The 53,856-nt window shown below is 36.9% G+C and carries 56 protein-coding genes and 1 tRNA gene; 54 read left to right on the top strand and 3 right to left on the bottom strand.

Annotation, left to right across the window (positions count from 1 at the left end; translation table 11 throughout):
- Positions 1 to 240: 240 nt before the first annotated feature.
- From MOC86_RS18020 to rsmI, 11 genes are all read left to right on the top strand, one after another.
- A complete protein-coding gene (locus MOC86_RS18020; protein WP_113754014.1) occupies positions 241 to 432 on the top strand; it encodes a sigma factor G inhibitor Gin in 192 nt (63 codons plus the stop codon).
- Positions 433 to 546: 114 nt separating this feature from the next.
- Complete coding sequence (locus MOC86_RS18015) at positions 547 to 1,998, top strand: aminotransferase class I/II-fold pyridoxal phosphate-dependent enzyme (protein WP_268585372.1); 1,452 nt, start codon at positions 547 to 549, stop codon at positions 1,996 to 1,998.
- Positions 1,995 to 2,624: a dTMP kinase gene (tmk, locus tag MOC86_RS18010; protein ID WP_268585371.1), complete on the top strand. Its 630-nt coding sequence runs from the start codon at positions 1,995 to 1,997 to the stop codon at positions 2,622 to 2,624. Before MOC86_RS18015 ends, tmk begins: the two co-directional genes overlap by 4 nt.
- Before the next feature lie 94 nt (positions 2,625 to 2,718).
- Entirely contained in the window at positions 2,719 to 3,048 is a 330-nt protein-coding gene (locus MOC86_RS18005) for a cyclic-di-AMP receptor (RefSeq protein WP_019395145.1), read from the top strand.
- 15 nt (positions 3,049 to 3,063) lie between these two features.
- Positions 3,064 to 3,495, top strand: coding sequence for a YaaR family protein (locus tag MOC86_RS18000; RefSeq protein WP_268585370.1), 432 nt, complete (start codon positions 3,064 to 3,066; stop codon positions 3,493 to 3,495).
- Positions 3,496 to 3,511: 16 nt separating this feature from the next.
- Positions 3,512 to 4,504 carry a DNA polymerase III subunit delta' gene (gene holB, locus MOC86_RS17995; protein WP_268585373.1) on the top strand — a complete coding sequence of 331 codons (993 nt, stop codon included), beginning with the start codon at positions 3,512 to 3,514 and terminating at the stop codon, positions 4,502 to 4,504.
- 4 nt (positions 4,505 to 4,508) lie between these two features.
- Positions 4,509 to 5,339, top strand: a complete 831-nt coding sequence (locus tag MOC86_RS17990) for a PSP1 domain-containing protein (RefSeq protein WP_019395142.1) — start codon at positions 4,509 to 4,511, stop codon at positions 5,337 to 5,339.
- Positions 5,340 to 5,350: 11 nt separating this feature from the next.
- A complete protein-coding gene (yabA, locus tag MOC86_RS17985) occupies positions 5,351 to 5,695 on the top strand; it encodes a DNA replication initiation control protein YabA (RefSeq protein ID WP_019395141.1) in 345 nt (114 codons plus the stop codon).
- Between the two features lie 58 nt (positions 5,696 to 5,753).
- Entirely contained in the window at positions 5,754 to 6,494 is a 741-nt protein-coding gene (locus tag MOC86_RS17980) for a tRNA1(Val) (adenine(37)-N6)-methyltransferase (RefSeq protein WP_243516031.1), read from the top strand.
- On the top strand, positions 6,487 to 6,744 hold the full coding sequence (locus MOC86_RS17975; protein ID WP_268585368.1) for a GIY-YIG nuclease family protein: 258 nt from the start codon (positions 6,487 to 6,489) through the stop codon (positions 6,742 to 6,744). Before MOC86_RS17980 ends, MOC86_RS17975 begins: the two co-directional genes overlap by 8 nt.
- Positions 6,744 to 7,616, top strand: coding sequence for a 16S rRNA (cytidine(1402)-2'-O)-methyltransferase (gene rsmI, locus MOC86_RS17970; protein ID WP_268585367.1), 873 nt, complete (start codon positions 6,744 to 6,746; stop codon positions 7,614 to 7,616). The genes MOC86_RS17975 and rsmI overlap by 1 nt, the downstream gene beginning before the upstream one ends.
- Positions 7,617 to 7,643: 27 nt before the next feature.
- Here rsmI and MOC86_RS17965 read toward each other — a convergent pair whose 3' ends face one another.
- Positions 7,644 to 7,928 (bottom strand): AbrB/MazE/SpoVT family DNA-binding domain-containing protein, encoded by a 285-nt coding sequence (locus tag MOC86_RS17965; RefSeq protein WP_019395137.1) that lies wholly within the window; start codon positions 7,926 to 7,928, stop codon positions 7,644 to 7,646.
- Between the two features lie 647 nt (positions 7,929 to 8,575).
- Here MOC86_RS17965 and metG point away from each other — a divergent pair.
- From metG to MOC86_RS17835, 26 genes are all read left to right on the top strand, one after another.
- The gene (gene metG / locus MOC86_RS17960) at positions 8,576 to 10,540 is read left to right on the top strand and encodes a methionine--tRNA ligase (protein WP_268585366.1); all 1,965 of its coding nucleotides are present in this window, start codon (positions 8,576 to 8,578) and stop codon (positions 10,538 to 10,540) included.
- Between the two features lie 98 nt (positions 10,541 to 10,638).
- Positions 10,639 to 11,409 (top strand): TatD family hydrolase, encoded by a 771-nt coding sequence (locus MOC86_RS17955; protein WP_268585365.1) that lies wholly within the window; start codon positions 10,639 to 10,641, stop codon positions 11,407 to 11,409.
- Positions 11,410 to 11,631: 222 nt separating this feature from the next.
- Positions 11,632 to 12,846 (top strand): G5 and 3D domain-containing protein, encoded by a 1,215-nt coding sequence (locus tag MOC86_RS17950; protein ID WP_268585364.1) that lies wholly within the window; start codon positions 11,632 to 11,634, stop codon positions 12,844 to 12,846.
- A gap of 123 nt (positions 12,847 to 12,969) precedes the next feature.
- The gene (gene rnmV / locus MOC86_RS17945) at positions 12,970 to 13,524 is read left to right on the top strand and encodes a ribonuclease M5 (RefSeq protein WP_268585363.1); all 555 of its coding nucleotides are present in this window, start codon (positions 12,970 to 12,972) and stop codon (positions 13,522 to 13,524) included.
- A 1-nt stretch (position 13,525) separates the two neighbouring features.
- Complete coding sequence (gene rsmA / locus MOC86_RS17940; protein ID WP_268585362.1) at positions 13,526 to 14,401, top strand: 16S rRNA (adenine(1518)-N(6)/adenine(1519)-N(6))-dimethyltransferase RsmA; 876 nt, start codon at positions 13,526 to 13,528, stop codon at positions 14,399 to 14,401.
- Between the two features lie 103 nt (positions 14,402 to 14,504).
- Positions 14,505 to 15,368, top strand: coding sequence for a sporulation peptidase YabG (gene yabG / locus MOC86_RS17935; protein WP_268585361.1), 864 nt, complete (start codon positions 14,505 to 14,507; stop codon positions 15,366 to 15,368).
- 182 nt (positions 15,369 to 15,550) lie between these two features.
- Positions 15,551 to 15,808 carry a biofilm formation stimulator Veg gene (gene veg / locus MOC86_RS17930; RefSeq protein ID WP_019395129.1) on the top strand — a complete coding sequence of 86 codons (258 nt, stop codon included), beginning with the start codon at positions 15,551 to 15,553 and terminating at the stop codon, positions 15,806 to 15,808.
- A gap of 112 nt (positions 15,809 to 15,920) precedes the next feature.
- A complete protein-coding gene (locus tag MOC86_RS17925) occupies positions 15,921 to 16,094 on the top strand; it encodes a small, acid-soluble spore protein, alpha/beta type (RefSeq protein WP_019395128.1) in 174 nt (57 codons plus the stop codon).
- 142 nt (positions 16,095 to 16,236) lie between these two features.
- On the top strand, positions 16,237 to 17,103 hold the full coding sequence (ispE, locus tag MOC86_RS17920; protein WP_019395127.1) for a 4-(cytidine 5'-diphospho)-2-C-methyl-D-erythritol kinase: 867 nt from the start codon (positions 16,237 to 16,239) through the stop codon (positions 17,101 to 17,103).
- A 55-nt stretch (positions 17,104 to 17,158) separates the two neighbouring features.
- Positions 17,159 to 17,983 carry a pur operon repressor gene (gene purR / locus MOC86_RS17915; protein ID WP_019395126.1) on the top strand — a complete coding sequence of 275 codons (825 nt, stop codon included), beginning with the start codon at positions 17,159 to 17,161 and terminating at the stop codon, positions 17,981 to 17,983.
- Between the two features lie 21 nt (positions 17,984 to 18,004).
- Positions 18,005 to 18,379, top strand: a complete 375-nt coding sequence (locus tag MOC86_RS17910; protein WP_040059949.1) for a RidA family protein — start codon at positions 18,005 to 18,007, stop codon at positions 18,377 to 18,379.
- A 215-nt stretch (positions 18,380 to 18,594) separates the two neighbouring features.
- On the top strand, positions 18,595 to 18,885 hold the full coding sequence (spoVG, locus tag MOC86_RS17905) for a septation regulator SpoVG (RefSeq protein WP_019395124.1): 291 nt from the start codon (positions 18,595 to 18,597) through the stop codon (positions 18,883 to 18,885).
- Between the two features lie 185 nt (positions 18,886 to 19,070).
- Positions 19,071 to 20,447, top strand: coding sequence for a bifunctional UDP-N-acetylglucosamine diphosphorylase/glucosamine-1-phosphate N-acetyltransferase GlmU (gene glmU, locus MOC86_RS17900; RefSeq protein ID WP_268585358.1), 1,377 nt, complete (start codon positions 19,071 to 19,073; stop codon positions 20,445 to 20,447).
- An 18-nt stretch (positions 20,448 to 20,465) separates the two neighbouring features.
- Positions 20,466 to 21,419, top strand: coding sequence for a ribose-phosphate diphosphokinase (locus MOC86_RS17895; RefSeq protein ID WP_019395122.1), 954 nt, complete (start codon positions 20,466 to 20,468; stop codon positions 21,417 to 21,419).
- A gap of 104 nt (positions 21,420 to 21,523) precedes the next feature.
- On the top strand, positions 21,524 to 22,147 hold the full coding sequence (locus MOC86_RS17890; protein WP_268585357.1) for a 50S ribosomal protein L25/general stress protein Ctc: 624 nt from the start codon (positions 21,524 to 21,526) through the stop codon (positions 22,145 to 22,147).
- Between the two features lie 159 nt (positions 22,148 to 22,306).
- Positions 22,307 to 22,867 carry an aminoacyl-tRNA hydrolase gene (gene pth / locus MOC86_RS17885; RefSeq protein WP_268585355.1) on the top strand — a complete coding sequence of 187 codons (561 nt, stop codon included), beginning with the start codon at positions 22,307 to 22,309 and terminating at the stop codon, positions 22,865 to 22,867.
- Between the two features lie 59 nt (positions 22,868 to 22,926).
- The gene (locus MOC86_RS17880; protein ID WP_046218470.1) at positions 22,927 to 23,157 is read left to right on the top strand and encodes an anti-sigma-F factor Fin family protein; all 231 of its coding nucleotides are present in this window, start codon (positions 22,927 to 22,929) and stop codon (positions 23,155 to 23,157) included.
- A 71-nt stretch (positions 23,158 to 23,228) separates the two neighbouring features.
- Positions 23,229 to 26,768: a transcription-repair coupling factor gene (gene mfd / locus MOC86_RS17875; protein ID WP_326847738.1), complete on the top strand. Its 3,540-nt coding sequence runs from the start codon at positions 23,229 to 23,231 to the stop codon at positions 26,766 to 26,768.
- Between the two features lie 300 nt (positions 26,769 to 27,068).
- Positions 27,069 to 27,605: a stage V sporulation protein T gene (gene spoVT / locus MOC86_RS17870; protein ID WP_268585353.1), complete on the top strand. Its 537-nt coding sequence runs from the start codon at positions 27,069 to 27,071 to the stop codon at positions 27,603 to 27,605.
- Positions 27,606 to 27,798: 193 nt separating this feature from the next.
- The gene (locus tag MOC86_RS17865) at positions 27,799 to 29,388 is read left to right on the top strand and encodes a putative polysaccharide biosynthesis protein (protein ID WP_268585352.1); all 1,590 of its coding nucleotides are present in this window, start codon (positions 27,799 to 27,801) and stop codon (positions 29,386 to 29,388) included.
- A 4-nt stretch (positions 29,389 to 29,392) separates the two neighbouring features.
- On the top strand, positions 29,393 to 30,859 hold the full coding sequence (gene mazG / locus MOC86_RS17860; RefSeq protein WP_268585349.1) for a nucleoside triphosphate pyrophosphohydrolase: 1,467 nt from the start codon (positions 29,393 to 29,395) through the stop codon (positions 30,857 to 30,859).
- Between the two features lie 17 nt (positions 30,860 to 30,876).
- The gene (locus MOC86_RS17855) at positions 30,877 to 31,143 is read left to right on the top strand and encodes an RNA-binding S4 domain-containing protein (RefSeq protein ID WP_061803142.1); all 267 of its coding nucleotides are present in this window, start codon (positions 30,877 to 30,879) and stop codon (positions 31,141 to 31,143) included.
- A gap of 92 nt (positions 31,144 to 31,235) precedes the next feature.
- Positions 31,236 to 31,544, top strand: coding sequence for a sporulation protein YabP (gene yabP, locus MOC86_RS17850; RefSeq protein ID WP_019395113.1), 309 nt, complete (start codon positions 31,236 to 31,238; stop codon positions 31,542 to 31,544).
- A complete protein-coding gene (gene yabQ, locus MOC86_RS17845) occupies positions 31,541 to 32,164 on the top strand; it encodes a spore cortex biosynthesis protein YabQ (RefSeq protein WP_019395112.1) in 624 nt (207 codons plus the stop codon). Before yabP ends, yabQ begins: the two co-directional genes overlap by 4 nt.
- Before the next feature lie 5 nt (positions 32,165 to 32,169).
- Entirely contained in the window at positions 32,170 to 32,538 is a 369-nt protein-coding gene (locus tag MOC86_RS17840; protein ID WP_061803144.1) for an FtsB family cell division protein, read from the top strand.
- A gap of 93 nt (positions 32,539 to 32,631) precedes the next feature.
- Positions 32,632 to 33,033: a S1 domain-containing RNA-binding protein gene (locus MOC86_RS17835; RefSeq protein WP_019395110.1), complete on the top strand. Its 402-nt coding sequence runs from the start codon at positions 32,632 to 32,634 to the stop codon at positions 33,031 to 33,033.
- Positions 33,034 to 33,132: 99 nt separating this feature from the next.
- Here MOC86_RS17835 and bioB read toward each other — a convergent pair whose 3' ends face one another.
- On the bottom strand, positions 33,133 to 34,113 hold the full coding sequence (bioB, locus tag MOC86_RS17830) for a biotin synthase BioB (RefSeq protein ID WP_268585347.1): 981 nt from the start codon (positions 34,111 to 34,113) through the stop codon (positions 33,133 to 33,135).
- A gap of 347 nt (positions 34,114 to 34,460) precedes the next feature.
- Positions 34,461 to 34,534 (bottom strand) — tRNA-Met (locus MOC86_RS17825).
- A gap of 264 nt (positions 34,535 to 34,798) precedes the next feature.
- Between MOC86_RS17825 and spoIIE the strand changes: the two genes are divergently transcribed.
- The 17 genes from spoIIE (at position 34,799) to lysS (ending at position 53,473) form a co-directional block, all read left to right on the top strand.
- Positions 34,799 to 37,276 (top strand): stage II sporulation protein E, encoded by a 2,478-nt coding sequence (gene spoIIE / locus MOC86_RS17820; RefSeq protein WP_268585346.1) that lies wholly within the window; start codon positions 34,799 to 34,801, stop codon positions 37,274 to 37,276.
- Between the two features lie 84 nt (positions 37,277 to 37,360).
- A complete protein-coding gene (locus MOC86_RS17815; RefSeq protein WP_019395107.1) occupies positions 37,361 to 38,101 on the top strand; it encodes a vWA domain-containing protein in 741 nt (246 codons plus the stop codon).
- Positions 38,067 to 39,047, top strand: a complete 981-nt coding sequence (locus MOC86_RS17810) for a protein kinase domain-containing protein (protein WP_268585345.1) — start codon at positions 38,067 to 38,069, stop codon at positions 39,045 to 39,047. Before MOC86_RS17815 ends, MOC86_RS17810 begins: the two co-directional genes overlap by 35 nt.
- Before the next feature lie 81 nt (positions 39,048 to 39,128).
- Entirely contained in the window at positions 39,129 to 40,517 is a 1,389-nt protein-coding gene (gene tilS / locus MOC86_RS17805) for a tRNA lysidine(34) synthetase TilS (RefSeq protein ID WP_268585343.1), read from the top strand.
- 29 nt (positions 40,518 to 40,546) lie between these two features.
- The gene (gene hpt / locus MOC86_RS17800) at positions 40,547 to 41,086 is read left to right on the top strand and encodes a hypoxanthine phosphoribosyltransferase (protein ID WP_040059959.1); all 540 of its coding nucleotides are present in this window, start codon (positions 40,547 to 40,549) and stop codon (positions 41,084 to 41,086) included.
- Positions 41,087 to 41,183: 97 nt separating this feature from the next.
- The gene (ftsH, locus tag MOC86_RS17795; protein WP_243515976.1) at positions 41,184 to 43,124 is read left to right on the top strand and encodes an ATP-dependent zinc metalloprotease FtsH; all 1,941 of its coding nucleotides are present in this window, start codon (positions 41,184 to 41,186) and stop codon (positions 43,122 to 43,124) included.
- Positions 43,125 to 43,267: 143 nt separating this feature from the next.
- Positions 43,268 to 44,041 carry a type III pantothenate kinase gene (locus tag MOC86_RS17790; protein ID WP_061803153.1) on the top strand — a complete coding sequence of 258 codons (774 nt, stop codon included), beginning with the start codon at positions 43,268 to 43,270 and terminating at the stop codon, positions 44,039 to 44,041.
- A gap of 23 nt (positions 44,042 to 44,064) precedes the next feature.
- Positions 44,065 to 44,946 (top strand): Hsp33 family molecular chaperone HslO, encoded by an 882-nt coding sequence (gene hslO / locus MOC86_RS17785; RefSeq protein WP_061803154.1) that lies wholly within the window; start codon positions 44,065 to 44,067, stop codon positions 44,944 to 44,946.
- Between the two features lie 131 nt (positions 44,947 to 45,077).
- A complete protein-coding gene (cysK, locus tag MOC86_RS17780; protein WP_019395100.1) occupies positions 45,078 to 46,022 on the top strand; it encodes a cysteine synthase A in 945 nt (314 codons plus the stop codon).
- A gap of 130 nt (positions 46,023 to 46,152) precedes the next feature.
- Positions 46,153 to 47,580 carry an anthranilate synthase component I gene (gene trpE, locus MOC86_RS17775; protein WP_268585341.1) on the top strand — a complete coding sequence of 476 codons (1,428 nt, stop codon included), beginning with the start codon at positions 46,153 to 46,155 and terminating at the stop codon, positions 47,578 to 47,580.
- Entirely contained in the window at positions 47,577 to 48,158 is a 582-nt protein-coding gene (pabA, locus tag MOC86_RS17770; RefSeq protein WP_243515969.1) for an aminodeoxychorismate/anthranilate synthase component II, read from the top strand. The genes trpE and pabA overlap by 4 nt, the downstream gene beginning before the upstream one ends.
- Before the next feature lie 2 nt (positions 48,159 to 48,160).
- The gene (gene pabC / locus MOC86_RS17765; RefSeq protein ID WP_243515968.1) at positions 48,161 to 49,021 is read left to right on the top strand and encodes an aminodeoxychorismate lyase; all 861 of its coding nucleotides are present in this window, start codon (positions 48,161 to 48,163) and stop codon (positions 49,019 to 49,021) included.
- 6 nt (positions 49,022 to 49,027) lie between these two features.
- A complete protein-coding gene (gene folP / locus MOC86_RS17760) occupies positions 49,028 to 49,888 on the top strand; it encodes a dihydropteroate synthase (protein ID WP_268585339.1) in 861 nt (286 codons plus the stop codon).
- The gene (gene folB / locus MOC86_RS17755; RefSeq protein ID WP_268585337.1) at positions 49,881 to 50,243 is read left to right on the top strand and encodes a dihydroneopterin aldolase; all 363 of its coding nucleotides are present in this window, start codon (positions 49,881 to 49,883) and stop codon (positions 50,241 to 50,243) included. Before folP ends, folB begins: the two co-directional genes overlap by 8 nt.
- A complete protein-coding gene (folK, locus tag MOC86_RS17750; RefSeq protein WP_268585336.1) occupies positions 50,240 to 50,770 on the top strand; it encodes a 2-amino-4-hydroxy-6-hydroxymethyldihydropteridine diphosphokinase in 531 nt (176 codons plus the stop codon). The genes folB and folK overlap by 4 nt, the downstream gene beginning before the upstream one ends.
- Before the next feature lie 101 nt (positions 50,771 to 50,871).
- The gene (gene dusB / locus MOC86_RS17745) at positions 50,872 to 51,870 is read left to right on the top strand and encodes a tRNA dihydrouridine synthase DusB (protein WP_268585335.1); all 999 of its coding nucleotides are present in this window, start codon (positions 50,872 to 50,874) and stop codon (positions 51,868 to 51,870) included.
- Positions 51,871 to 51,982: 112 nt separating this feature from the next.
- Positions 51,983 to 53,473, top strand: coding sequence for a lysine--tRNA ligase (gene lysS, locus MOC86_RS17740; protein WP_268585334.1), 1,491 nt, complete (start codon positions 51,983 to 51,985; stop codon positions 53,471 to 53,473).
- Positions 53,474 to 53,856: the final 383 nt, after the last annotated feature.

The following is a 53,856-nucleotide window of genomic DNA, read 5'->3' as shown; positions in this document are numbered from 1 at the left end:
GAGTAGGACGTTGCCAGGCACTATACAAAAAGGCTGATCTATAAAAGATCAGCCTTTTTATGTATTTACAAAGAAAAGACAGGTTGTTTTCATTTATGGACCATGCACTAGAAGAATGTACTCTTCATATAATACGCTAATTAGTATTTCAGCCTATAATCTAGTTATCTTAAACTCTCTTAATGTGTATATTCTCTAAAGTGCTGGTTATACTGTATTAGTAAGAGGAGGGAGAAATAAATGAAGGCGAATCATCAAAAAGAACAATGTATGGTATGTGAGGAATATAGAGAAGAAGGTATTAGGATATTATTTTCTTTCCTATGTAGAGATTGTGAGAAAGAAATTGTGGATACAGAAACAAATGAAGTAATGTATGATTACTATGTGAAAAAACTAAAGCGAATGAATACATCTAAAGTTGAATTATAGTCTGCTTCTTACTTTAATAAAGAAGCAGTCTTTTTTTATCGTTATTCTATTGTTTCACAAGTTCTTTTTATTTGCTACTATTGGTTAAGAGAGATAAAAAAGGAATTGATAAAAATGACATCTCAATCAAACACTCCCTTATATTCTAAATTAGTAAATCATATGAGAACAGAACCTTCTTCTTATCATGTTCCAGGACATAAAAATGGAGAGGTCTTTCCTCTTCTTGGAAAATCATTTTTTCAAGATTTATTGAAAATAGACGCAACAGAAGTAACAGATCTTGATGACCTTCATGCTCCTGAAGGAGTGATTAAAGAAGCACAGGAATTAGCCAAAGAGCTATATAAAGTAGAGCAAACTTTCTTTTTGGTTAACGGTTCAACGGTTGGTAATCTTGCTTCCATTATGTCAGTGTGCAAGGACGGTGAACAGATTCTCGTTCAACGTGATTCTCATAAATCTATTTTAAATGCTTTGAAGTTAACCGGAGCTCATCCTTTATTTTTAACTCCAGAGATTGATTCTCAAACTGGATTTTCACTAGGAATAACAGAAAATGATATAAAGGATGCTATTGAGAACTATCCAAACGTTAAAGCTATAGTACTTACAAATCCAAGCTATTATGGTGTTTCTAATAATCTTTGTTCCATTATTAAGCATGCACATGCTAAGAGGATACCAGTTATCGTAGATGAAGCACACGGAGCTCATTTTATTTTAGATGGCTTTCCAATCTCATCTGTCGGTTTAGGAGCAGATATAGTAATTCAATCAGCTCATAAAACATTACCAGCAATGACAATGGGATCATACTTACATGCTCAAGGTGACCTTATTGATAAGGAGGAACTTTCCTATTTTTTATCAATACTTCAATCAAGTAGCCCTTCATATCCTATTATGGCTTCTTTAGATTTAGCTCGCTTTTATCTATCCTCTTTATTAGGGAAAGAAGATTATATTCTTCATTCATTAAAGAAATTTAGAGAAGAAATAGCTTGTATAGATGGTATAACTGTTCTAAAGCCTGATTATGTTAATATTAGTCATGATCCCCTAAAGCTTTCTATAAGTCTTGATGGATTATCAGGTTATGCCCTTCAAGCTTTATTAGAACAGCGAGGTATATATAGTGAGTTGGCAAATGAAAAGAGCGTACTATTTATTTTGCCGTTAACAACAAATTTTTATGATGAAAAATTGATCCATAGCCTTAAAGAGATTGCTGCACAACAAGTGTCTCAATATCAGGAACAGGCAGTTTCAAGCTTCTTCTTACATAACTTTAGAAAAAATGTACATCCTCTAGATGTGACATATCAAGAAGGGAAAATCTTGAAAAGAAGAAAGGTTCATATAGATGCGGCAAAAGGAAAAGTAACAGCTAGAAATATTATTCCTTATCCACCTGGGATTCCTCTTTTCATGGAGGGAGAAAAGTTAGGGGAAGATGGGATTTCTTACTTAAAAAAATTAATAAGTGAAAATGTACATATTCAAGGAATACAAAAGCCTGAAAGTGAAATTGAGATTTTTGTACGAGAGGACGAGGAAGTATGACAGAACGTTTTATTACCTTTGAAGGACCTGAAGGAGCAGGGAAAACTACTATTATAAATAAGCTACAGCAAGAATTAGAAAGTCGCAGTATTCCAGCTATTTTTACAAGAGAACCTGGGGGAATTGAAATCTCCGAAAAGATTAGAAGTATCATTCTAGACAAAGAGCATACAACAATGGATGGCAGAACAGAAGCTCTTCTTTATGCCGCAGCAAGACGTCAACATTTAGTTGAAAAGGTTATACCTTCTTTAAAAGAGGGAAAGTATGTTATATGTGACAGGTTTATTGATAGTTCTTTAGCTTATCAAGGTTACGCAAGAGAAATTGACCTAGAAGCTATTCTTTCCATTAATTCTTTTGCAGTTGATGGCTATATGCCTGATATTACATTTTACTTAGACCTTGATGTTGAAGCAGGATTAGAAAGAATAAATCAAAATAAAGATCGAGAGGTAAATCGTCTTGATCTAGAAACATTAAATTTTCATAGGAAAGTTAGAGAAGGTTATCTAATTCTTCAAGAGAAATTTCCAGAAAGAATCATAAAAATTGATGCAAATCGAACAGTTTCTGAAGTTTTTGAAGATGTACTTTATCATTTGCAAAGGAAGTATAAACTCTGAAACATTTCGTCATAAGAGAAAATTTCTTGATATAATAAAGAAAAATATGAGAACTATGAGAACTATATAACCTTATGGAAAGGGAGTATGTAAAATGAAACTTGTTATAGTAGTGGTTCAGGATACAGACAGCACAAAATTTTTAGATGCGCTCGTAGAAAATAATTTTCGTTCTACAAAGCTTTCGAGTTCAGGGGGTTTCTTGAAATCTGGAAACACAACGCTTATGATTGGTACAGATGATGATCGTGTTGATGAGCTTTTAGAGGTAATTAAGAATAACTGTCAAAACCGCAAGAAATTCGTTTCTCCACTTTCACCTATGGGTGGTAACGTAGATTCTTATATTCCATATCCTGTAGAAGTAGAAGTTGGTGGTGCAACAGTCTTTGTATTACCAGTTGAAGCTTTCCATCAGTTCTAAAATGAAGGGATAAAAATGAAAATTAATCAAGATGCTCCATTATATATTGAGCAAGATAGACAACAAAGTCAGAAGGTCACGTCTTCCCCGCTAAAATTTCAGGATCTCGTTGGAAAACAGGCAAATAAACTACAGCTACAGCAGCTTATGGCAGGAATTGAAGACCAAGGACAGCGCCTTGCTCGCTCTCAAACATTACGGGAAATGGCTAAGTATAAGATGCTTATAAGGCGTTTTATTAAGGAAGCTGTAGAATTTGGATTGGATCTTAAGGATTCTAGAAGTTTTAGTTATGATGGACAGACCCAAAAACTAACAACTGTTGAAGAGATTGATGAAAAGTTAATGGAGCTTACTAAGGATATAACAAATCAACAAGCAGACTCGATCTCTTTACTAAAAAAGTTAGGTGAAATTAAAGGCCTTTTAATTAATTTATATATGTAATTTGAAGTGAGTGAGAATCGTGAAAAACTGGAGAGAACTTGAAAACATTCAACCAAAAGTGATGAAAATGATTGAGAACAGTTTAAACAAGGAACGTGTCTCGCATGCATACTTATTTGAAGGCGGACGGGGCACAGGAAAGAAAGATGTAAGCTTTCAAATGGCTAAAAGTTTATTTTGTACAAATAGGGATGGAGCTAAACCTTGTTCTACTTGTTCAAATTGTAGACGGATTGAATCACAGAATCACCCTGACATTCATTTCATTTCTCCTGAAGGTCAGTCTATTAAAAAAGAGCAAATTCAATATTTACAAGCAGAGTTTCAGAGAACAGGTGTAGAGTCAAGAAAGAAGCTCTATATTATCGAACATGTTAACAAGATGACGCCAAACGCAGCAAACAGCTTATTGAAGTTTTTAGAAGAACCGCATGCAGACACATATGCTATCTTATTAACTGAGCAGATTCATCAGTTACTTGATACAATTGTGTCAAGATGCCAAGTACTTTCATTTCAACCACTTACTCCACAAGTTTTAGTTGATACCCTTGTTGAACATAGCGTCTCTCCTTCTACTGCGCAGTTATTATCTCACTTAACAAATAGCCTTGAAGAAGCTTTACAGTTAAATGAAGATGAATGGTTTGGACTTGCACGAAAGTTAGTGATAAAATTAAATGAAACATTAGTAACAAGACCAGAGCAAGCTCTGTTTTTTATCCAGGAGCAGTGGATTTCCCATTTCAAGGATAAAGAGCAGTATGAGAAAGGCTTGCATCTCCTTTTACTATTGTATAGAGATTTAGTGCAGTTACAGGCTGATAATGAACAGACTATCGCTTTTATAGGTTATAGAGAACAACTTAAGAAGCAGGCTTTGCAAACAACACAAAGAAAAAGTGTTCAACGTTTGGAAGCTGTGCTAAAAGCTAAGCAGAAGCTAAGCTCCAATATGAATCCACAGCTATTAATAGAGGAGCTGGTGTTGGAATTACAGGAGGGATAGGAGCTTGTATGAAGTAGTAGGTGTTCGCTTTAAAAAAGCGGGGAAAATATATTATTTTGATCCAGGAGAGCTTAAGGTTGATAATGGGGAATATGTTATCGTTGAAACTGTTCGAGGGGTCGAGTTCGGAAAAGTAGTCATTGGCAGCAAAAAAGTTGAAGAGGATGATATTGTTCTTCCACTGAAGAAAGTGATTCGAATTGCTAATGTAAAAGATAAATTGAGCGTAGAAGAAAACCGACAAGCAACAAAGAAAGCTTATGAGATATGCGTAGAGAAAATTGCTTATCATAAACTTGAAATGAAACTTGTAGACGTTGAGTATACGTTTGATCGAAATAAAGTAATTTTTTATTTTACTGCGGACGGACGCATTGATTTCCGTGAATTAGTTAAAGACTTAGCTTCTATTTTTAGAACGCGGATTGAACTTCGCCAGATTGGTGTAAGGGATGAAGCCAAGCTTTTAGGTGGTATCGGACCTTGTGGTCGCATGCTTTGTTGTTCTACATTTTTAGGAGACTTTGAGCCTGTGTCTATTAAGATGGCAAAAGACCAAAGTTTATCTTTAAATCCTACAAAGATTTCAGGGTTATGTGGCCGTTTGATGTGCTGCTTAAAATATGAGAACGATGAATATGAGAGTGCAAAAGAAGAATTACCTGATGTAGGAGAGTCTATTAATACGCCAAATGGAAAAGGGCGCGTTGTTGGGCTGAACTTACTAGAACGTATTTTACAAGTAGAACTCTCTGATCGAGAGCGAGTTGTGGAATATACGTTAGATGAAATTATGCATGAAGGGGCTATTTCCATTCAAGCCACTGATCAATGAGGTGTATAGGTTTGGATAAGAAAGAGATATTAGATTCTGTAATGGGTATGGAAGAGCAGATTGGATATCTGTCAAAACAACTAGGAAGCTTAAAAGAACATCTTGCTGAACTCATTGAAGAAAACCATCACATGACGTTAGAGAATAAACATCTACGAGAGAGACTTGAAAGAACGGAAACCAAATTAAAATCCAAAAAACCAAAAGAAAATGTACAAAAACAAATTGATATTGGTGAAGGATATGATAATTTAGCTCGTTTGTATCAAGAAGGTTTTCATATTTGCAATGTTCACTACGGAAGTGTTCGGAAAGAAGATTGTCTTTTTTGTTTATCTTTTCTAAATAAAAAGTAAAAGGGGTGCCTAAGGGCACCCTTTTATACGGCTTTAAAAGCAAGAAAGGGAAATGATAATGGTCAATTTAAAACATGATGAGCGTTTGGATTACTTATTAGGAGAAGAGCGTTTGCGTATTATTCAAAGTCCAACCGTCTTCTCCTTTTCTTTAGATGCCGTTTTGTTGGCTAAATTCACATATGTGCCAATTCAAAAAGGAAATATTATCGATTTATGTACGGGAAATGGAGTTATTCCTTTTCTTTTATCAACACGTTCTAAAGCATCAATTACTGGAGTTGAAATTCAGGAGCGACTCTATGATATGGCTAATAGAAGTAATAAATATAATGAGCTACAAAAGCAAATCTCTTTTATTTTAGGTGACTTAAAAGAGATGCCAGCAATGCTTGGAACAGGAAAATATGACGTTGTAACATGTAATCCTCCATATTTTCCAACTCCTCAAAAGGAAGAAAGAAATAAAAACGAACATTATGCTATTGCAAGACACGAGATTTTATGTGATTTAGAAGATGTTATAAAAGCGAGTAGTGCCCTTGTAAAACAAGGGGGGAAAGTAGCGCTTGTTCATAGACCAGGACGTTTATTAGATATTATCACCTTAATGAGAGAGTATCGTTTGGAACCAAAAAGAATTCAATTTGTTTATCCAAAGGAAGGGAAAGAAGCGAATACCCTCCTTGTAGAAGGAATAAAAGATGGAAAGCCTGACTTAAAAATCTTACCGCCTCTATTTGTGTACAATGAAAAAAATGAATATACGAAGGAATTAAACAAAATTCTTTATGGGTGAGCATTTTTTCTATGTTTTAGAATGTAGGGATAAGAGTTTTTACGGTGGATATACAAATAACATGGAAAGACGATTAGCAGTGCATAATGAAGGTAAAGGTGCAAAGTATACTCGTGCCCGCCGTCCTGTTATTTTATTGTACAAAGAAGAATTTGAAACAAAAAGTGAGGCAATGAAAGCAGAATATGCTTTCAAAAAACTAACAAGAAGAGAAAAAGAACGGTTTTTAGAAGAAAGGAAGAATGAATGATGTGGCAACAAAAAAGCTATCAGCAAAATAGTGAAAAAGGGTCATTATATTTAGTTCCAACTCCAATTGGAAATCTAGAAGATATGACATTTCGTGCTATTCGTTCATTAAAAGAAGCAGATTACATTGCAGCAGAAGATACGAGACAAACGAGGAAGCTCTGCAACCATTTTGAGATTGAGAAGAGCATTATAAGCTACCATGAACATAATAAACAGCAAAAAGGAAAAGAAATCATTGATGATTTGCTGCAAGGTAAAACAGTCGCTCTTGTAAGCGATGCAGGTATGCCATGTATCTCAGACCCTGGAGTTGATCTTGTTGAACTAGCTTTACAAGAAGAAATTGCCGTTATCCCATTACCAGGTGCAAATGCAGCTCTAACATCTCTTATTGCTTCTGGCTTAAATACAGAGCATTTTATGTTTTACGGATTTTTACCTCGTCAAAAGAAACACCGTAAGGAAATTATAGAAGAGCTCAATAAGGAAAGAAGAACCCTTATTTTTTATGAAGCTCCACATAGATTAAAAGAAATGCTTCTAGCTATTCATGATGGCATGGGAAAACGCAAAGCCGTTATTTCCCGAGAGCTTACGAAGAAATTTGAAGAGTTTATTAGAGGTTCACTAGAAGAGCTAATTGATTGGTGTAATGATGGAGAAGTACGCGGGGAATTTTGCGTTATAGTTGAAGGGAATCAAGGAGATATAAAAGATGATGAGGAAGTCTGGTGGGTTTCTCTATCGATAATTGAACATGTTGATCATTATATACATAAGGGTCAATCAAATAAGGAAGCACTAAAAAGTGTTGCAAAAGATCGGGGAATATCCAAAAGAGAAGTTTATCAAGACTATCATATAAAATAAAAAAAGAGAGGAATTCCTCTCTTTTTTTTATTTTGAAGACTCTAAGTTATCTTGAATTTCTTTAATAATTTGTTCTGCACCTTCACGGCTTAAGATTAGACGACCGTTAGCAATTTGCATGTTATCGTCAGAAACTTCACCTGTTACTTGGCAAGTCATGTTTGGTTTGTACTTTTTAAGGATAATGCGGTCCTCATCCACATAAATTTCAAGAGCATCCTTTTCAGCAATACCAAGTGTACGACGTAATTCGATTGGAATTACCACACGACCCAATTCATCAACTTTACGAACAATACCTGTAGATTTCATAATTAGTTTCTCCTCCCATGAATAAGCTTTCTCTATATAATTTCGTCAATATTCGACATTTTCTTCTCTGATTTATCATATCAGGATTTCCAAAAGCAGTCAATAATTTATTTCGAAATTGAGCTAATTTATTTAAAAAAAGCTAATTTCAGCAAAAACAGGATATTTAAAGGGGTAAAGTACCTTATTAGGATTAAAATTGTTTAAAATAAGCCTAATATTTACTTTAATTATATTTTATTGAATTAAGCAAAGTTTGACAAGAAATATGCGTATTTCGACATTAAACGACAAAGTTGGTTTTTTAAAATTACCGTTAAAACAAAATGAAAGGAGAGGTGTATCTTTAAAGAAAGTAGGAGAGGATGATAAGGGACTATCTCTTATAAAGAAAGCTAGCTTAATTCTATTGAAGATACCCCTTTTAAAAAGCATTGAGAAAATAGTAATATAGTATATAGAAGAAATTTATTTCATTCATATAAAAGTGAGAAAACTTTCTCAATGCCGGCAAAGGAAAAAAGCGTAGAGAAAGAGCTTTATGTGTGCGCTTTTACTTTTTCTATGATATAACACTCGTATCTAGACGGCTCATAAATACATTCGACATTATATTGATAAAGAAATTAATGGAGGTTTGACGACATATGACAGAGCAGAAACAAAGTTTTTACATTACGACCCCTATCTATTATCCAAGCGGTAACCTGCATATTGGACATGCTTATACGACAGTAGCTGGGGATGCAATGGCTCGCTATAAACGTTTAAAGGGATTTGACGTATATTATCTTACAGGAACAGATGAGCATGGACAAAAAATTCAGCGTAAAGCAGAAGAGCAAGGGATTACTCCTATTGAGTATGTAGACAATATTGTATCTGGTATTAAATCTCTTTGGAGTAAATTGGATATTTCATATAATGACTTTATCCGTACAACAGAAGAACGCCATAAAATTGTTGTTGAAAAGATTTTTGATCAACTTGTAAAACAAGGAGACATCTATTTAGATGAATATGAAGGATGGTACTGTACTCCTTGTGAATCATTCTTTACAGATCGTCAGCTTGAGGATGGAAAATGTCCAGATTGTGGCCGTCCAGTAGAGAAGGTTCGAGAAGAATCTTATTTCTTTAAAATGAGTAAATATGCAGATCGTTTACTACAATTTTATGAAGAAAATCCAACGTTCATTCAACCAGAATCTCGTAAAAATGAAATGATCAATAACTTTATTAAACCAGGTCTTGAAGATTTAGCGGTTTCTCGTACAAGCTTTGAGTGGGGAATTAAAGTTCCAAACAATCCTAAGCATGTTGTGTACGTATGGATTGATGCTCTATCAAACTATATTACAGCACTTGGCTATGGAACAGATGATGATACAAAATACCAAAAATATTGGCCAGCAAACGTTCATCTTGTTGGAAAAGAAATTGTACGTTTCCATACTATTTATTGGCCAATTATGTTAATGGCATTAGATTTACCATTGCCAAACAAAGTATTTGCACATGGTTGGTTATTAATGAAAGATGGAAAGATGTCAAAATCAAAAGGAAATGTTGTTGATCCTGTTACTCTTATTGATCGCTATGGATTAGATGCATTACGCTATTATCTATTACGTGAAGTTCCATTTGGTTCTGATGGAGTCTTTACACCAGAGGGATTTGTTGAGCGTACAAACTTTGATTTAGCAAACGACTTAGGAAATCTTGTGAACCGTACAATTGCGATGATTAACAAGTATTTTGATGGTGAAATCCCGGCTTACAGTGGACCTGTAACAGAATTTGATGAAACTCTTTCTGCATTCCAAAAACAAACGGTTACAAAATATGAAGAAGCAATGGAAAAAATGGAGTTCTCTGTTGCTCTAACAGCTCTATGGCAATTTGTAAGCCGTACGAATAAGTATATTGATGAAACACAGCCATGGGTTCTTGCAAAAGAAGAGGATAAAACGAATCTTGCATCTGTTATGGCTCATTTGGCAGAATCTATCCGTCATATGGCGATTCTTTTACAACCTTTCTTAACTCAAGCACCGAAAGGCATTTTTGCTCAGCTTGGACTTGAAGATGAGAAACTTCAAGCATGGGAAAGCCTTCAACAATTTGGAGCAATCCCACCAGGTGTAAAAGTAGTGAAAAAAGGGCAGCCTCTTTTCCCACGTTTAGATGTGGAAGCTGAGGTAGCTTATATTAAAGAGCAAATGCAGGGCAGCGCTCCAGCTCCAAAGGAAGAGAAGAAAGACAAGACAGAAGAAAAGCAGGAGAGCTCAGAAATCACAATTGATGATTTTATGAAAGTGGATCTTCGTGTTGCTCAAGTTCTAAAAGCAGAACCTGTTAAAAAAGCAGATAAGCTACTAAAAATTCAACTTGATCTTGGCTATGAACAGCGTCAAGTTGTGTCAGGTATTGCAAAGTTTTATAAACCTGAAGATTTGGTAGGGAAAAAAGTTATTTGTGTAACTAACTTAAAACCTGTTAAACTTCGCGGAGAACTTTCACAAGGTATGATTTTAGCAGGAGAGGAAAACGGCATATTGTCTCTAGCTTCTGTTGATCAAACACTAGAAAATGGTGCCCGTGTGAAGTAAAGATGAATCAGCCTCTTCAATTTTTGAAGAGGCTCCTTTTTTACTTTAAAATAGACGTAGTTTCATGTGAAACGAAAAAGATAGAAGAGGTGTTAATTTTGTTATTTGATACACATGTTCACTTAAATGCAGATCAATTTGATGAAGACTTAGAAGAAGTGATTAATCGAGCTCTTGAAGCAGATGTTAAGCAAATGGTTGTTGTTGGATTTGATCGTCCAACAATTACAAAAGCAATGGAGCTTGTAGAAAAATATGATTTCCTGTATGCAAGCGTTGGTTGGCACCCTGTTGATGCAATTGATATGAAAGATGAAGATTTAGAATGGATTGAAGAGCTAGCAGCACATCCAAAAGTTGTAGCAATCGGAGAAATGGGATTAGATTATCATTGGGATAAGTCGCCAAAAGATGTACAAAAAGAAGTTTTTCGTCGTCAGGTTCGTTTAGCTCGTAAAGTAAATCTTCCTATCATCATTCATAATCGTGAAGCAACAGAAGATGTGGTCGAGATTTTAAAAGAAGAGAAAGTTGAAGAAGTTGGCGGGATTATGCACTGCTTTAGTGGAAGTCTTGAAACAGCTAAACAGTGTATAGATATGAACATGCATATCTCATTTGGTGGACCGGTTACATTTAAAAATGCAAAAAAACCGAAAGAAGTTGCAGCAGAGATCCCACTTGATCGATTATTAATCGAAACAGACTGTCCTTATCTTGCTCCACACCCAAATCGTGGAAAGCGAAATGAACCGAGTTACGTTACACTTGTAGCTGAACAAATTGCTGAATTAAGAGGTATTAGTTACCAAGAGCTAACAGAAAAAACAACTGAGAATGCCCAAAAATTATTCGGCATAAATCGATAAATTTTTTAACACTTCTTAAACAGAGCTGTCCGTAAACTCAATGTTTAAAAAGGGTTCTACTCGTCTCCTTCTTCTCATAGGATAATCTTGTCGACAAGTTGTTCTTCCATTCCACTAGCCTTTTAGACATAATATACTATATCCCTAGCATGGTTAGCGGAGGGTTGACAAGTTGTAGAGGACTCTATATAATCTTCGCGAGAGAAGGAGGCGTTTTTCATCGTGTTAAGAAGTATGAAGAAGCTGTTACCTAATCCTACTCTAAACAAAAGGTTTTTGACGATTGCAGTGAGTATCGCAGCCTTTTTATGTTTAGTAGGATTCGCCGGTTTTAAGGCGAGCCAAACTTCTGTTTCTTTCAGCGCAGACGGCAAAAAAGAGAAATTAAGGACAAATGCCGATACAGTAGAAGAATTGCTGGAAGAACAACATATCAAAGTCAAGGATCAAGATTATCTATCACATAAATTATCAACACATCTTAAGGAAGGGATGAACGTATCTTGGATACCATCTCGACCCATACAGTTGACTATTGATGACAAGAAGGAAAAGGTATGGACAACAGCGGATACAGTAGAAGGATTATTAAAACAAGAAGGAATAAAGTTGAACGAACATGACCAAGTAAGTCCTAGCCTTAAGAAAGGGATTGAAAAAAACGATCAAGTTCAAATCAACAAAGCCTTTCAATTCACTTTCAACTATAAAGGAGAAACAAAGAAAGTGTGGTCAACTTCGACTACGGTCGCTGACTTTTTAGCCCATCATAAAATACAAAAGGACGATATGGATCAAGTGAATCCAAGTTTATCTACTAAAGTCGAACCAGGTATGAATGTAACGTATACAGATATTGAAAAAGTCACCGATGTAGTGGAAGAACCAGTGAATCATGCTGTTGTAAAAAAAGAAGACCCAACGCTGCCTAAAGGACAAGAGAAGGTTCTTAAAGAAGGACAAGATGGGGTTGTAAAGAAGGAATATGAGATTACGAAAGAAAACGGTCAAAATGTTTCGAAAGAGCTATTAACAGAAGAGCCTTTAAAAGAGAAACAGGACCGTGTTATTGCTGTTGGTGCAAAAGTTGATAAACCAGTTTCCCAGACAGCTGGTGTCGTAAATGTGTCTTCAAAAGGACAGTCTGGAAAAGAAATTACGGTTTCAGCAACAGCATATACAGCTTCATGTAATGGGTGTTCAGGTACAACAGCAAACGGCATGAATTTAAAAGCAAACCCAAATGCAAAAGTTATTGCTGTTGATCCGAACGTTATACCACTTGGAAGTAAGGTATATGTAGAAGGTTATGGATATGCAACAGCTGCAGACACAGGTGGAGCTATTAAAGGTCACCGAATTGATGTGTTTTTTGCTGATAAATCACAGGCCTATAAATGGGGTCGTCGAAATATAACTGTCCGAGTTGTAAATTAATATATAATAGTTGAAAGATGCAGAGGGGATTTTTCTCCTCTGTCTTTTTTAGGTTAAAATAAGGTATGTTCTAATATATAAGACGAAACAGTTTAAAGAAAGTTTCACCATATGGAGGAAAAAATGAAAATCAAAGAAATTATTGTTGTTGAAGGAAGAGATGATACTACGGCTGTACAACAAGCTGTTGAAGCAGATACAATTGAGACTAATGGTTCCGCTATTAATAAAGCTACCATTGCAAAAATTAAACTTGCTCAAGAAACAAGAGGTGTTATCGTATTCACAGATCCTGATTATCCAGGAGAGCGGATACGTAAAATTATTAGTGAACATGTTAAAGGATGTAAGCATGCCTTTTTACCAAAACAGCAAGCAAAGCCGAAGAAAGGGAGAGGTCTTGGTGTTGAACATGCTTCAAGAAAAGATATTCGTGCTGCTCTTCAAAATGTGTATGAAGAATTTATTGATATTGAGGAAGAGATTACACATCAAGATCTTATGATTGCAGGTTTGATTGGCGGTAGTACAGCAAAAAAAAGAAGAGAAATACTAGGGCAGTTTCTGAAGATTGGTTATGCAAATGGAAAACAGCTGCATAAACGACTTCTCATGTTTCAAATTACAAAAGAACAATTCAAAGAAGCAATGGTACGTGTGCTAGAGGAGGAAAAGTAAGATGAAAGATATCGCAACCCCATCGAGAACAAATGAGATATTAAAAAAATACGGATTCACATTTAAAAAAAGTTTAGGTCAAAATTTCCTTATAGATCCTAATATTTTAACAAGTATTGTTCGTTATGCAGAGCTTGATGATAAAAAAGGTGCAATTGAGATTGGACCGGGAATTGGAGCATTAACAGAGCATTTGGCAAGGACTGCGAAGAAGGTTGTAGCCTTTGAAATTGATCAACGTTTGCTTCCTATTCTAGATGAAACATTAGCTCCTTATGATAACGTGGAAGTCTTGAACCAAGATGTTCTAAAGGCAGATCTCAAAAGTGTATTAGAAGAACAGTTTGCAGGAATAGAAGATATTATGGTTGTAGCAAACCTTCCTTACTATGTGACAACTCCTATTTTGATGAAACTATTAGAAGAAGAGCTTCCGCTCGAAGGTATTGTTGTTATGCTTCAAAAAGAAGTCGGAGACCGCATTTCGGCTAAACCTAGTACAAAAAGTTATGGATCTCTTTCAGTAGCTATTCAATACTATTCTGAACCTGAAACAGTTATGACAGTGCCAAAAACGGTATTTAACCCACAACCAAACGTTGATTCATCTGTTATTCGCTTAAAAATGCGTAAGACTCCGCCTGTTGAACTTGATGATTCAGCTTATTTCTTTACGGTCGTTCGTGCTTGTTTTGGACAACGTCGTAAAACAATATTGAATAATTTAACAAATAATTTAGAAGACGGAAAGAAATATAAAAAAGAAATTGAAGAGGCTCTTCAATCTACAAATATTGATCCAAAACGTCGAGGAGAAACATTGACAATTGAAGAGTTTGCTCTTTTAAGTAATACGTTAAAACGCACGATTGGATAAAAATAACGAGTAGGCAATCACCTTTTCCACTCATGTTCATACTCTATGGTTAGATAAGTTTGTTTTAACAAATCGACTTTGAGGCTGTGACGGAGTGAATAACATGAATATTAATGTTGGTGATATCGTTGCAAGATCTTCTTATAACAGAGATGTGCTATTTAGAGTAATTGATATTCAGAGAGGAATTGCTGTTTTATATGGAGAAGAAGTGAGGCTAGTGGCGGATGCTCCACTTGATGACCTAGAAGCAGTTCAGAAGCAAGAGTATATGGATAGAAAGTCCAAAGAAGAGCAGCGCATCCAGCGCTCTTTTTCCCTTATTAAACAAGATTATGAACTAACACGAGAGCAAAGTGAATATGAAGCAACAAATGGGTATGAGGAAGAAAAACGTTTTTTTCAACTTCCAGGCAAAGTGCTTCACGTCGACGGAGATGCTAGCTACTTACAAAAGTGTTTAATTTTTTATGAAAAGCTTAACATTCCTGTTTATGGAGTGCATTGCTTGGAGAAGGAAATGCCTCAAAAAGTCCCTGCTTTAATTGACGAAATACGTCCTGACATCCTTGTTATTACAGGGCATGATGCTTATTCTAAATCAAAGGGAAAAAAAGGGGAAATTGAGGCCTATAGACACTCAAAACATTTTGTGGAGACAGTGCATAAAGTGCGCAAAAGAGTTCCTAATTTAGATCAGCTTGTTATCTTTGCAGGGGCTTGTCAATCACACTTTGAGTCCCTTATTGGAGTTGGAGCAAATTTTGCAAGTTCTCCCTCTCGAGTAAACATTCATGCTCTAGATCCTGTGTATATTGTGGCTAAAATTAGCTTTACACCCTTTACTGAGCGCATTCGGGTATGGGATGTATTACGCAATACGTTGACAGGGGAAAAAGGAATAGGTGGGATAGAAACAAAAGGTCTTCTTCGTACTGGTATGCCTTATAATATCTTAGAAGAATAAGTCCTCTCAGGCTGTATGCCTAGGGGACTTTTTTTGTACATAAATTTTGAAAAATAGAAAATAATAATTTTGATAGGATATAGGCGAAATACATATTGACAATATCTATGTACAATTGTTATAATTTTAAATTTGACTCATTGCACAATACGTGCTATAATGAAGTCAGCGAGGTGGATAGCATGGGAAAAACTTTGGCAGAGATTAAGCAAACATTGGATTTGCAATTGGGAAAGCGCCTTACTTTAAAAGCAAATGGTGGAAGAAGAAAAACCATTGAACGTTCTGGGGTTTTAACAGAAACATATCCGTCTGTTTTTATCGTAGAGCTAGACCAGGCTGAAAACTCTCTTGAGCGAGTGTCTTATAGCTACACAGATATTTTAACGGATACGGTTCAACTAAAGTTCTTTGAAGATCCAGCTAACGGTTTAGCATAGCATAAGCGGGCAGTAAACTTTTGTTTGCTGCTTTTTATTTTGTTCTTCTTGTACATACTAAAACAAGACATCCCTTTGATGTCTATGAGCGCAGTTTTGAAGGAGGGTTAGTATGGCTAGAAGACCAATACTTTCGAATAAAGCAAAAGAGGAAATAGCAAAAGAACTTGGGTTCTATGATACTGTAAAAGAACAAGGGTATGGAGCCATAACTTCGAAGGATGCAGGAAACATTGTGAAAAGGGCAGTCGAGATTGCAAAAGCAGGGCTCAATAAACAAGTATAAATTGGAAAGAAAGAGAAAAAGTCAAAGCGATGCGCTTTGGCTTTTTTGTGTAGGCACGAATTTGTCGAATTAAAGACATTCAAATTGTATAATTTATGATAAAATAGCCTTAAACTTGTAGTACGTGGAGTAGGTGAAGAGAATGAAGCTTTCAATGAAAGCACCAGCAAAAATAAATTTATCATTAGATGTATTAGGCAAACGTCCTGATGGGTTTCACGAAGTAGAAATGATTATGACTACAATTGATCTTTCAGATCGAATTGAGCTTGAAGATAGATATGATGGAAAAATATATGTTTCTTCTCACAATCGATATGTACCAGATGATCAGCGGAATTTAGCTTATCAGGCAGCTCAACTATTGAAAGAGCGCTTCAAAGTTTCAAGAGGGGTAACGATTACAATCACAAAAATTATCCCTGTTGCAGCAGGATTAGCTGGAGGAAGCAGTGATGCAGCCGCTACTTTAAAAGGACTAAACCGTTTATGGAATTTAGGTTTGTCAGTAGATCAGTTAGCTGAAATTGGAGCAGAGATTGGTTCTGATGTTTCATTTTGCGTATACGGAGGAACAGCTCTTGCAACAGGTCGCGGAGAAGTGATTCAACATATTGATCATCCTCCAAAGTGTTGGGTAGTATTAGCAAAACCTGAACTCGGGGTTTCAACCGCAGAAGTTTACCGTAACTTGAATCTGAAAAACATCGAGCATCCTGATGTACATGGAATGGTTGATGCATTAAAAGAGAAAGATTACGATAAAATGTGTAACCTTGTTGGAAATGTATTGGAAACTGTAACATTAAATCTTTATCCAGAAGTATCTCAGATTAAAGAACAGATGATTAAATTTGGCGCAGATGCTGTTTTAATGAGCGGAAGTGGTCCCACTGTTTTTGGTCTTGTTCAATATGATTCTCGTATGCAACGTGTGTACAACGGATTGAAAGGTTTTTGCGATAAAGTGTACGCTGTACGCATCATAGGAGAAAGAGTAGTTGATTAAAACCGTATCATAGTGTTATATTTACTTTAAAACATACGGATTTTAGGAGGAAGAGATGAAGTTTAGACGCAGTGGACGACTTATTGATATGACTCATTATTTTCTTCAGCATCCAAGACGGCTTATTCCATTAACATACTTTGCCGATAAGTATAAATCAGCAAAATCATCTATTAGTGAAGACATGGTTATTGTCAAACAAACTTTTGAACAGCAAGGCATCGGAACATTGATTACGCTTCCAGGAGCTGCGGGAGGCGTGAAATTCATTCCAAAAACATCAAAAGAAGAAGCGAAAGCTTTTGTTGATGATTTGTGCGAAATGATTGAAAGCCCTGAACGTTTACTTCCTGGTGGCTACTTATATTTAACAGATATCTTAGGTAACCCAAAAGTTGTAAACAAAATTGGACGTTTGTTTGCTTCGACTTTTGCGAATCGAGATATCGATGTTGTAATGACAGTAGCTACAAAAGGAATTCCGCTTGCATATGCTGTTGCTCAATATTTAAACGTACCTGTTGTAATTGTACGTAAGGATAGTAAAGTAACAGAAGGTTCAACAGTGAGCATTAATTATGTTTCAGGATCTTCTAAGCGCATTCAAACAATGCTGCTTGCTAAAAGAAGCTTAAGCATTGGGTCTCGCGTTCTTATTATTGATGATTTTATGAAAGCAGGCGGGACTGTAAATGGAATGATAAGCTTGCTTGAAGAATTTCAGGCTACAGTTGAAGGCATTGGCGTTCTTGTCGAATCAGAAGACATTGAGGAACGTCTTGTTGATGAATATATTTCTCTTGTGAAACTTTGTGATGTTGATACAAGAGGAAAACAAGTAAGAGTAACAGAAGGCAATTACTTTCAATATTATTCATAAGAAACCTGAGGGGGAAAATGTATGCGCTACATACAAACAGATCAAGCACCACAAGCAATTGGACCATATTCACAAGGAATTATTGTAAATAATATGCTTTATAGCTCAGGACAAATCCCATTAAGAGCAGATGGAACACTTGTTGAAGGAAGTATTGAAGAGCAAACAGAACAAGTCTTTGCAAATCTTCAAGCGATTCTAGAAGAAGCAGGAGCTTCATTTGATACAGTTGTTAAAACAATGGTCTTTCTAGATGATATCAATGACTTTCAAGCTGTAAATGAAGTGTATGGCCGCTACTTTGCTGAACATAAACCAGCTCGTTCTTGTGTAGAAGTTGCGAACCTTCCTAAAGGAGTAGGAATTGAAATTGAAGTTATTGCTCTTGTAAAGTAAGAAAGCGAAGAAAAGCTCCCCACAAATTATAATTTGTAGGGAGCTTTTTTTGTTTTATCACCTTGAAAAGAAGAAAAATCCATGTATTTTTAAAATAATAAAAGATAATGGTCTATTTTTTCTGATTTTTAGGAAAAATTTTTGTAGAAGAGAAGGAGATTAGAAAATTCTGTGGAATTATTATGGTAAAGCTTCATGAAAAGGTGGTGAACAGGATGGAAGTAACTGACGTAAGATTACGCCGTGTTAACACAGACGGACGTATGCGAGCTATCGCTTCAATCACATTGGACAACGAGTTCGTAGTACATGATATTAGAGTCATCGATGGAAATAACGGATTGTTTGTAGCTATGCCAAGCAAACGCACTCCAGATGGAGAGTTCCGTGATATTGCCCATCCAATCAACTCAACTACTCGAGGTAAAATTCAAGATGCTGTTTTAGCAGAATATCACCGATTAGGTGAACTAGAAGTTGAATTTGAAGAAGCAGGAGCTTCATAATGATATTTAAAAAGAGCCTATGTTTATAGGCTCTTATTTTTGGTTTTTTCCTCCAAAATCTTCTTGTAACCCCTTTCTTCACAAAAAACTCTGTAAAAAATATGTACTTTTCATCGTTTTCTTGAAATACCTTCATATTTGAGATATATTTTTAATGGATAAAAAGGACAAACTGGAGGTCCATTATGACAAATAGATATGCGGTTATATTGGCTGCTGGGCAAGGAACAAGGATGAAATCATCTCTTTATAAGGTGTTGCACCCTGTATGTGGGAAACCTATGGTTGAACATGTTGTAGATCAGCTAAGAACCCTAAACCTTGACAGCATTGTAACAATTGTTGGGCATGGTGCAGAAATGGTGAAAACACAGCTTGGTGATCGTAGCCTTTATGCACTACAGGAAGAACAGCTTGGAACGGCTCATGCAGTAATGCAGGCAGATTCAGTTTTGAAAGATAAGAAAGGAACAACGATTGTTGTTTGTGGAGACACACCGCTTATTACAAGCGAAACAATTGAAGCTGTTCTAAATTATCATGATCAAAACGAAGCAAAAGCAACAATTCTAACAGCACACACGGATAATCCAACAGGATATGGTCGTATTGTCCGCAATGAAGAAGGTCATGTTTTAAAGATTGTGGAACACAAAGATGCAACAGAGCAAGAGAGAGAAATTGGTGAAATCAATACTGGAACGTATTGCTTTGACAATGAATTCTTATTTTCTGTGCTTTCTCAAGTATCAAATGATAATGTTCAGGGAGAATATTACTTACCTGACGTTGTTGAGATTCTTCAATCAAAAGGTGAAAAAGTGTTAGCATATCAAACAGATAATTTTGCGGAAACACTAGGTGTTAATGATCGCTACGCACTTTCACAAGCAGAAGCTACAATGCGCGCGCGTATTAATAAGAAACATATGTTAAATGGGGTTACAATTCAAGACCCTGCAAACACATATATTTCAGCTGACGCAGAAATTAGCCGTGATACAGTTCTATTACCTGGCGTTGTAATTAATGGTAAAGTATCAATTGGCGAACGCAGCGTTATTGGACCACACTCTGAATTGAAAGACTGCCAAATTGGTGAAGAAACAATAATTCGTCAATCAGTTGTGCACGATAGTGAAGTAGGTAATAAAGTAAATATTGGTCCTTTTGCTCACATTCGTCCTCAATCTTCAATTGGTGATGAGGTACGTGTAGGCAATTTTGTAGAGATTAAGAAAGCTACTTTTGGTAAAGGAAGCAAAGCTTCTCACTTAAGCTATATTGGTGATGCAGAAGTTGGCAAAGATGTGAACCTTGGTTGTGGTTCAATCACTGTAAATTATGATGGGAAAAATAAATTCTTAACCAAGATCGAAGACGGTGCTTTTGTTGGGTGCAACTCTAACTTAATTGCTCCTGTTACAGTAGGAAGTGGAGCATATGTAGCGGCTGGTTCAACAATCACAGATGATGTACCAGGCGAAGCACTATCTATTGCTCGTGCGAAACAAGTGAATAAAGAAGGCTATGCAAATAAAATAAATAACAAAAAGTCCTAACGGAGGGTACTCATTATTATGTCAAGAGATTATACTTCTGAAAAAATTAAAGTTTTTTCCTTAAATTCAAATCCTGCTTTAGCAGAAGAAATTGCTAAAGTAATTGGAGTTGGGCTAGGGAAATGTTCGGTTACTCGTTTTAGTGATGGAGAAGTTCAAGTTAACATTGAAGAAAGTATTCGCGGCTGTGATGTTTTTATTGTTCAGTCTACGAGTGCACCTGTTAACGAACGACTAATGGAACTTCTTATTATGATTGATGCACTTAAGCGTGCAGCAGCTAAAACAATCACAATTGTTATCCCTTACTATGGTTATGCTCGTCAAGATCGTAAAGCTCGTGCTCGTGAGCCAATCACAGCTAAGCTTGTAGCAAACCTTCTTGAAACAGCAGGAGCGCATCGTGTGATTGCACTTGATTTACATGCTCCTCAAATTCAAGGTTTCTTTGACATCTTAATTGATCACCTTATGGCAGTACCTATCCTAGGAGAGTACTTTAAAGGAAAAGAGTTAGATGATATTGTAATCGTTTCTCCAGACCACGGCGGTGTAACAAGAGCAAGAAAGCTTGCAGATCGCTTAAAAGCTCCGATTGCGATTATTGATAAGCGTCGCCCACGTCCAAACGTAGCAGAAGTTATGAACATCGTTGGACAAGTTGAAGGAAAAACAGCAATCTTAATTGATGATATGATTGATACAGCAGGTACAATCACACTTGCTGCAAATGCACTTGTAGAAGCAGGAGCAACACAAGTTTATGCTTGTTGTACACACCCAGTGCTTTCAGGCCCTGCGATTGATCGTATCCAAAACTCTAAAATCAAAGAGCTTGTTGTTACAAACTCTATTGCACTTACAGACGAAAAGAAAATTGATAAAGTAACACAGCTATCTGTTGCACCTCTAATTGGAGAAGCAATTATTCGCGTTTATGAAGATCAATCTGTTAGTACACTTTTTGATTGATCTGTAATTGTATTTTACCTTTCATGTTTAGCAATCTTTAAAAAAGGGTATTTCTAATACTGTACACAAATAAAGAGAAACTAAAACATGGAAGGTGAAGTAGATTGAGTAATCAATTACAAGCACAAGTACGTGAAGATTTAAAACGTTCAGCAACTAGAAAATTACGTGAAAATGGCAGTGTTCCTGCTGTTGTATATGGATATAATCAAAATTCAAAGTCTATTTTTCTTGATTCTGTAGACTTCATTAAAACAATGCGTGAAGTAGGTCGAAACGGTGTGCTAACACTTGTTGTCGAGAAAGATAAGTTTCCTGTAATGCTACATGATGTTCAGGTTGATCCATTAAAAGATCAAGTTGTACATGCTGACTTTTATGTTGTAAACATGAAAGAAGAAGTAGATGCAGAAGTGACAATCTCTCTTGTGGGAGAGCCAGCAGGAGTTAAAGATGGCGGAGTGTTATCACAAGCATTAAACGAAATTTCAGTTCGGGCTCTTCCAAATGATGTTCCGTCTGTGATTGAAGTTGATGTATCTCATTTAAGCATCAACGACTCTATCACAATTTCGGACATTCCAAAAGAAGGCAAGTATGAAATTACAAATGAAGACTTAGAAGAAACAATTGCTTCTGTACTTCCTCCTCGACAAGTAGAGGAAGTTGAAGGTGAAACAGCAGCAGAAGAGTCAGAACAAACTGAAGAAGCAAAAGGTCAAGAATAAAAGTAAAAGACGTAACCTTTTAATGGTTACGTCTTTTGCTATGAACAAGTAACTGTAGCTAAAAGAGAAATGGTTAGTTACTTGTGTGGAAAGAGCCAATTTGTGCTAAAATAAAAGAAGCACAATAAACTTAATAATAGGTGAAAGGGGTACCAAAAGTTGAAAGTGATTGTAGGTTTAGGGAACCCTGGGAAACAATATGAGCGTACACGCCACAATATTGGATTTATGATTGTTGATGAACTCTCTGATCGTTTCAATATTCCTTTGAATCAAACAAAGTTTAATGGAATGTTTGGGATGGGGCATGTTCAAGGCGAAAAAGTATGCTTGTTAAAGCCTCTTACATATATGAATTTATCTGGCGAATCTCTTCGTCCGCTTATGGATTACTACGATGTGGAGATTGAAGATATTGTTGTTATCTATGATGATTTAGATTTACCAGCGGGTAAAATTCGTTTAAGGCAGAAGGGTAGCCCAGGAGGTCATAATGGAATTAAGTCCATTATTCAGCACGTACACACTGATCAATTCAAACGAGTTCGTGTTGGAATTGGTCGCCCTCAAACAAATATGAAGGTTGTTGATTACGTTCTTGGCCGATTTACAGATGATGAGATGATAAGCATGAAGGAAGCTATGGAACGTTCTATCCTAGCTTGTGAGAAATGGCTAAATGAACCGTTTTTAAATGTTATGAATACGTACAATAGCTAATAGAATAAGATATAGAGAACATGTCCATACTAAGGGTAAAATACTTAGGAGGACCTTTTATGTCTATTCACTATGTATGCAGACACTGCGGACATAAAGTAGGTACGTTAGAGGAAAAAGTCGTTGATACAGAGAAATTAGGATTTAATCATTTAACAAATGAGGAACGAACTTCGTTCATTCAATATGCAGAAGACGGAAGTATGTCAGTGAATGTAATTTGTGAAGATTGCCAAGAAGCTTTAGAACGAAATCCAGATTTTCATCAGTATTCAACATTTATACAGTAATACGCTTTGGTTGTAATATACCAAAGCATTTTCTATTTGAGTTACGTTGTTTTAAAGAGGAGGAGACGATGTTGCAAGGATTAAAGAGACACTTCGAGCATCATAAAGAAATCGAAGGAATTTTAAATGGAGTCCAAGAAGGAATTAAAGAGCAGCTTGTTACGGGGATCTCGGGTTCTGCACGCGCAGTATTGATGGCAAGTCTCTATGAAAAAGAGGAAGGGAAACGGCCTCTTTTAGTTGTAACCCATAACTTATATCAAGCACAGAAGGTACATGATGATCTTACAAATCTGTTACCTGAACAAGACGTATTTCTCTATCCTGTAAACGACGTACTTGCTTCAGAATTTGGTACGGCAAGTCCTGAATTAAGAGCACAGCGCTTAGAAGTGTTAAACTTCTGGAACAGAGAAGAAAAAGGAGTTGTTGTTGCTCCATTGCAGGGGATATTGCAACTTCTTCCACCTAAGTCCGTTTGGAATAAAAATCAGCTTACATTTCAAGTTGGTGTAGACATTGATGTAGAGTATGCTATTGCAAAGATTAACGGACTTGGTTATGAACGAGCTTCAATGGTTTCAACACCAGGAGAGTTTAGCGTACGCGGAGGCATTATTGATATTTACCCTCTTACAGAAGAAAATCCAGTCAGAATTGAATTGTTTGATACCGAGGTAGATTCAATTCGAACTTTCACAGCTGAAGAGCAACGTTCAGTAGATAAGCTAGAGAGCATTACAATTGGTCCTGCGACAGAACTACTTCTTACAGAAGAACAGCTTATTCAAGGGGCAAAGTCACTAGAAGCAGCTCTTTCGAAAACTTTAAAGAAAGTGAAGGATGAAACTGTAAAAGAGCAGCTTGTTGAAAAAGTTCAATATGAGATTGAACAGCTTAAAAATAAGCAGATTTTTGATGATGTCTCAAAATATTTTCATCTTCTTTATGAAGAACCAGCTAGTTTACTAGATTACCTACCTGAAAATGGTGCTGTGTTCTTCGATGAAATTACAAGAGTACATGAAGCATCAGAACAGTTAAAGAAAGATGAAGCTGATTGGGTTACAAATCAGCTTATGGTTGGAGAATTTGTACATGACGTCCCACTTTCTCACAACATGGCAACCCTTCTTCAAAAGCATAAAGCGCCATTTATCTATATGTCGTTATTTTTGAAGCATGTTCCAAATACAAGTCCGCAAAACATTGTAAATATCTCTTTTAAAGCAATGCAGCAGTTTCACGGGCAGATGAATTTGTTCAAGGGAGAAGTGGAGCGTTGGGTTAAAAATAACTTTACGATTGTTGTACTTGGTCCAACTTTGGAACGAGTAGATAAACTGGAGTCTGTTCTTCGCGACTATGATCTTGACTCTATTATTTTGAAAGAGGATTCTCAGCTTATTCCAGGCACAATTCAAATTGTAGAAGGTGATTTACAGTCTGGATTTGAGCTCCCAATGCAGAAGCTAGTTGTGATTACAGAAGAAGAGTTATTTAAGAAGCGTGTTAAAAAATCAAAGAGACGTCAAAAACTTTCAAATGCAGAGCGAATTAAAAGTTATTCAGAGCTTAATGTTGGTGATTATGTTGTTCACGTCAATCACGGGATCGGTAAATATCTAGGCATTGAAACGTTAGAAATCAACGGTCTTCACAAAGATTATCTGAACATCCGATATGAAGGCACAGATAAACTATACGTCCCTGTTGAACAGATTGACCAAGTACAGAAATATGTTGGTTCTGAAGGCAAAGAGCCTAAGCTCTATAAATTGGGCGGTAACGACTGGAAGAAAGTGAAGCGTAAAGTAGAGGCATCTGTTCAAGATATCGCAGATGATCTTATTAAACTTTATGCAGAACGTGAAGCAAGCAAGGGATATCCATTTGCTCCTGATAGTGATATGCAGCGTGCATTTGAGGCATCTTTCCCATATCAAGAAACAGAAGATCAACTGCGCTCAATTGCGGAAGTGAAAAAGGATATGGAACGCATCCGTCCTATGGATCGTCTTCTTTGTGGAGATGTTGGATACGGAAAGACCGAAGTTGCTATAAGAGCAGCATTCAAAGCCATTCATGAAGGAAAACAAGTGGCTTTTCTTGTGCCGACTACAATACTAGCTCAGCAGCACTATGAAACAATCCGTGAAAGATTTCAAGAATATCCAATAAATATTGGTCTTTTAAGCCGTTTTAGAACAAGAAAGCAGCAACAAGAAACAGCAAAAGGACTAAAATCAGGGGTTGTAGATATTGTAATTGGAACACATCGCTTGCTTTCTAAAGATATTAAGTATAAAGATTTAGGATTACTTATTATTGATGAAGAACAGCGCTTTGGCGTTACACATAAGGAAAAAATAAAACAGCTAAAAGCTAATATTGATGTTCTAACATTGACAGCAACGCCAATTCCAAGAACACTGCATATGTCGATGCTTGGAGTTCGTGATTTATCTGTTATTGAAACACCTCCTGAAAACCGTTTTCCTGTGCAAACTTATGTGCTTGAATATAACCCTCCACTTGTAAGGGAAGCAATTGAACGCGAACTTGCTAGAGATGGGCAAGTGTACTTCCTTTACAATCGTGTAGAAGATATTGAGCGTAAAGCAGAAGAAATCTCAAACCTTGTTCCTGATGCACGTGTTGCGTATGCACACGGTAAGATGAACGAAACGGAGCTTGAAGCAGCTGTGTTAAGTTTCTTAGAAGGAGAATATGACGTTTTAGTGAGCACAACTATCATTGAAACAGGTGTTGATATTCCAAATGTTAATACATTGATTGTACATGATGCAGATCGTATGGGCCTTTCACAGCTTTATCAGCTACGTGGACGTGTTGGTCGTTCAAATCGAGTTGCATATGCTTATTTCACATACCGTAAAGATAAAGCTCTAAGTGAAGTAGCTGAGCAAAGACTGCAAGCAATTAAAGAGTTTACGGAGCTTGGTTCTGGATTTAAGATTGCAATGCGTGATTTATCCATTCGTGGAGCAGGGAACTTACTAGGAGCCCAGCAGCATGGCTTTATTGACTCTGTTGGTTTTGATTTATACTCCCAAATGCTTAAAGAAGCAATTGAAGAGAGACAAGGCAGCGGTGAAGAAGAGAAAGTGGATGTTGAGATTAATATTAATCTTGATGCCTACATTCCAGATCAGTATATTGTAGACGGTAGAATGAAAATTGATATGTACAAACGATTCCGCGGTATTGAAAGTCTTGAAGATCTTGAAGATTTGAAAGAAGAAATGATTGATCGCTTTGGTGATTATCCTGCTGAAGTGGGCTACTTATTTAAAGTTGCTGAAATGAAAGTGTATGCAGCTGAGAATGGAGTAGAATCTGTTATGCAATCTAAGACAGAAATCTCTATTCTCCTAACTGAGAAGGCAAGTGCTGAGATTGATGGACAGAAGCTATTTCAGTTAGGAAATGAGTTTGGACGAATGATGGGGTTTGGTATGGAAGGAAACCGTGTCAAAGTTGTAGCGAATATAAACCGTCTAAAAGAAGCTGAATGGCTTCCAATGATTTTGAAATTCGTAAAAAATCTAAAAGATGTTCGAAAAGAACAAAAGGTGAAATCTGTCTAACTTTTTATGAACAAAGCACTCTTTCTAGAATGATACATTAATGACAAATATGACATTAAAATTAAAATATTACAAGTAGCCAATATTATGTTAACAACGATTGTCTTTCTGTTCAAAACACTCCATAATGGGGTAGTAATGACTAAATGTGGCATAAAATCGTATAAAACGTCGCTTTTTATAAAAAAACCAACTATTTACGTATAGAAGTTAATATGTGAAGGATACTAACTTCAACATTGGTGATAAATTCAACCATGACCAATTATTCATCATCTTATGAAAGTGAGGCTTTGTTTCATGAAAGCAACAGGTATAGTTCGCAGAATTGATGATTTGGGGCGTGTTGTAATCCCAAAAGAAATTAGAAGAACATTAAGGATTCGCGAAGGAGATCCACTTGAGATTTTCGTTGATCGCGATGGTGAAGTAATTTTAAAGAAATACTCACCAATCAGCGAATTAAGTGACTTTGCGAAAGAATACGCTGAAGCATTATATGACAGTTTAGGTAACCCAATCTTAGTTTGTGACCGAGATTACTTCATTGCAATTGCAGGAGCATCTAAAAAGGATTATCTGAACAAAAGTGTAGGTCAGCTTCTTGAGACAGCGATGGAAAATCGTAGTTCTACTATTGTTACAGAAGAGAAGACAATTGAGCTTGCAGACGGTCATGAAGAAAAAGTATCGTCATATACAATTGGACCTATTATTGCCAATGGAGACCCAATTGGAGCTGTCGTTATCTTCTCAAAAGAAGGAACAGTCTCAGAAATTGAGCACAAGGCTGTTCAGACAGCTGCTGGATTCCTTTCTCGTCAAATGGAACAATAATTAGTAAAGGTCTACTTATTTTTATCTATCTTTATAAAACAGATACTTAAGCGTATAAAAGAAAGAAGAGATATCAACAAGCACTTTGCTGCTTAGGTATCTCTTCTTTTTTTAGGTGAAGGGATATAGAGCATAATAGAAAGTAGCGTGATATAATACAGGTGTTGTAAATGGGCTAAAGAAGGTAGACGATATGAAAAGAAAAAACAAAATTCGTTCTTCAATGGTTTGGAATGGAGCGATTATCCTTACGATTTCAGGGCTCATTACTAAAGTGTTAAGTGCTGTATATCGTATTCCATATCACTACTTATCAGGTGATATTGGATTTTATATTTATCAACAAATTTATCCGTTTTACGGCATTTCTGTGTTCTTAAGTACATTTGGTTTTCCTGTTGTCATTTCAAAATTGTTAACAGAACAAAATTCAGAGAGAGAACGAAGAGAAGTTGTTAGAGTTTCCTTTGTATTTCTCCTCCTATTTAGTGGATTTCTTGCGCTTTTTCAATATACAACAGCTGATTATATTGCAGGAGCAATGGAAGACAAAGGACTTACCCCTCTTATTCAGCTTGTATCTCTTTCCTACTTGTTTATTCCATTCATGGCTGTGATTAGAGGATATTATCAAGGTGAGAATAATATGTTTCCAACCGCTCTATCACAAGTGACGGAGCAGTTCGTTCGAGTAGGATGTATCTTGCTTTTTGTGTATCTTTTCATCCAAACAAGACAAAGTATTTACGATGTAGGGGCTGCTGCTATATTAGGTTCATTAATCGGCAGCGGAGCAGCACTAATTGTTTTACTTTCCTTTGTACTTCGATTAAGGAGAGAGAAAGTAGGATCCGTGCGTCTGTTAGGCTCTTTTCGTATTATAAGGAAATTAGTTTCTCAAGGGTTTTGGGTTTGCTTAAGCGGAATGAGTCTTTTGTTTATGCAGCTTATTGATTCATTTACACTATATGGCGAGCTAACCTCAGGAGGAATTGATGAGATTACGGCTAAAGTATTAAAGGGAGTGTATGATAGAGGATTGCCTCTTATTCAGCTTGGCACGGTTGTTGGCACGGCTTTCTCTTTATCCCTTGTTCCTGTTATTTCAACAGCTTTTCTACAGAAGGATCGAAGACTTCTTCAGTATAAGGCAAGCTTAGCTCTACGTGTAGGAACGGTTGTTGGCTTTGGAGCAGCTGGTGGTTTATGTCTTATTATTAAACCAACAAATGCTATGCTTTATGGAGATTACAGAGGCTCTGATGTTCTTGCTATATTAAGTATTACAGTGGCATTCACAACTCTAGCTGCAACAAGCTCAGCTATTATTCAAGGGATGAATAGAGTCTATATACCAGCTCTCTCAGTACTGATAGGTATCATTGTTAAGTGGCAATTAAACGAATTTTTAGTTCCTTCCTTCGGGACAAAAGGAGCTGCGTTTGCTTCTGTGATGTGCTTTGCTTTCATTACATTTGGAAATGTAACGTATTTGCGAGTTGTGCATGTGCTTCCAAGGCTCTCTTTTTCCTCACTTTATACAGTGTTGAAAGCATTATTGGTTATGGCGGTTGTTCTAATAGTTTATCAACTCTTATGGCCAGTTATAGTGAGAGACGAAGGAAATCAACATGCACTAGTTGCCCTAACAAGTGTTGTACTTGGAGGTCTAGTTTATATGAGTACAATTTTGAAGATGGGGATGTTTACATTAAAGGAACTCGCAATGCTCCCACTTGGAAGCAAGCTTGCAAAGTTAGGACGGAAGAGAGAAGAAAGGTGATAAAATGGCAAAAAAGATTAAAGTACTTGGTCTAGGTGCAGGTGACTATGATCAACTGACAATTGGCACATTAAAAATTCTTCAAGGAACAAAAGAAGGATATATTAGAACAAAGCACCATCCACTCGTCTCTCAATTAGAAGCAGAGGGGATTACTTTCCAATCTTTCGATGATAGTTATGAAGCGTTTAAGACATTTGAGGAAGTATATGAACATATTTCAAATGTCTTAATTGAAAAAGCTGAAAAAGAAGATGTATTATACGTTGTACCAGGCCATCCGATGGTTGCGGAACAGACTGTACAGCTTCTTTTGCAAAAAGGGAAAGAGAAAGAAGTGGAAATTGAAATTAGCGGAGGTCAAAGCTTTTTAGATCCGTTATTTACGGCAGTGGAAATAGATCCTATCGAAGGATTTCAACTTCTTGATGGAACAAGCCTAAAGAAGGAAGAAATTCAAGTTACACAACATGTAATCATTGCTCAAGTTTATGATGGATTTGTTGCTTCAGATGTAAAACTTGTTCTAATGGAGAAACTTCCTGACGAGTATCCCGTTTATATTGTAAGGTCAGCAGGAAGTCAGAACGAAAACGTTCAAAAAGTGCAGTTATACGAACTTGATCATCATATTCGAGAGGTTGATAATCTTTTAACGCTTTACATACCTCCTGTGAAAGATGAAGAAGTTTTGTACAAACAGTTTCCAACACTTCGCTCTATTATTGCAACATTGAGGGGCCCTGACGGCTGTCCGTGGGATCAAAAGCAAACACATGAGTCACTACGATCGTACGTGTTAGAGGAAGCGTACGAGCTTATTGAAGCAATTGATAATGGGGACGATGATCATATTGTAGAAGAGCTCGGAGACATCCTTCTTCAAGTAATGCTGCATGCTCAAATTGGAGAAGATGAAGGCATGTTTACGGTTGATGATGTGATTGAAGGTATATCTGCGAAAATGGTTCGTCGCCATCCCCACGTTTTTGGCAAGAAAGAAGCAAATAATGTGGAAGATGTGTTAATAAATTGGGAAGAAATTAAAAAACAAGAGAAGCAAGAGCGTGAGTCTATTTTAGACGGAATTCCACAATCAATGCCTTCACTCTTAAAGGCTTATCATATCCAGAAAAAAGTGTCTAAAGTGGGCTTTGACTGGGATGATGTTGCTCCAATGTACGATAAAGTACAAGAAGAGCTCGAAGAATTTAAACAAGAAGTTAAAAAATCAACAGAAGTGACCGAAGAAATGATGAAAGAGTTCGGTGACATTTTAACAGCCGTTGTTAATGTGGCTCGCTATTATAAAATTGATCCTGAAGTAGCCTTGACTAAAAGCAATGCAAAATTCATAAATAGGTTCAATTATATTGAAGAACGGGTAAAAGAACGAGGGGCGAACTTTAGAGATTTTTCTCTTGAGCAGCTTGATGAGTTCTGGAATGAAGCAAAGAAAAAAGGTTTATAGATAGAAAGGTGAGTAACATGAGACTTGATAAATTTCTTAAAGTATCAAGATTAATAAAACGTCGTACATTGGCAAAAGAAGTGGCGGATCAAGGTCGTATCACTGTTAACGACCAAGAAGCAAAAGCTAGTACAAAATTAAAAGAGAATGATGTTTTAAAGATTAAATTTGGCACAAAAGAAGTGACGGTAAAAATTAATGCACTTCAAGAAACAGCTAAAAAAGAAGAAGCATCTTCTCTTTATACAATTGTAAAAGAAGAGTATACATCAGAAAGAAAGTAGGCTTGTTCTAAATAGCCCTTCCACCTCATATACCTAATGTGAAAAGATTCGTGTGAGGATCTCATGAATTTATTAGATGAGGTGAGGGGACAATGAATCAATATCATGATATGACAGGGGGCACGAAGGATACAAGTGCACCCAACCACGATATAGTGATGAAAGGGCGTAGACTTCTTGATATTACAGGTGTAAAGCAAGTGGAGAGTTTTGATACAGAAGAATTCTTGCTTGAGACGGTAATGGGTTTCCTTTCAATAAGAGGACAAAATTTACAAATGAAGAACTTAGATGTAGATAAGGGAATCGTATCGATTAAAGGTAAAATTTTTGATATAGTGTATCTAGAGGCAAATCAGTCGGAGAAAGCTAAAGGATTCTTTAGCAAGCTGTTCCGATGACCCTAAATGTTCAGTTTTATACGATGGTAGCAATGGCGCTCACAGGATCATACCTTGGGGCTGCCATTGATACGTATCGTTTTTTCTTTAATCGACAGTTAGTTTCTCGCTGGATTGTATTTTGCCATGATATTGTATTTTGGCTTCTGCAAGCCGTTCTTATCTTCTATGTATTGTTCGTTGTAAATGAAGGGGAGCTACGGTTCTATATTTTTCTTGCCCTTTTATGTGGTTTTTCCGCATATCAAAGCTTATTTAAGAAACCGTATCAATCGCTGTTAACCTTTCTTGTACGAGCCGTCGTTTCTCTATACTTATTTGTCGTTCGACTTATAAAAGGACTTGTTGTTAAACCAATATGGTTCATTATCCAGGCTCTTATTGCCATCGTACTTTATGTAGGTAATCTTCTTTTCACTGTAACACTTACTGTGTTGAAGATTTTCTTATTCCCCATAGCTTGGCTTCTCAGAATCATTTGGAGAATGTTGCCGACTTCAGTCCAACAATTTTGTTACCGTTTTTTTCAATCTTTAAAAGGATTTTCCGTAAAAATCAAGAATATAACAATTGGGCTTAAACAGTACTTGCTGTTCTGGAAACGGAAAAAGGAGGAGTAGTGAACGTGGGAGTAAGAAAAAGTAAAAATGTAACCTCGCTACCTTCAAGCCATGTGGAAACCCAACAAAAACAACTGGATTCCAAAAGTCGTCGCCGCGTTGGACTTATTAGGCGTCTCACTGTTTTTGGCATCTTTGCTCTCATCTTTAGTATCTTTATTACTGTAAAGCTTTTTTCCCAGCAGTCAGCCATTGAAGAGAAGAAAGCAGAACATAAGCAGTTAACAGAAGAATTAACGAAGCTTGAGAAGAAAGAGAAAAGCCTCAATACAGAGATTAAGCAGTTGAACGACGATGATTATATAAAGAAGTTAGCGGGAAAAGATTATTTCTTAACTGAAGATGGACAAATTATTTTCAATGTAAAAGATTAACGGCACCTTATGTGCGTTGACAGCGTGAAATTTAGTTTTGTATAATATATAATAAATTGACTTTTTTACATTTTAAGGAGGAGCATTTTTTTTATGTCAATCGAAGTAGGCAGCAAGTTACAAGGTAAAGTAACAGGTATTACACATTTCGGAGCGTTTGTTGAGCTTTCAGAAGGTACAACTGGACTTGTTCACATTAGTGAAGTAGCTGACAACTATGTAAAAGACATTCGCGAACATCTTCAAGTTGGTGATCAAGTAGAAGTAAAGGTCATCAATATCGAGAAAGATGGAAAGATCGGCTTATCAATTAAGAAAGCAAAAGATTCATATCGTCCACCAAGAAAGCGTCAAGAACGTCCTAACAATCGTCCAAATACAGAGAACTTTGAGCAAAAAATGTCGCGTTTTTTAAAGGATAGTGAAGATCGTCTTGCTTCCCTAAAACGTAACACAGAGTCAAAACGTGGCGGTCGTGGAGCGAGAAGAGGTTAACTTGCTGCTGATGAAGCGATAAATGAACTACTGTGAGTAATAATGCTCATCTTTTATAGATACGCATAAGAGCAGCCTAATGATTAGGCTGCTCTTTTTTTATAGTGCACATTCCTCGATTTCAAATCCCAAATCTTCAATCATTTTATGGTCATATTCTGCCTCTTGTCCATCTGTTGTTAAATAATCACCAACAAAAATAGAATTAGCTGCATAGAGCCCTAGAGGCTGAAGAGAGCGAAGGTTTACTTCACGACCACCTGAAATACGAATCTCTTTGCTTGGATTGATAAATCTCACGAGAGCAAGGATTTTTAAGCATGCTAATGGTTCTAGCGGTTTTTGGTCCTGTAACGGAGTACCTTTGATTGCATGAAGAAAATTAACAGGAATTGAATCAACATCAAGATTTCTCAGTGAAACAGCAATCTCATAGATTTGTTCATTTGTTTCACCCATCCCAAAAATACAGCCTGAGCAAGGAGAAATCCCTGATTTCTTCACTTCGTTCACTGTATTTACTCTATCTTCATATGTATGAGTAGATACAATGGAAGAGTGGTTATCTCGATGGGTATTGAGATTGTGATTATAACGATGAACACCAGCTTGCTGTAGTCTTTGTGCTTTTTCTTCATTAAGAAATCCTAAACATGCACAAATTTTTAGAGAGGTTGTCTTTGTAATTTCTTCCACAGCCCTAGCAACTTCCTCCACGTCTCGTTTTGAAGGGGCTCTACCACTTGCCACAATACAGTAGGTCCCTGCTTGACGTTTTATAGCTTCCTGTGCTCCTGCTATAATTGTTTCCTTGTCTAGCATAGGGTATTTCTCAATAGGAGCGTTTGACACAATAGACTGTGAGCAGTATCCACAATTTTCAGGACAGAGCCCGCTTTTGGCATTAATAATCATATTGAGCTTTACTTTGTTCCCAAAATAATGAGAGCGAATAGTATAAGCAGCATCCATGATTGAGAGAACTTCATCATTAGGAGCTTCAAGAATTTCTAGTGCCTCTTTCTTTTCTAGTAGTTCACCTTCTAATACTTTTCTAGCTAAATTAGTCCATTTTGACATAACTTTCACTCCATTTCTACTAAGTGTTAACTTTATAATAATAAAGGTTAACATTTAGTGAGGAGACTGACAATTATCAAAACGTGTCGCTAATCCATGGATTTAATAAATTAATAATCGATTTAATATTTTAGAAAAGTTTATTTTATATTTATATCTTTTAATTAATGGGGTTTTTAAGAAGTAAAGTTTTATTTCGATATAAGAAATAAAGTAAGAATTTTATTTTTGGAAAATGAGAAAATTGAAATGTTAGGAGACATAGTAGTATTAAAGGAATGCAGAAAAAGCGGAAAAACGAAAAAACCCCTTCGTACGACAAATGTACGAAGGGGTTTTTGTAGAAATAGCGGCGGAGGGGATCGAACCCCCGACCTCACGGGTATGAACCGTACGCTCTAGCCAGCTGAGCTACACCGCCAATTAAAGACAAATTAAATCATACTATGACTATAGAGAAGTGTCAATACATTTTGTACATAAAGAGAAATAAACCACTTTTATAACGAGTTACGCCATTTATCTTAGAGCTTAATAGAGAAGAGTCTAACATTTTGTATAGTTTTTGAAAGTTCAGTAGAAAAGAGTCGAACGATTTTTTTAAACAATCCCTTCTTTTGACAAAAAAAAGAAGTTGTCCTCTGTATAATGAGCACTAAGTATTTCTATACAGGTGGTGAACGAAGTGGAGAAGACAGAAAGAAACTATGCCAGTCCAATCCCGAATTTAGTAGCAGATCGAACAAAGAAGGAGACGTCAAAATTTTTCCTAGGTCTTCAGCTTAAGTTGGAGAATCTGCTGTTTCAAAGTGGTTTACTCATCCTGATTACCGGATTTTTATTAGGACGAGCTCTTATTCTTATGGAGATTATGCCGTTTGCTCTTCCGTTTGTAGCAGCGGTTTATGTTATGAAGAAAGAGAAGCTCGGGGTAAGTGCTTTAGCCGTTCTGGGTGGGGCATTTACCATTTCCGTTGAGAAAGGTGCCTTTGTCCTGTTATGCGTTTTTGCCTTCCTCATTTTATACAAAGTAAGTGGATTTCTCTCAGTTGAACCTGCGCGAAAACTACCGCTTATCGTTTTTGTGACAATGCTTATTGTGAACCTCTCTCTTTCTTACACATCAGCTTGGACGCTTACAGTATATGACGTTACACTTGCAGTTGTAGAGTCAGGCTTAAGCTTTATTTTAACAATGATTTTCCTTCAAAGTATTCCGCTTATCTCACAAAAGATTAATCCACATGCTTTAAAGATAGAAGAAGTAATTTGTTTAATCATCCTTCTTGCTTCTGTTATGACAGGAACAATTGGATGGGAAATTTATGGGCTTTCCGTTGAACATATTTTATCTCGTTACTTGGTTATTGTTTTTGCTTTTGTAGCAGGAGCAACTGTTGGCTCAACAGTTGGGGTTGTGACAGGTTTAATTCTAAGTCTCGCAAATGTCTCAAGTTTGTATGAAATGAGTTTGCTTGCTTTTTCAGGTCTTCTAGGGGGGTTATTAAAGGACGGGAAGAAACTTGGCGTATCGTTAGGTCTTATCGTTGGGACATTGCTTATTAGCTTGTACAGCAAGCCAGATGAGATTCTTTCACTCAACTTATACGAATCCCTTGTTGCTGTTGGCTTATTTTTACTGACACCAAAAGGGATAATCGGCAAAATTAGCAAACTTGTTCCTGGAACAGCTGAACACAGCAATGAGCAACAGCAATATTTGCGAAAAGTACGTGATGTAACAGCTAATCGTGTTGAACAGTTCTCAAATGTATTTGAAGCCTTGTCTTCTAGTTTTTCTAAAAATACATTTTATGATAACGAGCAGAATGAAGAAAAGGAAGTTGACTACTTTTTAAGTAATGTGACAGAAAAAACGTGTCAATTATGTTTTAAGAAAGAGCAGTGCTGGGGAGCACAGCTTGATACAACATATGATTATATGACAGAGATTATGCAAGAAGTTGAGAATGGAACGATGAAAACAAATCAACGCTTGAATCGTGAATGGGACAAGCATTGTGTGAAATCGAAAAAAATGATTGAGACAATGGAAAAGGAACTCACCTATTTCTATGCGAACAAGCAGCTCAAGCAACAAATTATTGAAAGTCGCAAAATTGTGGCAGAGCAGCTCTCAGGTGTTTCTCAAGTAATGAAGGATTTTGCTGATGAGATTCAAAAAGAGCGTCAGCACCTTTATGTTCAAGAGGAGCAGATTGTTGAGGCTTTAAAAGGGTTTGGGATAGAAGTGAATCAGATTGAAATCTATAACCTTGAACAAGGAAATGTTGATATTGAAATGTGGGTTCCTTATTGTGAAGGACGGGGGGAATGTGAAAAACTTATTGCGCCGCTCCTTTCAGATATTTTAAATGAAACTGTAATTGTAAAAGAGGAAAAATGTGCTCCATACCCTCAAGGATATTGTCATGCTTCTTTCTGTTCTGCACAAGCTTATGTTGTAGAAACAGGGGTAGCTCATGCGGCAAAAGGCGGTGGATTTATTTCTGGGGATAGTTATTCCATCATTGAACTTAGTCGCAATAAACACGCTATTGCAATTAGCGATGGAATGGGAAATGGAGAGCGTGCACATTGTGAAAGTACAGATACGCTTCAGCTTTTAAAACAAATTCTCAAAACAGGTATTGAAGAAAAAATGGCCATTAAATCTGTGAATTCTATTTTGGCATTAAGAACAAATGAGGAGATGTACTCAACGCTTGATCTTGCTATGGTAGATTTACAAGATGCGAATGCCAAATTCCTTAAGATTGGTTCAATTCCAAGTTTTATCAAGCGCGGGAACAAAATTATTAAAATACAAGCTAATAATCTACCAATTGGAATTATTGACGAATTTGAAGTTGATGTTGTAAGTGAGAAATTAAAGGCTGGAGATTTGCTTATTATGATGAGTGACGGGGTATTTGAAGGACCTCGCCACGTTGAAAATTACGAAATGTGGATGAAACGCAAGATTAGCGAGATTGAAACAGATCATCCACAAGAGGTAGCGGACATTATCATGGAAGAAGTGATTAGAACAAAAGCAGGAGTGATTGATGATGACATGACGGTTGTTGTGACAAAGATTCAGCATAACATTCCAAAATGGTCATCGATCCCTGTTCATTCTAAAGCCCAAAAACAAGCATAAACAATGAGATCTCCTTCTCTTATAAGGTATATACCTAGACATTTTCGTCCATGATGGTAATACCGAATTTGAGGAGGAGATCTTGTGCGAAACGGGACAATTAAACAAATTCTATTAATTACAGACGGTTATTCAAACACTGGGGAAGATCCAGTTGCAATGGCTGCTCTTGCAAAAGAACAAGGCATTACTGTAAATGTCATTGGAGTTATGGAAAAGGATTTGATTGATGAACAGAGTACAAATGAGATTGAGAACATCGCAATGTCTGGTGGAGGCGTTAGTCAAGTTGTCTATGCACAAAATTTATCTCAAACAGTCCAGATGGTTACACGCCAGGCGATGACTCAAACTATTCATGGGGTTGTAAACAAAGAACTTCAACAAATTTTAGGATCTGAAACGAATTTGGAAGACCTTCCTCCAGAGAAGCGTGGGGAAGTGATGGAAGTTGTAGATGATTTAGGTGAAACATCCAATTTAGATATTCTTATTCTGGTAGATATGAGTGCAAGTATGAAAAGTAAACTACCAACGGTTAAAGAGGCGCTGCTTGATTTATCGCTAAGTTTAAATGCACGAATTGGATATAACAATTACTCTATCTTTTTATTTCCTGGGAAAAAGAAAGATGTAGAGAAGCTTCTAGACTGGACCCCTAATCTTAATAAAGTTTCAGCAATTTTTCCAAAGCTCACAGCTGGAGGAATTACCCCAACAGGTCCAGCACTTGAAGAAGCAGTAAAACATTTTAAGAAAAAACGCTCAACGAGAGGGCGGCTTGAAGAATATGATGAGAGATCAATTGAGGAATCAGGTTTGTAATATAAAATCAGGGACAGCTATTTTAGGAAAATGGCATTCTCATAAATATTACATTGTACGTAAGTTAGGAGAAGGTGCAACAGGAGTTGTGTATCTTGCTCAAAATGAGAATGACGAACAGGTAGCTTTGAAAATTAGCTTTGCAAATATGTCTGTAACAGCAGAGGTAAATGTGCTAAAACAGCTAAGTAAGGTCCATGGCAAAGTCCTTGGACCTTCTTTGTTAGATGTAGATGACTGGGCTGTAAAACAAGGAACAGTGATGCTTTCTTTTTATGTAATGGAATATTTAAAAGGAGAAGGTTTTCTTCCCTTTATTTCTCGCAAAGGGGAGGAATGGTTAAGCGTTCTTGTTCTTCAGCTTCTCGGAGACTTGGAAGGTTTGCATCAAGCAGGTTGGACATTCGGAGATCTAAAGCCCGACAATTTAATTGTAACCACAAATCCATTTAGACTTCGCTTGTTAGATGTTGGAGGAACGACACAGCATGGTAGAGCTATTAAAGAGTTTACCGAATTCTTTGATCGTGGATATTGGGGATTAGGATCAAGGAAAGCAGATGGACCTTACGATTTATTTGCTGTTGCTATGATTCTTATCAATGGAGCTTATCCAAAGCAGTTCTCAAAGCAAGAGCAGCCATTAAAGCAGCTTGAAAGGTGTATTGATGAAAAAAAGATTCTTCGTCCATATAAAAAGCCGCTTATGAAAGCCTTAAAAGGGGAATATAGTGCAGCAAGTCACATGAAAAATGATATTTTAAACGTTGTTAAAGGAGGAGATAAAAAACCTCAATCTTCACCCTCTGCAAACAACACTACTTATGTGACGACAGGGCGTAGAAGGCGCGTCAAGCGTAAAAAGAAACGAACAGCTGAAACGTTTTTTCTTCTTATATCTGTAGCTATTGCTTATTTTGTTTATTTTTTTATACAAGTTTGGTAGTTATTATTTGAACAAAATTCTTTATTCATACTTCCTCATCATTTACTCTAGAGAGAGACGCAAAGTATAAGGATGACAAAGATGAAGACAAAAGTTGAAAAGTTTATAAGAAAACATTGTTTACTGAAAGAAAATGATAATGTTATTGTAGGAGTTTCGGGAGGACCTGATTCTCTAGCTCTTTTACACTTGCTTTGGAGCCTAAAAAAAGAGTGGAATATCGAAGTGGTAGCAGCTCACCTTGACCATATGTTCCGAGGAGAACAATCTAGAGAGGATCTTCTATATGTGAAAAATTTTTGCTTTAAGCATGATATCCCATGTGAAGCTATAAGTATAGATGTAGAAGCATATAAGAAAAAACACCATTTGAGTTCTCAAATTGCAGCGAGAGAATGTCGTTATCAGTTTTATGAAGATGTAATGAAAAAGCACAAAGGGACAAAATTGGCTCTTGCTCATCATGGAGATGATCAAGTTGAAACAATTTTAATGAGGTTGACAAGAGGAACGACAATGAAAGGGGCGGCAGGAATGGCTCCTTCACGCTCTTTTGCCGGTGGATCTCTCATTCGCCCTTTTTTAACTCTTAAAAAGGATGAGATTGAAGGATATTGTCAACACTATGAATTGCACCCACGCATAGATCCATCGAATAGTGATGATAAATACACAAGAAATCGCTTTCGAAAGCTTCTTCCATTCTTTAAAAAAGAAAATGAGCATGTTCATACACATTTTCAGCAATTTAGTGAAAATTTATTAGAAGATCAAAGCTATTTAGAGGAATTAACTTATGATATGATGAATACAGTAATAGTTGATAAAACGCCTGAATATGTAAAGCTTTTACGGCAGGACTTTTTAAGAATGCGGAAACCTTTACAAAGGAGGGGGATTCAACTAATATTAAACTATCTCTATAAAGAGATTCCTCTAGCTTTATCCTCGGCGCATATCGATCAGCTTTTCGCTTTTTTCAAAGAGGAGCAACCTTCTGGGATGCTTCATTTCCCTAAAGGCTTATATGTTATTCGCTCTTATGAAACATGTTTATTTACTTTTGAAAAGCCAAGAGTCGAGCCGTACTGTTTTTCCTTGCACATACCTGGAAGAGTTACGTTACCAACAGGTCGCGAAATTGTTTGTGAAATACATAAAACTGAAACAGGAAAGCTTAAGAAAGGCCACGACTTTTTTCATTTACCTTTAAACGAAAAAGCAAAATTACCAAATTTGATTGTAAGAAGTCGAAAAACAGGTGATAAAATACGTTTAAAAGGTATGAATGGGAGGAAAAAAGTAAAGGATATCTTCATTGATAACAAAATTCCGAAATCTGAACGTGAAGCTTGGCCAATTATTGTGTTGGATAACGAGGAAATCCTTTGGATACCAGGATTGAAAAAATCCCATTATGAGGTAGACAACATACAGGAACAAAAGTATGTTACCTTATACTATAAGTAGCAAACAACTTCTAGGAGGCAAGCAGGTACATGAAGGAAGACATTAAAGAAGTATTAATTAGTGAAGAACAGTTGCAAGAAAAAGTAAAAGAATTAGGGAAAGTATTATCAGAAGAGTACAAAGATCGTTTCCCACTCGCTATTGGCGTCTTAAAAGGTGCTATGCCATTTATGGGTGATTTACTCAAACGAGTAGATACATACTTAGAAATGGACTTTATGGATGTGTCAAGCTATGGGAATTCTACCGTTTCTTCAGGCGAAGTCAAGATTATTAAAGATTTAGACACATCTGTTGAAGGACGCGACATCCTAATTATCGAAGATATTATTGATAGTGGATTAACACTAAGTTACTTAGTCGAGCTTTTCCGTTACCGCAAAGCTAAATCAATCAAAATTGTAACACTTCTTGATAAGCCATCAGGACGTAAATCTGATATTGAAGCAGACTATATTGGATTTGAAGTGCCAAACGCATTTGTTGTTGGTTATGGTCTTGATTATCAAGAGAAATACCGCAACCTGCCTTACATTGGCGTCTTAAAACCAGAAGTATATTCATCATAAGAACATAAGGGTCTATGGCAGGGTGTATTTGTTGTATAGGTTGAATTTTCTATGATACTATTGAGTATGATTTGTTTACTGTGGGAGGAGGTAAGTAATGAATCGGATCTTCCGTAATACCATATTTTATTTACTGATATTTTTGGTAATTATTGGTGTTGTTAGCATTTTTAGTGGTTCAAATAACCAAACAACACAGCTTAATTACAATAAATTTATCGAACATCTTGATAAAGGTGAAGTAGACCACGTTACTTTAAAACCTGAGCGAGGTGTGCTGGAAGTTCGAGGTCAATTAGATTCATACAGCAAAGACCAAGAATTTGTTACGTTTGTACCAGATACAGGTCAAATTGTTGAAAAACTAGATAATAAACTTCAATCAGCAGATGTTGATTATAAACCAGCTGAGGAAACAAGCGGATGGGTGACTTTCTTTACTTCCATCATTCCGTTTATTATTATCTTTATTCTCTTCTTCTTCTTACTTAACCAAGCTCAAGGCGGCGGCAGTCGTGTAATGAACTTTGGTAAAAGTAAAGCTAAACTTTATAGCGAAGAGAAGAAAAAAGTTAAGTTTAAAGACGTAGCGGGTGCTGACGAAGAGAAGCAAGAACTTGTTGAAGTTGTTGATTTCTTGAAGGATCCTCGCAAATTCTCAGAAGTAGGGGCACGTATTCCAAAAGGGGTTCTTCTTGTTGGACCTCCAGGGACAGGTAAAACATTACTTGCTCGTGCTGTAGCTGGTGAAGCAGGAACACCATTCTTCTCCATCAGTGGTTCTGATTTCGTTGAAATGTTTGTCGGTGTCGGAGCTTCTCGTGTTCGTGACTTGTTTGAAAATGCGAAGAAAAATGCACCGTGTATTATCTTTATAGATGAGATTGATGCAGTAGGTCGTCAACGTGGCGCTGGATTAGGCGGCGGCCATGACGAGCGTGAACAAACGCTAAACCAATTGCTTGTTGAAATGGATGGTTTCGGAGCGAATGAAGGAATTATCATTATTGCTGCAACAAACCGCCCTGATATTCTAGACCCTGCATTACTACGTCCAGGACGCTTTGACCGTCAAATTACGGTAGATCGTCCAGATGTAAATGGCCGTGAAGCAGTACTTCGTGTACATGCTCGCAACAAGCCGCTTGATGAGTCTGTTGATTTACGTACGATTGCTCTTCGTACACCAGGATTCTCTGGTGCCGATCTTGAAAACTTATTAAACGAAGCTGCTCTAGTAGCTGCCCGCCTTGATAAGAAGAAAATTGATATGACTGATATCGATGAAGCGACAGATCGTGTTATCGCAGGTCCTGCGAAGAAGAGCCGCGTTATTTCGAAGAAAGAGCGTAATATTGTTGCCTTCCATGAATCAGGTCATACAATCATTGGACTTGTTCTTGATGAAGCTGATATGGTTCATAAAGTAACAATCGTGCCTCGTGGCCAAGCTGGTGGTTATGCTGTAATGCTTCCAAAAGAAGATCGTTACTTCATGACGAAGCCAGAGCTTCTTGATAAGATTACAGGTCTACTTGGTGGACGTGTAGCTGAGGAAGTAACATTTGGCGAAGTAAGCACAGGAGCTCACAATGACTTCCAACGTGCAACAAGTATTGCTCGTAAAATGGTTACTGAATACGGAATGAGTGATAAGCTTGGGCCAATGCAGTTTGGTCAATCACAAGGTGGTCAAGTGTTCCTAGGACGCGATATCAATAGCGAACAAAACTACAGTGATGCAATTGCTCATGAAATTGACTTAGAAGTTCAGCGTATCATTAAAGAATGTTATGCACGTGCAAAAGAGATCATTGTTAATCATCGTGAACAATTTGACTTGATTGCAAACACACTTCTTGAGGTTGAAACATTAGAAGCGAAGCAAATCCGTAGTCTTTTCGAAGATGGTAAGCTTCCAGAAGGAGACCGTAATTTATCTCTTAAAAAACCTCAGCCTGAGGAAAATGGGGAAGATGTGAAAGTAAACATCCAACCGAAAAAAGAAGATGAAGATCAAGAAGATAAGAACGAATAAAAAAAAGGCGCTCAACTGAGCGCCTTTTTTATTGTTAACATAGGTGATGAACGGGTAAATTATGAAAGAATAGAAACGCCCGACTTTTTTATGTAATATAGAGTGAGATGAGGATAGAAATAAAGATAAAGTGGTGATGGGCGTTGATTTTTGTTATAGATGTGGGAAATACAAACACAGTATTAGGTGTTTATGAAGGAAATGAGTTAAAATATCATTGGCGTATCGAAACGGGCCGTAATAAAACAGAAGATGAATTTGGCATGGTAATTAAAGAGCTTTTTAATCATGTTGGATTAACGTTTGCTTCAATAGAAGGAATTATCATTTCTTCTGTTGTTCCCCCTATAATGTTTTCACTTGAAAGAATGTGTCTAAAGTATTTTCATCTCAAACCTGTTATAGTAGGTCCAGGAGTGAAGACAGGCTTAAACATTAAGTATGACAACCCAAGAGAAGTAGGAGCAGACCGCATTGTTAATGCTGTAGGAGCCATTCATCATTATGGAACTCCTTTAATTATTATTGATTTTGGTACAGCCACTACGTATTGCTATGTTGATGAAAAGAAACATTATAGAGGAGGCGCAATTGCGCCAGGAATTAATATTTCTACAGAAGCTCTTTATTCTAGAACTTCAAAGCTTCCTCGGATTGAGATTGTGCAACCTGAAAGTGTTATTGGTACAAATACGGTTACAGCAATGCAATCTGGTATCTTATATGGATATGTAGGACAAGTAGAAGGAATTGTGTCCCGTATGAAAGCTCAAGCTCCTCCTGAAACAAAAGTAATTGCTACAGGAGGATTAGCTAATTTAATTGCAACAGAGTCAGATATGATTGATATTGTGGACCCGTTCTTAACGTTAAAGGGACTTCAGTTAATATATGCTCGTAATTTTGAGCTAATTTAAACCAAGGAAGGTGTTTTAAAAGGATGAAAGATTATCTTGTAAAAGCGTTGGCTTATAATGGCCAAATTCGCGCATATGCAGTTCAGACAACTGAAACAGTTGGAGAAGCTCAACGAAGACATAATTCATGGCCAACAGCCTCGGCAGCCCTTGGGCGTGCAATGACAGCGAGCGTTATGATGGGAGCCATGTTAAAAGGTGAAAACAAAATTACAGTAAAGGTAGAAGGAGGAGGTCCGATTGGCGCAATCATTGTTGATAGCGATGCAAAAGGACATGTACGTGGTTATGTTTCAAAACCTCAAACACACTTTCCTTCTAAAGCGCCAGGCAAATTAGATGTTTCAAGAGCTGTTGGCTCAACAGGAATGCTTACCGTTGTAAAAGACTTGGGGTTAAGAGATCATTTTACAGGTCAAGTTCCCCTTGCATCTGGAGAACTTGGAGATGACTTTACGTACTACTTTGCATCATCTGAACAAGTGCCTTCATCTGTTGGATTAGGGGTGCTTGTAAATCCAGATAACAGCATCTTAGCTGCAGGAGGATTTATTATTCAGCTTATGCCTGGTACTGATGAGGAAACAATCACAGCAATTGAAGAAAGTCTAAGTAAAGTGCCGCCAATTTCTAAGCTTATTCAAGAAGGATTGTCTCCTGAGGAAATTCTAGAAAAACTTTTAGGAAAAGAAAATGTAGAAGTATTGGAAACAATGCCTGTTGAGTTTTCTTGTCATTGTTCAAGAGAGCGTCTTTCAAATGCTCTTATTAGCCTAGGTGTAGAAGAACTTCAGGCAATGATTGATGAAGATGGTGGAGCAGAAGCTCAATGCCATTTCTGTAATGAAGAGTATCAGTTCACAAAAGAAGAACTTGAAGAATTGAAAGCTCAAGCGAAAGCCTAAAGGAAAGCGCATGGAAGCATGCGCTTTCCTTTTTCTTTAAAAAAATGGGTAAATAGATTGACAATTCATATAATAATTGATATATTCTCTATAAAACCAATAAAAATACTAGGGATTATAGAGGTGATCTTATGACACGTGTAGGAAATTCAATTACAGACTTAATTGGTCAAACACCAATTGTTAAATTAAATCGCATTGTTGAAGAAGATATGGCAGATGTGTATTTAAAACTTGAATTTATGAATCCTGGAAGTAGTGTAAAAGACCGTATTGGTCTTGCGATGATTGAAAGTGCTGAGCAAGAGGGCGTTTTAAAAGCTGGGGACACAATCATTGAGCCAACAAGTGGAAACACGGGAATTGGTCTTGCGATGGTTGCTGCTGCAAAAGGCTACAAAGCTATTTTAGTAATGCCAGATACGATGAGTATGGAGCGTCGTAACCTTCTTCGTGCATATGGAGCAGACCTTGTTCTTACTCCTGGTGCTGAAGGAATGAACGGAGCTATTAAGAAAGCAGAGGAGCTTTCTAATGCACATGGTTACTTTATGCCACAGCAGTTCAAGAATGAGGCAAACCCAAAAGTGCATCGTGAAACAACAGGAAAAGAAATTGTAGAACAAATGGGTGACCAACTTGATGCATTTATCGCTGGTGTTGGTACAGGTGGAACAGTATCAGGTGCTGGAAGCGTATTAAAAGAGAAGTACGAGAACGTGAAAATCTATGCTGTTGAGCCAACAGGTTCACCTGTATTATCAGGAGGTCAGCCTGGTCCTCATAAAATTCAAGGAATTGGAGCTGGATTTGTTCCAAATACGTTAGATACAGAAGTGTATGACGGAGTTATTCCAGTAGAGAATGAAGCGGCATTTGAATATGCGCGTAAAGCAGCTAGAAATGAAGGAATCCTAGGTGGTATTTCTTCTGGAGCAGCTATTTATGCAGCGTTAAAAGTAGCAAAAGAATTGGGTAAAGGTAAGAAAGTTTTAGCAATTATCCCAAGTAACGGTGAGCGTTACTTAAGTACACCTCTTTATAAATTTGAGGAAGAAGAACAAAGCACAAAATAAAGCTTAAAAACCTCCCTACTAGTAGGGAGGTTTTTTATTAGTAGAAACTCCTAGTGAAGAAAAATAAAGAATCATGTACAATGAAAAGTAAAGAGATAAAATAGCAAAAATGGTGTAGGAGCGTGAAGGTGTGCAACAGAGAAAAGCTTGGGGAGAAGCGGTTTCCATCCCAAAAGAACACTGGTTCAAGAAATTTCAGTTTCTGGCAAAAAACCATAAAAAACATATGGTATTAGAGAGCGGACGCAGTGGCCGCTACAGTATGATTGGATTAGATCCAATAGCATCATTAAAAGGTAAGAATAATATGCTTACTGTCGAGAAAAATGGGGAGACGATGGTGATAGAAGGAAATCCTCTGCATGCAATGAAGGACTGGTTAGCTCAATATCGTATAGAGACAAATAGTGAACTTCCTCCTTTTCAAGGTGGAGCTATTGGGTATATTAGTTATGATTATGTGCGCTATATTGAAAAGCTGCCAGAGTTAGCAGCTGATGATTTGAATTTGCCAGAGCTTCATTTCTTCGTTTTCCAAGATGTCTTTGTTTATGACCATTCAACAGAACAGCTTTGGGTGATTGTAACAGATGAGGAAGAAAATATAACCCAAGCTCAATTGCGACTTAGTCATCATATGAATATGTGGCTTGAGGCACCTGTTCAACCCATTTCATATGAGCATAACTATTTTATGGAAGAACGGAAAAAAGATGAATTTTCGATGGATGAAGAAAAGTTTTCAAAAGCTGTTCACGATATTCATGAATACATCTCTTCGGGTGATGTATTTCAGGTAAATATTGCAGTTCGTCAAACAAGACAGCTCAAGTCGCATCCAATGGAAGTGTATGAGCAGCTTCGTTTATTAAATCCTTCTCCTTATATGTCTTACTTACAGTTTGAAGATTTCCAAATTGTGAGTGCTTCACCTGAACTTTTAGTGAAGAAGCGTAAAAATGAAGTAAGCACAAGACCAATTGCAGGCACTCGTTCTAGAGGTCGAACAGCTGAAGAAGATGAGCAGCTTGCAGAAGAACTACTCTCAAATGAGAAAGAACGCGCTGAGCATATCATGCTTGTGGATTTAGAGCGAAATGACTTGGGGAGAGTTTGTAAATATGGTACTGTAGAAGTAGATGAATTAATGACAATTGAGCGATATTCTCATGTTATGCATATCGTCTCTAACGTGAAAGGACAGCTTGCAGAAGAGAATGAGTGGACTGACGTTGTTGATGCAACATTTCCGGGAGGCACAATTACAGGGGCACCCAAAGTGCGTACGATGGAAATCATTGAAGAAATTGAACCGGTGAGAAGAGGAGTTTATACAGGCTCAATTGGTTGGATTGGCTTTGATGAAAACATGGAGTTGAATATTGCTATTCGTTCTATGGTTGTAAAAGACGGACAAGCACATGTGCAAGCAGGAGCTGGTATTGTAATTGATTCACATCCGCAATATGAGTATAAAGAGTCTTTAAAGAAAGCAGAAGCCTTATGGCGTGCAAAAGAGTTGAGTGAATATGAGCTGAGTGGAGGTAGCAGAGTATGATTTTAATGATTGATAATTATGATTCATTTACATTTAATTTAGTACAGTATCTAGGTGAATTAGGTGAAGAACTAGTTGTAAAGCGTAATGACGAAATTACGCTGGATGAAATTGAAGCAATGCGTCCTGACTTTTTGATGATTTCTCCAGGTCCTTGTAGTCCAAATGAAGCTGGAATAAGTCTTGAAGCCATTTCTCGATTTGCAGGAGAAATCCCGATTTTTGGAGTTTGTCTAGGTCACCAATCGATTGCCCAAGCTTTTGGTGGGCAGGTGATTCGTGCTGAATATCTTATGCATGGTAAAACATCAGAGATTTCTCATAATGGAGAAACCATTTTTAAGGAGTTAGCTAATCCTTTTACAGCGACACGTTATCATTCTTTAATTGTTGAAAGAGAAACGCTCCCAGACTGCTTTGAAATAACGGCAGAAACTGATAAAGGAGAAATTATGGCTATTCGTCATAAGTCGCTTCCCATTGAAGGTGTCCAATTTCACCCAGAATCCATCATGACTTCTTTTGGGAAAGAGATGCTAAGAAGCTTTATTAATACGTATCAAAGAGAAGTGCAATAATTATGCATATTTTTTTAAATAATAAATTGGTTCAGAAACAAGAAGCTATGATTTCTCCTTATGATCATGGCTTCTTGTATGGTTTAGGGGTGTTTGAGACGCTCCGACTTTATGATGGACATCCTTTTCTCCTTGATGATCATTTAGAACGTCTAGAAAATGGTTTGAAGGAACTGAATATAAAATGGAGATACTCAAAGAAAGATGTTCTTTCTTGGTTTAAAGATCTCTCACATAAAAATAATCTACAGAATGCTTACATTCGTTTGAATATATCAGCAGGAGTTGATGACCTCGGTCTTTCAACAGACATGTATGAGGAACCAACAATCATCGTCTATATGAAGGAGCTTCCAAAGAATCCTCTTCTTGAAAAAGAGGGGGTTATTTTAAAAACAAGGCGTAATACTCCTGAAGGAAACTATCGTTTGAAGTCTCATCATTATTTGAATAACGTACTTGCTAAACGAGAGCTTAGCAGTGTGAAGCAAGAAGGAATTTTTCTAACAGAAGACGGAGACATAGCAGAAGGGATTGTTTCTAATCTGTTCTTTGTGAAAAATGGAGCTGTTTATACACCATCTCTTAAAACAGGGATTTTAGGTGGTGTAACAAGACAATTTGTTATGGCACTTTTAACATCGCTATCTATTCCTGTTCATGAAGGATTCTTTTCTTTAGAGAAATTGCTTGAGAGTGATGAAATCTTTATGACGAATTCCATTCAAGAGATTTTTTCAATTTCTAATATTGGAGATAGAAGATACCACTATGGGGACAGTTCGTTAGCTAGTGTTCTTCGGAATCATTATAAGCAGATGACACAGACAAACTGGAGTTATAAGGATATAGGGAGGAAGTAAAAGAAAATGACTGTAAATACGCTACCGAGAAAAGGCGTCATTAATGCACACCCTTTTCAACTAGATTATCATAATAAAACGCTCATTATGGGAATTTTGAATGTAACGCCTGATTCTTTCTCAGATGGTGGAAAGTATAATCACCTTGATCGTGCTATTGAACATGCGCAGCTTATGGTAGATCAGGGAGCAGATATTATCGACCTTGGTGGGGAATCCACAAGACCAGGTTATGAACCAGTGGGCTTAGAAGAAGAGCTTCGTCGTGTAGTTCCTGCTGTTGAAGCCATTAGTAAAAATGTGAAAATCCCAATATCAGTTGATACGTACAAGGCAGAAGTTGCTCGTCAGGCATTAGAAGCTGGGGCCCATATTATTAATGATATTTGGGGAGCAAAAGCAGATCCTAAAATGGCGGAAGTTGCAGCTTCATACAACGTGCCTATTGTAATTATGCACAATAGAGAAAATCGTAATTATACAAACTTGATGGCGGATGTTATTGCGGACCTTTATGAGAGTATCAAAATCGTAAAGGCAGCAGGTGTAAAGGATGAGAAAATCATTCTAGACCCTGGAATCGGATTTGCTAAAGGATTAGAAGAAAATATTATCGTTATGAGAAACTTAGATCAATTCCAATCGCTTGGTTATCCTGTATTACTCGGAACATCTCGCAAAGGAATGATAGGAAAAGTACTCGATCTAGAAAATCCTGCAGATCGCATGGAGGGTACTGCTGCAACAGTGGGCCTAGGGATTTCAAAAGGCACAGATATTGTACGTGTGCATGATGTATTAGAAATTGCACGTTTTTCTAAGATGATGGATGTGCTTATTGGTAAAGGAGACATTCCGCGTGGATAAGATCTTTTTAAATAAAATGCAATTTTATGGTTACCATGGCGTTTTTTCAGAAGAGAACAAGCTTGGACAGCCTTTTGAAGTGGACTTAACAGTAGAGCAAGATTTAAGAAAAGCTGGACAAAGTGATGATCTTGAGGCAACGGTCAATTATGCAGAGCTTTTTAATCTTTGCAAAGACGTTATGGAGAACAGGGTTTTTAAGCTTGTCGAGACAGTAGCTGAAACAATTGCCTCTGAAGTCTTTGAAAAGTTTTCTTCAGTTGAGGCATGTACAGTTAAAATATATAAGAAAAGCCCACCAATTAATGGACACTATGACTCAGTTGGAGTTGAGATTCAAAGGAGTCGTCCATGAAGAATATAGCATATATTGGATTGGGTTCTAATATGGAAGACAGATTTAATTATTTAAAGCAAGGTATTCTCTTGCTGTGTAAAGAGAAAAACATTACACTAACAAACCTTTCTTCGATTTATGAAACAGCTCCTGTTGGGTATACAGAGCAGGCTGCTTTTTTAAACATGGTTGTAGAAGTTGAAACAACGTATAATCCTCAAGAACTGTTATCTTGTTTGCAAAAAGTTGAGGCAGCTTGTCATAGAGAGCGGATTATTCGGTGGGGGCCACGAACGCTAGACCTTGACATTTTGCTTTATAATAATGAAGATATAAAAGAGGAGAATTTATCTGTTCCCCATCCGCGGATTCTTGAACGGGCTTTTGTGCTTGCTCCCCTCGTGGAAATTGCTCCTTCAGCTTGCATTTTAGGAGATAGTCATTTTCTATCTTCTCTCTCTTCTAAACTTTCGGCTGAGCAAGGCATTGAAATATGGAAGCTAAGAGATGAGAAAGATACCTTTTCTCTTTTAGAAACAAATTAATGTGTTTACAATAGAACTTATACTTTATTTTTTTGAGATGACAAGTAATCTTCTAAGAGATTACTTGTCTATATGCATGTAATACAATAGGAGGTACAATCATGCTTCAAATTGGAGATATCAAATTTGATAATCCAGTTGTTTTAGCACCAATGGCAGGTGTTTGTAATGCAGCATTTCGCCTTACAGTAAAAGAATTTGGCGCAGGATTAGTTTGTGCTGAAATGGTGAGTGATAAGGCCATTCTTTATAAAAATGCTAGGACAATGGGAATGCTTCATATAGATCCACGTGAAAAGCCAATGAGTTTACAAATCTTTGGTGGAAAAAAAGAAACCCTTGTGGAAGCGGCTCAGTTTGTAGATAAAAATACAACAGCAGACATCATTGACATTAATATGGGATGTCCGGTACCTAAAATCACTAAATGTGATGCAGGGGCAAAATGGCTTCTAGATCCAAATAAAATTTATGAAATGGTTTCAGCAGTCGTAGATGCTGTAGATAAACCTGTTACTGTAAAAATGCGTATGGGCTGGGATGAAGACCATATCTTTGCAATTGAAAATGCAAGAGCAGTAGAACGTGCAGGCGGAAAAGCTGTTGCTCTTCATGGACGTACTCGTGTACAAATGTATGAAGGAACAGCAAATTGGGATATCATTCGTGACGTAAAACAATCAGTCTCTATTCCTGTTATCGGAAACGGAGATGTAAAAACACCGCAAGATGCAAAAAGAATGCTTGATGAAACAGGGGTTGACGGCGTAATGATAGGTCGTGCTGCTCTTGGTGATCCATGGATGATTTATCGTACTGTTCAATACCTAAAAACAGGTGAATTAGCTCCAGAACCAACAGTAAGAGAGAAAATGGATATTTGTAAGCTCCACCTTGATCGTTTAATCGACCTAAAAGGCGAAAATGTAGCTGTGCGTGAAATGCGTAAACATGCCGCTTGGTACTTAAAAGGTGTTCGAGGCAATGCAAGAGTGCGAAATGAGATTAATCAATGTGAAACAAGAGAGAGTCTTGTAAAACTAGTGGATACTTTTGCAGAAGAAGTAGAAGCAAAACAAAAAGACTCTCAAGCTATTTGACACATAAAACAGTGTTCACCTATAATTACGAACAGAAGAATGTACGCTGATTGCCAGTGATTTGCTGGTCTTTTTTCTGTTTAAGATTTAAAAAATAGATGGAGATGATGAAATGAGTCAGGAAGAATTAAATGACCAACTGATAGTGCGTCGTGAAAAAATGAAAGAACTTCAAGAGCAAGGAATTGATCCATTTGGTAAACGCTTTGAGCGTTCACATAGTTCAAATGAACTTCTAAAAGCTTATGATCAATTTTCAAAAGAAGAACTAGCAGAAAAAGAAGAAGAAACTTCAATTAGTTTTGCTGGACGTATTATGACAAAGCGTGGTAAAGGAAAAGCTGGATTTGCTCATGTTCAAGATTTGAATGGCCAAATCCAAATCTACGTGCGTAAAGATAGTGTAGGAGAAGAGCAGTATGAGCTTTTCAAAAACGCTGATATTGGGGATATTGTTGGAATTGAGGGAGTTATGTTCAAAACGAAAGTAGGAGAGCTTTCTATTAAAGCTACTTCTTTCACACTTCTTTCAAAAGCATTACGTCCACTTCCAGATAAATATCATGGATTAAAAGATATTGAGCAACGTTATCGTCAACGTTACCTAGATTTGATTACAAATCCAGAAAGTCGTCAAACGTTTATAACGCGCAGCCGTATTATTCAATCTATGCGTCGCTACCTTGATGGACAAGGGTTCTTAGAAGTGGAAACACCAATGATGCACTCTATCGCTGGTGGAGCATCTGCTCGTCCATTTGTGACTCATCATAATGCTCTTGATATTGAACTTTATATGCGTATTGCAATTGAATTACACCTTAAACGTCTAATTGTAGGTGGGTTAGAGAGAGTATATGAAATTGGCCGTGTATTCCGTAATGAAGGAGTTTCAACACGCCATAATCCTGAATTTACAATGCTAGAGCTTTACGAAGCATATGCAGATTATAAAGACGTAATGAGCTTAACTGAGAACATGATTGCTCATATTGCTCAAGAAGTTCTTGGTACAACAACTGTTCAATACGGAGAAGATGAAATTAACCTTGCTCCAGAATGGACAAGACTTCATATGGCTGACGCTGTTAAGCAATATACAGGTGTTGATTTTTGGAAAGAGATGACTGATGAGGAAGCTCATGCTCTTGCCAAGGAACACGGTGTAGAAGTAACGGAACATATGCAGTTTGGTCATGTTTTAAATGAATTCTTCGAACAAAAGGTAGAGCATGAACTTGTACAACCAACATTCATCTACGGTCATCCTGTTGAGATTTCTCCGTTAGCGAAGAAAAATGACGAAGATCCACGTTTTACAGATCGTTTTGAGCTATTTATTGTACGTCGTGAGCATGCAAATGCCTTTACAGAATTAAATGATCCAATCGATCAACGTGAACGTTTCGAAGCTCAGCTTAAAGAGCGTGAACAAGGAAACGATGAAGCTCACGAGATGGATGACGATTTTATTGAAGCATTAGAGTATGGAATGGCTCCAACTGGAGGACTTGGTATTGGAATCGATCGTCTAGTTATGCTTTTAACAAATTCTCCTTCTATTCGTGACGTTCTTCTGTTCCCTCAAATGCGTCAAAAATAAGTGGTTTTATAACTACTTTAGAAGGGTAGTAAGGTATTCAAGTGGAATAAAACTTCGCTTGAATACCTTTTTTAAAAAAATATTATAAAACTTATTGACGCATTATTTAATTGATGATATATTATTATTTGTCGCTAATGAGACAGCACAAAAAATAAGAAGTTAACAAAACTTCTAAAAAAAGATGTTGACTTTAAAAGGTTAACATGGTAAGATATAAAAGTTGCTGTTGATAAGCGATGATGATTGACCTTTGAAAACTGAACAAAATACGTCAACGTTAATTCTATTTTATTTTTAAAACAACGTTTCTTATTAGAAACAAAAAGCTATGGACATCGAAAGATGAAACCAAACTTTCTATGGAGAGTTTGATCCTGGCT

The sequence above is a fragment of the Priestia endophytica genome (assembly GCF_026790145.1).
Taxonomy (GTDB): Bacteria; Bacillota; Bacilli; order Bacillales; family Bacillaceae_H; genus Bacillus_I; species Bacillus_I endophytica_A.
This window is presented reverse-complemented; position numbering and strand designations above follow the sequence as displayed.

Excerpts from the sequence above, each read along its gene's own strand:
- MOC86_RS18020 (WP_113754014.1), top strand. The coding sequence starts at position 241 with ATGAAGGCGAATCATCAAAAAGAACAATGTATGGTATGTGAGGAATAT.
- MOC86_RS18015 (WP_268585372.1), top strand. The coding sequence starts at position 547 with ATGACATCTCAATCAAACACTCCCTTATATTCTAAATTAGTAAATCAT.
- tmk (WP_268585371.1), top strand. The coding sequence starts at position 1,995 with ATGACAGAACGTTTTATTACCTTTGAAGGACCTGAAGGAGCAGGGAAA.
- MOC86_RS18005 (WP_019395145.1), top strand. The coding sequence starts at position 2,719 with ATGAAACTTGTTATAGTAGTGGTTCAGGATACAGACAGCACAAAATTT.
- MOC86_RS18000 (WP_268585370.1), top strand. The coding sequence starts at position 3,064 with ATGAAAATTAATCAAGATGCTCCATTATATATTGAGCAAGATAGACAA.
- MOC86_RS17980 (WP_243516031.1), top strand. The coding sequence starts at position 5,754 with ATGGTCAATTTAAAACATGATGAGCGTTTGGATTACTTATTAGGAGAA.
- MOC86_RS17975 (WP_268585368.1), top strand. The coding sequence starts at position 6,487 with ATGGGTGAGCATTTTTTCTATGTTTTAGAATGTAGGGATAAGAGTTTT.
- rsmI (WP_268585367.1), top strand. The coding sequence starts at position 6,744 with ATGTGGCAACAAAAAAGCTATCAGCAAAATAGTGAAAAAGGGTCATTA.
- MOC86_RS17965 (WP_019395137.1), bottom strand. The coding sequence starts at position 7,928 with ATGAAATCTACAGGTATTGTTCGTAAAGTTGATGAATTGGGTCGTGTG.
- metG (WP_268585366.1), top strand. The coding sequence starts at position 8,576 with ATGACAGAGCAGAAACAAAGTTTTTACATTACGACCCCTATCTATTAT.
- rnmV (WP_268585363.1), top strand. The coding sequence starts at position 12,970 with ATGAAAATCAAAGAAATTATTGTTGTTGAAGGAAGAGATGATACTACG.
- rsmA (WP_268585362.1), top strand. The coding sequence starts at position 13,526 with ATGAAAGATATCGCAACCCCATCGAGAACAAATGAGATATTAAAAAAA.
- yabG (WP_268585361.1), top strand. The coding sequence starts at position 14,505 with ATGAATATTAATGTTGGTGATATCGTTGCAAGATCTTCTTATAACAGA.
- veg (WP_019395129.1), top strand. The coding sequence starts at position 15,551 with ATGGGAAAAACTTTGGCAGAGATTAAGCAAACATTGGATTTGCAATTG.
- MOC86_RS17925 (WP_019395128.1), top strand. The coding sequence starts at position 15,921 with ATGGCTAGAAGACCAATACTTTCGAATAAAGCAAAAGAGGAAATAGCA.
- ispE (WP_019395127.1), top strand. The coding sequence starts at position 16,237 with ATGAAGCTTTCAATGAAAGCACCAGCAAAAATAAATTTATCATTAGAT.
- purR (WP_019395126.1), top strand. The coding sequence starts at position 17,159 with ATGAAGTTTAGACGCAGTGGACGACTTATTGATATGACTCATTATTTT.
- MOC86_RS17910 (WP_040059949.1), top strand. The coding sequence starts at position 18,005 with ATGCGCTACATACAAACAGATCAAGCACCACAAGCAATTGGACCATAT.
- spoVG (WP_019395124.1), top strand. The coding sequence starts at position 18,595 with ATGGAAGTAACTGACGTAAGATTACGCCGTGTTAACACAGACGGACGT.
- glmU (WP_268585358.1), top strand. The coding sequence starts at position 19,071 with ATGACAAATAGATATGCGGTTATATTGGCTGCTGGGCAAGGAACAAGG.
- MOC86_RS17895 (WP_019395122.1), top strand. The coding sequence starts at position 20,466 with ATGTCAAGAGATTATACTTCTGAAAAAATTAAAGTTTTTTCCTTAAAT.
- MOC86_RS17880 (WP_046218470.1), top strand. The coding sequence starts at position 22,927 with ATGTCTATTCACTATGTATGCAGACACTGCGGACATAAAGTAGGTACG.
- spoVT (WP_268585353.1), top strand. The coding sequence starts at position 27,069 with ATGAAAGCAACAGGTATAGTTCGCAGAATTGATGATTTGGGGCGTGTT.
- MOC86_RS17865 (WP_268585352.1), top strand. The coding sequence starts at position 27,799 with ATGAAAAGAAAAAACAAAATTCGTTCTTCAATGGTTTGGAATGGAGCG.
- mazG (WP_268585349.1), top strand. The coding sequence starts at position 29,393 with ATGGCAAAAAAGATTAAAGTACTTGGTCTAGGTGCAGGTGACTATGAT.
- MOC86_RS17855 (WP_061803142.1), top strand. The coding sequence starts at position 30,877 with ATGAGACTTGATAAATTTCTTAAAGTATCAAGATTAATAAAACGTCGT.
- yabP (WP_019395113.1), top strand. The coding sequence starts at position 31,236 with ATGAATCAATATCATGATATGACAGGGGGCACGAAGGATACAAGTGCA.
- yabQ (WP_019395112.1), top strand. The coding sequence starts at position 31,541 with ATGACCCTAAATGTTCAGTTTTATACGATGGTAGCAATGGCGCTCACA.
- MOC86_RS17835 (WP_019395110.1), top strand. The coding sequence starts at position 32,632 with ATGTCAATCGAAGTAGGCAGCAAGTTACAAGGTAAAGTAACAGGTATT.
- bioB (WP_268585347.1), bottom strand. The coding sequence starts at position 34,113 with ATGTCAAAATGGACTAATTTAGCTAGAAAAGTATTAGAAGGTGAACTA.
- MOC86_RS17810 (WP_268585345.1), top strand. The coding sequence starts at position 38,067 with ATGATGAGAGATCAATTGAGGAATCAGGTTTGTAATATAAAATCAGGG.
- tilS (WP_268585343.1), top strand. The coding sequence starts at position 39,129 with ATGAAGACAAAAGTTGAAAAGTTTATAAGAAAACATTGTTTACTGAAA.
- hpt (WP_040059959.1), top strand. The coding sequence starts at position 40,547 with ATGAAGGAAGACATTAAAGAAGTATTAATTAGTGAAGAACAGTTGCAA.
- ftsH (WP_243515976.1), top strand. The coding sequence starts at position 41,184 with ATGAATCGGATCTTCCGTAATACCATATTTTATTTACTGATATTTTTG.
- hslO (WP_061803154.1), top strand. The coding sequence starts at position 44,065 with ATGAAAGATTATCTTGTAAAAGCGTTGGCTTATAATGGCCAAATTCGC.
- cysK (WP_019395100.1), top strand. The coding sequence starts at position 45,078 with ATGACACGTGTAGGAAATTCAATTACAGACTTAATTGGTCAAACACCA.
- pabA (WP_243515969.1), top strand. The coding sequence starts at position 47,577 with ATGATTTTAATGATTGATAATTATGATTCATTTACATTTAATTTAGTA.
- pabC (WP_243515968.1), top strand. The coding sequence starts at position 48,161 with ATGCATATTTTTTTAAATAATAAATTGGTTCAGAAACAAGAAGCTATG.
- folP (WP_268585339.1), top strand. The coding sequence starts at position 49,028 with ATGACTGTAAATACGCTACCGAGAAAAGGCGTCATTAATGCACACCCT.
- folK (WP_268585336.1), top strand. The coding sequence starts at position 50,240 with ATGAAGAATATAGCATATATTGGATTGGGTTCTAATATGGAAGACAGA.
- dusB (WP_268585335.1), top strand. The coding sequence starts at position 50,872 with ATGCTTCAAATTGGAGATATCAAATTTGATAATCCAGTTGTTTTAGCA.
- lysS (WP_268585334.1), top strand. The coding sequence starts at position 51,983 with ATGAGTCAGGAAGAATTAAATGACCAACTGATAGTGCGTCGTGAAAAA.